Source organism: Oceaniferula marina (assembly GCF_013391475.1).
Taxonomy (GTDB): Bacteria; Verrucomicrobiota; Verrucomicrobiia; order Verrucomicrobiales; family Akkermansiaceae; genus Oceaniferula; species Oceaniferula marina.
In genome coordinates this window covers 1-57,671 of sequence record NZ_JACBAZ010000012.1, presented here as the reverse complement: position 1 = coordinate 57,671, position 57,671 = coordinate 1, and the positions used below count along the sequence as shown (strand labels likewise).

Below are 57,671 nucleotides of genomic sequence, written 5' to 3'. Positions count from 1 at the left end.
CTTGGATTGGATGCATCCGACAACGGCCAGGCGCTGACGGCCCCTTGAGTTCGCATTTGATATCGTCATCGATGAAATGCATTGAACAAGATATTGCTGCGTTGATTGGAGAATGATCTCGGGCGGGGAGGGGGGGAGCGTGCTTTTCTGCCCCCCTTTCCATCTCTTGGTATTTAGCCCAGCGGGTGGTTGACAGATGGTTTCTCGTATGGATGCTTGCCCCCCCCCAATCAAAATCCCAAGCTTATCCCTTATCAAGACCATTGATGACTGCTGAAGCGATTCAGTGATGTCGGTCATTGCGAATGACGGGGATACTCCGGACACCATCACCCCGCCGCCTCGATAATGGAAGCGGCCCAACCTAAAAATAATATGCCAGAAACACCTGCTGATGTCGCCGCCGCCCCCGCTGATTCCATCGTGACCGAGAGCGGTCTCGCATCGAAAGTCCTCCAAGCCGGAACCGGCGATGTAAAACCAAGCGCCACAGACGCGGTGACCGTCCACTACTCTGGCTGGACCACGGACGGAAAAATGTTCGATAGCTCGGTGAGCCGCGGTGAGCCAACCAGTTTTCCGCTCGGTCAGGTGATTGCCGGTTGGACCGAAGGTCTGCAGCTGATGGTGGTCGGGGAGAAACGCCGCTTCTGGATTCCTGAAGATCTGGCCTACGGTCCTGTTGTTGCTGGTAGCGGTCGCCCAGGTGGCATGCTTTGCTTTGATGTGGAGCTTCTCGCTATCAAAGAAATTGCGAAGCCACCTGCGGATGCCGAGAAAACCGCCGGGGGAGTGGCCTACAAAATCATCAAACAAGGTTCCGGCGAAAAGCCGGGTGCAGATAGCGTCGTCACTTTCCATTTTACCGCCAAGACGATGGCAGGAGAAACCGTGCAGGATACCCGTAAAGAGCAGTCGCCTCCAAGTATGCCACTTGATAAACTGCCGCCGGTTCTTGCGGAGATTCTTGCCGAGATGGATACCGCAGAGCAGCGCCAGGCATGGTTGCCCGAGCCCCAGGCTCCCGGTGGATTCATCGTTGCAGACCTTGAACTCGTTTCCTTCAAACAAGCTCCTCCTGCACCAGCGGTTCCTGAGGATGTGGCAGCGGTTCCTGCCGATGCCGAGAAGACCGACAGCGGACTTGCCCATAAAGTGCTCAGCGCAGGAAAGGGAGAAGAGAAGCCCAAGGCCACCGACACCGTGAAAGTTCACTACTCTGGATGGACCACCGACGGAGAAATGTTTGATAGCTCAGTGACTCGTGGGGAACCCACGGAGTTCCCACTGAACGGTGTGATCAAAGGCTGGACCGAAGGGGTGCAACTGATGGTCACCGGTGAAAAACGTCGTTTCTGGATTCCGGCCGAGCTTGCCTACGGCCCAGCCGTCCCTGGCAGCGGTCGCCCAGGCGGGATGCTCGTTTTCGACATCGAGTTCCTCGAAATCGTCCGCTAGACGCGGGCTGGCTTTCTGCCATTCATTTTTGCCTCCTCTTATAGGCTGACGATCCCATGATCGATCAGTCCACGGACTTGCTGACTCCGCTCCGTACTTGGGATTGGTTTCCAGTTGACTGAGCTTAGTTGGTCGACTAGTAGTCTCCGGACCGAGCTGATTCGCGCCTGTCGATCAGACGGATCTTAACCTCTTCAACTATCAATCTAAACTACTATTATGGCTACATCATTACAGCGTAACAACAACAGAACTCGTCCTACAAAATCAGCCGGCGCAAGAAAGCAGCGCCAAAAAGTGCAAAGCCGCCGCCTTGTCGCTCTCGGCGTGGACGAAGCGACTGTTGCAGCAATGAACTCAACGGAAGTTCGCACTCTGCTTAAGCACCCCAAAAAGGTAATTGCAGCTCATCAGGGATAATTTTCCTCCTCACCGGCGCTTCTCGGCCTGGTTGGTCTCGCTCTGATCGAGCGCCTAGGGAGATAGTGTCGGAACCGAGCCCCATCTCCATTTTACAAGCGGTGACCCTGTTCAGGGTCGCCGCTTTTTGCTGCTGCCGGACCGTCCTGAAGTGTGACGCCGGCAGCTCGGCAGCACCATCACCGTAACAGCGCTGGCAAGGCTCTCGATCAAAAAGAGTCCGTCCCACCAATGCGCGAATGGTCCCGATGCGCGAGTGGATTATTTGATTTCAAAAAGTTCCACGTCAAAGACGAGCATCCCGCCGGGGCGACCGCTACCAGGGACGGCTGGGCCGTAGGCGAGTTCAGCCGGAATCCAGAAGCGGCGCTTTTCACCCACGACCATGAGCTGAAGTCCTTCGGTCCAGCCTTTGATCACGCGGTTGAGCGGGAAGCTGGCTTTCTGGTTCCGCTTGTAGGAGCTATCGAATAATTTTCCGTCGGTGGTCCAACCGGAGTAGTGCACTGTCACGGTGTCGGTGGCGGTAGGCTTCTTCTTGCCGGTTCCTTTTTTGAGCACCTTTGATTTCAAGCCTGAGGCGGTGGCTTTGGCATCAGCAGGGGCGGCGGCAACGTCGGCTGGAGCCTTGAGAGGATCTACCTTTTCTTTGGCGCAAGCGGTCAAAGAAGTGAGGACGAGGCAGATCGCGAGGAGTGTGGATTTGGTTTTCATGGCAGGCGGAGTGTAGAGAGGGACTTTACGATGGGTCGATCACAAAACGAGGAATGAGGTGTTTTTGCTCGCGAGCTTTGGGATTGATCCGTTTCGGTGTCCAGACAGGAACAATTGAAGTGAGGGAACCCTGAAGCTTTTATGCCATCAACAGTCTGCATTGACATTGTCAATAATGGATGATGTATCTAATACGGTCAATTAATGGCGACCTCAATTTATACTCCGTCAGAATCATGAATACCAAGCCTATCATAAAATCCAGCCTGACTGTGCTAGCTCTAGCGGTTTGCTCCCTGCACGTGAGCGCTCAAACCGACGTCACGCCAACTGAAGCCCGCACCATCGCCAAGGATGCATACATTTACGGCTACTCCATCGTGGACAACTATCGCGTTCAACACGCCTACTTCGTGGATCGCGACAACCCTGAGTTTCAAGCACCATGGAATCAGATCAATAGCACGCCCCGTGTTTACACGCCCGAAGACAAGACGATTCAGACACCTAACTCTGACACCCCCTATTCCATGCTCGGCATGGATCTACGGACTGAGCCAATCGTTCTAACGCTGCCAGTCATCGATAAGAGCCGCTATTTCTCTGTGCAGTTGATCGATACTTATACCCACAACTTCGCCTACCTTGGAAGCCGCACCACTGGACACGATGGCGGTCGTTTCCTTATCGCCGGCCCGGACTGGAAGGGTGAGAAGCCGGAGGGCATCAAAGCGGTGATCAAGTCTGAGACAGAACTGGTTTTTGCAATCTATCGAACTCAACTCATTAACCCCGAGGATCTCGATAATGTGAAGAAAGTGCAAGCTGGCTACAAGGTGCAAACGTTGTCGCAGTTTCTAGGTAAGCCCACGCCCAAGGCCGCGCCAGCGATTGACTTCATCAATCCGCTCACGCCCGAGCAGCAGCGCACATCGATCAAGTTCTTTCAAATCCTGAACTTTGCTCTGCAGTTCTGTCCCACGCATTCCTCCGAGAAGGACCTCATGGCCCGATTTGCAAAGCTGGGGATCGGTGCGGGCAAGTCCTTTGATGAAGCAACGCTTTCCCTCGAAATCCGCAAGGCGGTAGAGGACGGCATGGCCGATGCATGGAAAGAGCACGATAGGCTGATGAAACGTGTTGACGCCGGCGAGGTGACAGCGAGCGATGCCTTCGGGACACGGGAAACGTTGAAAAACGATTACCTCTTACGCATGGCTGGTGCCGTGGGCGGTATTTATGGCAATTCGGCAGAAGAGGCGATGTATCCAATTTATTTCGTTGATGCGACCGGTCAGAAACTGGATGCGTCAAAAAATCGATACTCGATGCGGTTTGCACCGGGCCAGTTGCCGCCGGTCAATGCGTTCTGGTCACTGACCATGTATGAACTGCCGTCAAGCCTGCTCACCGCGAATCCGATCAACCGTTATCTAATCAATTCGCCGATGCTGCCCGATCTCAAGAAGGACGCTGATGGCGGCATCACTCTCTACGTGCAAAAGGATTCACCCGGCAAAGACAAGGAGTCCAACTGGTTGCCCGCACCAAACGGTCCGTTTTTCTTGGTGATGCGCCTTTACTGGCCCAAGCAAGATGCCCTTGACGGCACCTGGTCGCCGCCCAAGGCAAAAAAAGTTCAATGAGATGAATAGATGAAATTTAACCACAAAAAACAAATGATGAAAACAACGATTACCACTAGCATTGCCGTCTACGCAGCAACAATCCTTGGCTCAACGGTTCTCGCCGATGAGAGCAAAGAACCAGTCAACGTATCCAACTTTGTGCGAGCCGAATCAGATCACATGATCCGCCAGAACATGAAGATGATGGATGTTAAATTAGGCAAATTCACGCATCTCCGCGAGCCCACAACACCGGAAAATCAGCCTGTGATCCGCATGAACCAAGACACGCTCTACTCGGGAGTGCTGCTGGATCTATCCCAACCCGTGAAAATTACACTGCCGGAGGTAGGTAAACGTTACATGTCCATGCATGTGGTGAACCAGGATCATTACATGTTCGTGGAGTCGAAACCGGGAACCTACGAGCTGACTGAGAAGCAGGTGGGCACGCGCTTTGCCCTCGCTGCCATCCGCACATTTTACAATGCCGGCGACCCCGATGACCTGGTCAAGGCCCACGCGGTTCAGGACAAACTCAGCATGAGCGGCGGTGGCAGCGGTCCATTTGAGGCTCCAAACTGGGACACGGATCAACTCGCGGTGGCACGCAAATCGCTTAACGATCTGGCGGCTCTTGGCTTTGAGACCACCTATGCATTCGGTCGTAAAGAGGAGGTCCGACCAGTGGATTATTTGCTTGGTGCTGCCGCTGGATGGGGAGGACTACCGAGCAAGGCCGCTCTCTATATTTTGAGCAGCGTCGATGAGAACGATGGCAACACCCCACATGTGGTGACTGTTAAAGACGTCCCTGTGGACGCCTTCTGGTCGATCACAATCTACAATGCCGACGGGTATCTCGAGGCAAACGACCTCGGGGTGAACAGCTACAACAATTTTTCCGCCAAACCTAACGAAGACGGCTCCTTCACGTTCCATTTCGGCGGTGATCCCAAAAATGTAAATTACCTGCCGATCACTAAAGGTTGGAACTATGCCGTGCGGATGTACCAGCCGCGCAAGGAGATCCTTGATGGTTCTTGGTCCTTGCCGGAAATCAAGCCCACAAAGTAATTCTAACGTGCTAACAAATAATTGAAACAGCGTGGATAAGAGTTCAGGAAGCGATTGGTTGCATTGAATAAAAAAGGCCAGGAAGGAATGTCCCTTTGTGGCTGACAGGTTCACATGGCTAGCCGACAGGTTGGGAAACCTGTCCTACTTTCTTCGGTTGTTAGAGGAAAGGGCCAAAGGTATGAACCGACCCCTTCTCGCCCCCTTCTCCTTAGTCTCTTAGGGTAGTCTCCAGAATCCCGGAATTATCAATACATCGACGATGGAGAAGTGCTTTGGTGTCGAGACTGAGCCTTAACAAGGCTCCGGAAGAACGGGTGCAGATTGCGGTGCCCTTTAGGCTTGGCTTGAGGTTCTCAGATAATGGCTAGGCCATGGTTGCACCCTAACTTGGATGTTTTTTTTTACGTGATTGTGTCCATTAATAGACTCCACGAGGAAAAACATCTTTGTATGAGCTTTTACCCAAGGGGGGGAAGTTAAGCGACAATGTGACATGCTTAAAGGAGTAGGGCATGATCTTATTGTTAAACCAGAGAATGTATTTTTCTCCAGGGGTCATTCTGTGAGCAGGTAGGATTTGCAAAATCATCTTGTCTCCTATTTTCCCGATGGTTTTGTTGTTTTCGGTTAGTTGTCTTTTGTGGAAATGAGTAAACCCTTTCATTGTACCTTTTACCGGTAGTATATACCATACACCTGAAAATCCTTCGCTGTTAAAGCTCCAAACCAAATCCCGTTCTTCCTTTGGAGCCTCAAAGATAAAAGCATTAACCATATAGTTGCCGACTTTTACAGGTTTGTTGGTGAAGCTAAACTTATGAAAAGAGCCAAGGGTTTCATCTGTGTTTGCTTTTATGAGAGGGAAGTTGTCTGCGTTCTTCTGGATTTCCTTGTTAAGAAAATTAATTTCATATTCAGGATGCTTGACTTTTTTGATTTGTGCGGTTGTTTCCGAAGTCTTTATGTTTTTGAAGGTGTCCATACTGACCTTCAATTTGAAGTCTCCTTCAGAGGTTGCCACTGCATGTTGCATCCAAGTTGTGGATTCTCCAGGGGCTAACTCTTGATGTATTTGATGTGCATACCGCTTGAATTTGGAATACTTCCCATCTTTTGTCGCATGAGTTTGAGCTTGCTTATGTATGCGTATTTTTTCGTTGGACGTGTTCTTCAGAGTGCATTTGTAGTAAAAGTATAGCTTTTCATCAGCTTCGATGACTATGGGGATATGGCAAGTTAGTGAAAATTGATCATTTGCCATATGTATTTGATTCGTGTTCGCGCTGTCAGCGTGAGATTGTGTTGATCCAAATGCTAACAGAATAGATGTGAGCAGTAATTTTATTAGATTTCGTTTGAATGTTTTCATGCAGTAAATGATGGGTTGATTGAAGGTGTGGTCCCTTGGTTAATTGGTTGTTGCCAGCCGGCGCACGAGCAGTATGCCGGCTGGTTGCCAAGAAATAGAGGAATAGATAAGGTGCATGAGAGGTGTTGACTAAGTATTTGAATCTCTCGATTCTTCCTCCATGCCACGGTAAGTGAGGATAGGGTATGATTCCTTCCTGAACCTTTGTGGCTGCTAGGTTCACATGGCTAGCCGACAGGTTGGGAAACCTGTCCTACTTTCTGGTGATGTGTTAGAGGGGTGTTAGTTCTCCCCCCGATCACCAGCCGACACACACAGGGTATGCCGACTGGTTGCCATTGAGCGAACGGGTCGCCAAAAAGGAATGGTGGATGGAGTTGCTGGGTTAGCTGCAGCCTTGGGAGGTTCCGCACTCGGTGCAGCAGCCGCAGGCTCCGGCTCGGATGACCTTGTCGCTGCCGCAGTTGGTGCATGGGGTTTCCATGTAGGCGTGGCCGATGGCCGTATCCACCCGTTTGGTTGCGGTGGCTTGGGCTGCTTTTCGCTCAGCCGCGGTGTCGGTAATGAGCTCGGGAACCGGGCGGTTGACGGCCTTTTTCTCCATGGTCTCGATTTCGGGCATGGGGAGTTCGGTTTGTCCCTGGTTAGGGGAGGTCATTTCGCGGTAGCCGGGGATGAAGGAGCATCCCATCCAACGGAAGACGTAGTCGGTCAGCGAGAAAGCGTTGCGAATATCCGGGTTCTTGGTGAATCCGCTAGGCTCGAATCGCTGGTAGGCGAATTTCTTGACCAAGCGTTCCAGTGGCACACCGTATTGCAAGGCCATCGACGTGAGGGCTCCCATGGAGTCCATCAGGCCGCCGATGGTGCTACCTTCCTTGGCCATTTGGACAAAGAGTTCACCGGGTTGGCCGTTATCGAAGAGGCCGACGGTGATGTAGCCTTCGTGTCCGGCGACTTCGAATTTGTGGGTGATGGACTGGCGGGTGTCCGGCATGTATTGGCGGACCGGCTCGTTGGCTTTTTTCTGAAGCTTCTCGTTTTCGATGGCGAGTTCGGCCATGCTGTTTTCGAGTTTGGCGATCAGATCATCTTTGTCGCTGCTGGTTCCGACCTTGTCAGCCTCTCCGCCCATGCCTTCGGTTTTCTTGGTATTGAGTGGGGCGGAGCGTTTGGATCCGTCACGGTAGATGGCGATGGCTTTGAGGCCGAGTTTCCATCCTTCGATGTAGGTTTCCATGATATCCTCGATGGTGGCTTCCTCCGGAAGGTTGACCGTTTTGGAGATCGCTCCAGAGAGGAATGGTTGGGTCGCGGCCATCATGCGGATGTGGCCGAGGTAGTGGAGACTACGTTTGCCTTGGTGGGCCTTGAAGGCGCAGTCGAAGACCGGCAGGTGCTCGGGCTTGAGGTGACTGCAGACGGGCTCTCCGGTTTGTTCGTCGACTACATCCTCGATGGTATCGTATTTCTCGATGTGGGCGAGGATGTCGGTGATTTCCGGTTTCGAGTATCCGAGATACTGCAGTGCCGGGGCGACGGTTTGGTTGACAATTTTCAGCATACCTCCGCCGGCCAGCAGTTTGTATTTCACCAGGGCGATGTCGGGTTCGATTCCGGTGGTATCACAGTCCATCAGGAAACCGATCGTGCCGGTGGGCGCAAGCAGGGTGACCTGGGAGTTGCGGTAGCCGAATTGTTTGCCTTTTTCGAGGGCGGCATCCCAGGATTTGCGGGCGGCGGCGGTGATGTTGGCAAAGCGGGCTTCGGGTGCCAAGTTATCCAGTTTCGACCGGTGGTGTTCGATGACCTCGAGCATGGCGGTTTCATTGGATGTTTCTTCCGGGTTGGGGTTGGACGGGTAGGCGGAATTGAAGTAGCAGGGGAAGGCCGAGCGGGCGGCTGCCATATCTGCGCTTTGCTCATAGGAGGCACCGGCCATGAGGGCGGTGATGGAGCCGGCGAGGTGGCGTGCTTCATCGGAGTCGTAGGCCAGGCCGTAGCTCATGATCAGGGCACCGATGTTGGCGTAGCCGAGTCCGAGCGGGCGGAAGAGGTGGGAGTTTTCCGCGATGTTTTTGATCGGGTAGCTGGCTCGGTCGACAATGATTTCCTGTGCCGTGATGAAGAGTTTACAGGCGGCGGAGAAGCGTTTGGTATCGAAACTGCCGTCGGCGTCCTTGAAGCGCATCAGGTTGAGTGAGGCGAGGTTACAGGCGGTGTCGTTGAGGAAGAGGAACTCGGAGCAGGGGTTGGTCGAGTGTTGGCGTCCGGATGCCTTGCAGGTGTGCCAGGTGTGGATGGTGGTATCGAACTGCATGCCGGGGTCACCACAGATGTGGGTGCCTTCGGCAATTTTACGCAGGATCTCACGGGCGTTTTTCTTTTCGCAAGGGTCGCCGTCGCTGACGTTGCGGGTCCAGTAGTCCTTACCTTCGATGGCGGCGTTCATGAATTCATCCCCGACGCGCACCGTGAGGTTTTCATTTTGATACATCACGGAGCCGTAGGCGTCGCCGTTGTAGGATCCATCGTATCCTTGTTCGATGAGTGCCCAGGCTTTTTTCTCTTCGATGGTTTTGGCTTCAATGAATTCCTCGATGTCCGGGTGCCAGTCTTTCAGGGTGTTCATTTTTGCCGCTCGCCTGGTTTTGCCGCCGGATTTGACGACGTTGGCGACCTGGTCGTAAACGCGGAGGAAGGAGAGCGGGCCGGATGGGTGGCCGCCGCCGGTGAGTTTTTCGCGGGTGGAGCGCAGGGTGGAGAGATCGGAACCTGTGCCGGAGCCATATTTGAAGAGCATGGCTTCGGAGGTGGCAAGGCGCATGATGTCTTCCATGTTGTCTTCTACGCTTTGGATGAAACAGGCGCTTCCCTGTGGGTATTCATACTGGGTGGTGGCACGGATGGCTTCATTGTTTTCGTCTGACCAGCGCCAGTTGCCTTGTCCGCCGTCTTTGCCGACGCCGTATTCCTGATAGAGACCGACGTTAAACCAGACCGGTGAGTTGAAAGCTCCGTATTGGTTCAGGCAGAGCCAGGTGAGATCGTTGTAAAACACTTCGGTCGATTCCTTGTCGGCGAAGTATCCGTCTTCGAGTCCCCAATCCGCGATGGTGCGGGTGACGCGGTGGACGAGTTGTTTAATGGATGTTTCACGCCCCCCTGTAGATGGGTCGGTTCCTTTGGCAATGTCTCCGTAAAAATACTTGGAAACGGCAATTTTTGCAGAAAGTTCACTCCAGGAGGCTGGAACCTGGACGTTTTCCTGACGGAACATGATGCCGCCGGAGTCGTCGGTGATTTCAGCGGTGCGGTCGGACCATTCAATGTCATCGAATGGGCAGATACCGGGGGTGGCGAACGTTGCTTTAAAGCTCAGGGCCTTGGACGGTGTTGTAGGTCCAGAGGATTTGGATTTCTTTGATTTGGGAGCGTCGGCAGTGACTGGAGGGACTGACATGGTGCTTATGTAGGTTAATGGTGGTTCAGATGATTCGGATGGGTATGAATACCGGATATGGGCAATATATTGTGGCGGAGGTTGTTTTTGACTTTAAAGAATGCGTTCTGCATACAATATGTTGTATGTGTTTAAAAATAATACCCCTATATCTTGTCAGTTGGCAAGGCGAAAGGGCTTTACAGCAAGATATGCATAGTCTTGAAAAAATGATGCAAAGTAGGGTGATGTTAGGCTTTTTTGGGTCGATCAGGTTGGTTTGTGATACCAGTGTCCTGGGTTTGATTGCGTGGTGTTTTCTGGTAGATAGTGGGGTATGAAATCGTTGTTTGGCCGTCCTTTCTTCTGTTTGCTGGGCTTGTTGTGTACGGTACATCCGGCTCTTGCAGAATTGCAATTGGCGGATGTGTTTTCAGACCACATGGTGTTGCAGCGTGGCAAAGTCATCCCGGTCTGGGGGCAGGCGGATGCGGGGCAGAAGGTGGTGGTGCAGTTTGGGGATCGGGAGAAGGAAACAGTGGCTGATGCCGGGGGAGATTGGAATGTCACATTGGGGGCCATGCCAGCGTCTGCTGATGGGCGGGAGCTGCAGGTTTCTTCCGGGCAGGAGAGTGTGGTGCTCAAGGATGTGTTGCTTGGGGATGTGTGGATTGCGACCGGACAGTCCAATATGCAATGGATGCTCAAGCAAAGCAAGGGAGGGAAGGAGGCGATAGCCGCTTCGGAGGATGCCGGGCTGCGATTATTGAATCATCGGGGGACGCTGCATCCAGGGGGCAAAAAATTCGCGGTGGACTTCCTCAAGAACATGACGATGGAGAATTACTATGCGAGTTCTGGCTGGCAGCCCTGTGCTCCGGCCAGTTCGGCATCGTTTTCGGGAGTGGCTTACTTTTTTGGTCAAAAGCTGCGTCGTGAGTTGAACGTGCCGATTGGTCTGGTGAACTATGCGGTGGGGGGAACGCCGATTGAGGCTCATCTTTCACCGGAGGTGATGGCTTCGGATTCGGTCTTGAAGCCGCTTTTGAACGAGTGGTGGAAAAACAAGGATTACCCGCAGTGGTGCCGGGAACGGGCGGCTTTGAATTTGACGCATTGGCTGGCGGACCCAAAGCTGAAAGCAAAGGCTCCTCCTCACCCTTTTGCTCCGCATTACTTGTGGGATGCCGGGATTGCACGCTATTTACCCCTGCCAGTGAAGGGGGTGATCTGGTACCAGGGGGAGTCGAATGCCACGGTGGATGGTGCCGGTGGCGCTCCGGTGGATGCAGCTTTGAACAAGCGGAAGTTCAAGTCTCTGGTGAAGAGTTGGCGGCAGGCGTGGAATGCACCGGAGCTGCCGGTGTATTATGTGCAGTTGCCGGGATTGAACCGCCAGTGGCCGGAGTTTCGAGAGATGCAGTTGCAGGCCAGCCGTGAGATTAAACATGTCGGTATGGCGGTGACGATTGATGTAGGGCATCCGACCAATGTGCATCCGGGGGATAAAAAGCCCGTCGGTGAGCGGTTGGCCCGACTCGCTTTGGCCGGGGCGTATGGGAAGGACCTGGTGGCCAACGGTCCGCTTTATCGGCGCAGTGTGGTCAAGGGGAGTAAAGTGATTCTTGATTTTGAGCATGGGCAGGGTATGAAGCCGTCGGATGGCGGTCGTATCCGAGGCTTTGAGTTGGCAGGCAAGGATCGGATTTTTCATCCGGCGCAGGCGAATGTTCAGGGAGCGTATCTTACACTTACCAGTGCTGCGGTGCGCAAGCCGGCCTCGTTGCGTTACGCTTGGGCCAACAATCCAGACTGCAATCTGGTGAATGCGGAGGGCTTGCCGGCCAGTCCGTTTCGGACGCAGCTGGGTGGTGGCGATCAATCATCAGGAACTATGAATACGAATGGAAGTAAGAGAGCTGCGGATACGGCGGCCAAACAAAAGGCAGCGGTGATCCGGGTTGCCTGTATCGGTGACAGCATTACGTTTGGAGCCGGGATCGCAAACCGTGAGGAGAACAGCTACCCGGCCCAGCTGCAGCAGCTGCTGGGAGATCAGTATGAGGTTCGCAATTTTGGTAACTCGGGGCGTGGCATTCTGAAAAAATCGAAACGCGGCAAAGGTAAGCGGGCTTATTTGTTTATGCCCGAGCACGCCCAGGCGCTTAAATTCAGACCCGATATTGTGATTTGTAATTTGGGTATCAATGACATCATGGATTGGGGGCGCTACGGTAAGGCCGAGTTTGTTCCCAATTACCGTGAGCTGATCCAGGCTTACAAGCAGTTGGACAGTCATCCGCGAGTAATTATCTGGCATAAGTTGGCACCATTGTTCAAGGGGCAGCGGTACTTTGGGGATGCCCGTGTGGATGCGATCAATGCTGCTATCGCGCAAGTAGCCAAGGCGGAGCACGTCGAAACCATCGATATGTCGACTCCCTTCGAAGGGAAGGGGGCGTTGTTTCCCGACCATATTCATCCGAATGCGGACGGGGCCAAGGTGATTGCGGAACAGACCGCAGCAAGATTGAAACAGGAATAATGGTGGGTATGAATATGACAGAACGCGAGGCCATAGAGCATATTTGGAATTATCACCAGATGGGCCACCATCTGGAGCGGGCCGGTATTATCTGGGCTCTCGGCAGCCATGATCTGAGGGTTGCCGACCGGGTCGCGGAGTTGTGGCATGCGGGTATGGCGCCGTTGGTGGTGATGTCCGGAGGTCTTGGTAATTTTACCGAAGGGGTGTTTTTAAAGCCGGAAGCGAATCTCTTTGCCGAGCGCGCGATGGAGCTGGGCGTGCCCGAAGAGGTGATCTTGATTGAAAACCTATCCACCAATACCGGGGAGAACGTATCGTTGACCCGCAAGGTGCTGGACCAATCCGATGTCAAGGTGCTGACCGCGATTGCGGTGCAGAAACCATACATGGAGCGCAGAACCTATGCAACAATCCGGGCCCAATGGCCGGAATTGGACGTTCAGGTGACCTCCCCGCAGCTCGATTTCGAGCATTACTGCAATGAGGAAATACCAAGGGATGAGGTGATTGCGATCATGGTCGGAGACCTGCAGCGCATTATCGAGTATCCCAAGATGGGGTATATGATCGAACAGAATGTTCCCGAAGAGGTGCATGAGGCGATGCGCCTGCTTATCGGTATCGGATACGACAAGCATTTGCTTGAGGGGACAAGCTGCTGAGTCGGTCATCTGGCCCTGTTCCAGTGCGCTATGTGCGCGTAGAAGGGGGGGGGCTCAAGGCCGGGCTAGGAGTGTTATACCACTCCGCAAAACAGACGAGACGATTGATCGTTGTTGAGGTATGTGGAAAAGCACTGCGTGATCCATGAGAGTTCCGGATGAATGACTCCTTTGGCTTTGTTTCTCCTTAGTCATGGTGCCCGCACCATTCCTTCGTCGCGCCTTACCAAAGAACTCATTCATCTCGGCTATCGTCCCGTCTGTTTTACTACTTGGTTTTACCAGCCCCAGACGATGGGCACAGGGATGATGCGGACCTTCCCTGGACCGTTATCCCGCTTACGGGTGACGGAGGTGACCACGTCGTCTTCGAACTCAAGGGTGGTGCGTTCGCGTTCCTCGGTGGTGATATGGGTAACCTGGCGATAGGTGCGACCCGTGCGTGGATCTCTGATGGTTTGGTAGTGTTTTTCTTCTTCCGTGATGATGTATTCCCATTTGCCGGATGAGCCCTTGCGGGTTTGTTTGACTTCGGTTTTAGTCGGCTCTCCCAGAGACAGCTTAACTTCATCGAGAGTCATACCGATGGCGACATCCTGATTTTCGATCAGCTCCTTGACCGTCATCTGACGTTTGTAGAGTTGCTTCAGGTTGGCGATGAAGTTTTTGTCTTTGGATGCGAGGAGCTTTGGAGACACCCAGCCTGAGACGGTGCTGTTTTTGGTTTTGCCTTTGACCCGGTAGGCATTTTCTCCTCCGATGGCGAGGAGTTCGACTTTGGTGTTTGCCGGGAAGGTTCCGAGTTTGCGTCCTCCGTTTTTCGAAGAATAAGCGGCGGCGGGTTGCGCCACCATCAGGTGGATGGTGCGATCGAGGTGCTCGTTGATGTAGACCACTTCCGGGTCGTTATCGAGCAGTGACTTTCTTGGCGCAGCGAAGCTGGGAGATGCGAGGGCAAGGGAAGCCAGAACGGCGATGGCTGATAGGAGTCGATGTAGGGTGGCTCGTTTCATGGAGTTAATGAGATAAACGTTAAGATAGCGCGCTCGGTCGAAAACTCCAGCAGGGAATGTCCACCGTGGCACGCGTGCCGGGTGAGACGGGGGAGCAAAGAAAAATATTCAATCTGAATTTTACGGGGGTGCGATTCAGAGGTTTGGAGTGCCCGGGCGAGGGCTCGGACAAGGCGGATCGGTGCGGGAGGCTTTCCGGCTGGCCGCTATTTACCGGTGAGTTCCTTGATTTTTTTGATGCACTTTTTCTCATCGCTGGCGAGGACGTTGCCATCTTTGTCGATCAGGATGTAGCTGGGAGTGCCCGAATCGTATTTCGCCAGCCCCGAGGTTTTGGATTTGGAACTGAGCACGGTGAGCCAGGGGAATTTGGCTGAGCGAGCCCAGTTGAGGGCGTCGCGCCGGCTGTCATCCTGACTGACGTGGAGGAATTCCACCTTGTCGTTGTCGGCGATGCTTTTGTTGTAATACTCCACCAACTGTGGAGCGTGGGTTTTACAGGGGCCTCACCAGCTGGCTGAAAAATAGAGGAAGTAGTATTGAGGGACCTTGGTGGTATCTTCGGTGATGAATTTTTTGTCGCCGGTCCGGACGGTTTTCCCTTTGATTTTTTTGCCGATCACCTGATCGTCCAAGCTGGTGGATTCTTCGGTGGCTTCAGCCGCTTTTTTTGCTTCTTCCTTGATCCAGGTTCGGTCTGCTTCGGAGATGAGATCCTGTTTGAAGGTTACTTTACGGCCGTTTTTGATGACGGTGACGGAGAGATCGGTATGGCTGACGTATTCTCCTTCGAAGGTTTTGGCGCCGTCGGCGCTGGTCCAGGTTCTTGCCTGGGCCGAGGCTACGGTCAGGGCCAGGGTGATGGCCGTGATGGTGGAATGGATGTTCATGATGGTAGGTGTTAACAGAGAGATGATCGATTCCGGGGGGATTGTCGAGTGTGGGATTGGGTGGATGTTTTTTTTCTGAATATCAGGCTTTGCTCAGGAAGCGGACCGGCATGTGATTCTTGTTTGCAGAGCTTGCCAATTTTGCTTCGAGTGGCCATGCTCAGATCCTTGCCTATGAAGACAGATAAATCCAAGCAGTTGTTTCAGAAAGCCAAGCATGTGATTCCGGGAGGAGTGAATTCTCCGGTCAGAGCTTTTCGTAATGTTGATGGTGAGCCGTTTTTTGTCAACCGCGCCAAGGGGTGCCGGATTGAGGACGTCGATGGCAATGAATTGATTGATTACGTTGGGACCTGGGGGCCGGCGATTCTCGGGCATGCGCCGGAGTGCGTGACCGAGGCCGTGACCAAGGCCGCAGCGGCCGGGGTGTCGTTTGGTATTCCCAACCCTTATGAGGTGGAAATGGCAGAGTTGATTGTCGATTGGGTTCCTTCGGTGGAAAAGGTAAGGATGGTGAATTCGGGAACGGAGGCCACGATGAGTGCAATCCGTCTGGCCCGAGGGTTTACCGGACGGGATAAGGTGGTCAAATTTGTCGGATGTTACCATGGGCATGTGGACAGTTTGTTGGTGGCTGCAGGGTCGGGGGCCTTGACTCACGGCAAGCCGGATTCGGCGGGGGTGCCTGCGGGATTTGCGGCTGAAACGATCACACTTCCGTACAATAATCTGGAGATGTTGCGTGAGGTGTTTGAAAAATGGGGTGATGAAATCGCAGCCGTGATTGTGGAAAGTTACCCTGCGAATGCCGGGTTGATTTTTCCCGTGGAGGGTTTTTTACGTGGTTTGAGAGAGCTTACCTCGGAGTATGGCTCGGTGTTTATTTTTGATGAGGTGATGACGGGGTTCCGGGTGGCCAAAGGAGGCGTGCAGGAGCTGGAAGGGCTGATTCCCGATTTGACGGCGATGGGGAAGGTGATCGGCGGCGGTTTGCCGGTGGGGGCTTTTGGCGGTAAGGCTGAAATCATGGACTACCTGGCGCCTGATGGTCCCGTGTATCAGGCTGGAACCTTAAGTGGTAACCCTCTTGCGATGGCTGCGGGCTTGGCCCAACTGCGAGAAATGGAGCGTGTGGATGGTTACGCACGTCTGGAGCAACTCGGGGCACGGCTGGAGCAAGGAGTGAGGGCTTTGTTGGCTGAGAAGGGGCTGGATTACCGCTTTAACCGTGTGGGATCGATGTTCTGCCTGTTTTTTACAGGTGAGGAAATTGTGGATCTGGACTCGGTGATGACGGCGGATAAGGCGGCTTTCCGCAGCTTTTTCACCTCAATGCTCGAGCAGGGAGTTTATATGGCTCCCAGCCCTTATGAGACCGGCTTTATCAGCGTGGCACACGGAGAGCTGGAAATTGACCGGACATTGGAGGCAATGGCCGCCAGTTTGGCCAATGTGTGAGCATCGCGGCGCATGACGTATTTTTCATAGAGATCGGATAAAAATACGGTTGCCAAGTGGGAGTTGATTTCTATAGTCGCGGCGTGTCAGGCCGGGATGGTGGAATTGGTAGACACGCCAGATTTAGGATCTGGTGCCCCTAGGGCGTGCAGGTTCGACCCCTGTTCCCGGTACTTTCCTCTGTTGCTGTTGTTCCGTTTTTCTTATGCTTTCAGCCATTGGTTCAGCCACGGCTGTCGAATTTTCTGGATGGAGCGTTGAAATACAGCCTGTTTACCCCTATTATACCTTGTCATCATTGTTATGGATTCACGGAAGAAACAGATCGCGATCGGTATGGCGATCATTGTGTTTTTCTTCATTTGCCTTGGAGGGATTGCCGCGGCGGCATATTTGCCTGGTTTCTCAGGAGAAGTAGGGCGGCTCTATCTGGCGATGGTTACCAGCCCTTTCCTGATGGAGACGACGCTGGCATGTCTGGCATTGACCTTGCTTTTGGGTATCAACGGGTGGCGCAGAATGCGCGAGGGTGACGACTGGGTGACTCTGGATGATCAGGGCAGACCTCTGGGTGTGTCTGAGCGGTCCACAACGGATAAGCAATCTGCGACAAAAGGTTGAATGTCTGAAACGCACGACAAAGGGCTGGGGAGGGGTGTGCGCTGGACGGCTTCGGTTTTGTGTGTGTTTGCTGCCGGATTGAGCCTCTGGCTGTCGATCGAAAAATTGAGTGGACGGATTGATAGTCTGGCCGGTTGTGGGGCGGGTAGCGGCTGTTCCAATGTGTTGGGGAGTAAGTGGTCGATGGTCTGGGCGGTGGTTCCGGTGAGTTTGTTTTCGCTTGGGCTGTATTTGGCGATATGGGCGAGCCTTTGGGGGCCTTGGTCGGCGTCGCATTTGGCGCGAAAATTTCGTTGTTGTGCTGCCTGGTTGTGTCTTTGGGCGGCGTGTTGGTTTACGGCCTTGCAGTTGTTTGTTCTCGATCAGTTCTGCCCGTATTGCATGACGTCTCACGCATTGGGTTCTCTGCTGGGGTTGTGTCTACTTGTTGGAGAGCGGGGTAAGCAGCGGCGAATGGTTGCGTGGTTTTGTGCCGGTTTGGCGATGCTGGCGGTGTTGAGTTTGGCATTGATCCAGCATCTTGGGCCCGAGCCGGAAACCCACCGGGTGGATGTGTTGCAGCTGCATGGTGGCGGTAAGCCTTCGGCTGATCTTTCTGAGCATAAGGCAAAGGACATTCATGCCCGCGGGGAGGGGCGGCTGGTGCAGTTTTTAAATGGAGGGAAATCCTACCGGGTGAAGGCCTTGCCGCATTTGGGCTCCGCTGATGCTACTCACGTGCTGGTGAAGTATTTTGATTATACCTGTGCCGCTTGTCGCGAGATGCACGAACTGCTGGAGCAGGAAATGGCCCGGCATCCCGGGGAATTGGCTGTGATCGTCCTTCCCGTCCCTTTGAACCGCTCATGCAACCAGTATCTTCCCGAAGGCGCGAAGAACCACCAGCATGCCTGTGAGTTGGCTCGCTTGGCACTGAAGGTTTGGCGGGCCGACCCCTCAAAGTTTGCCGATTTTCATCGGCAGTTGTTTGAAAGTGAGGGTATGCCGCTGGAGGTGGTGGAGTCTCTGGCAATTGGCATGGTTGGTGAGCAGGCGATTGTCAGCGATTCCGAGTGGGTGGATGAACTATTGAAGCGCAATGTTGCCGACTACCGGGTGTTTGTCCAGAGCACCCCGGTGATGCCTAAACTGCTGATTGTGGATAAAGTGGTGGTTCAAGGGCTCGTTGCCGATAAGGCAACCTTGGATGCGCTGCTCGAGAAATACCTTGGCTTGAAATAGGCTGGCCCGCAAATTAGAGGTGGGATTTCATCTGGAATTTGTTACTGGGTAATGCATGACCAAACTCAAGGATGTGTGTGCATGGATGGACGAAGAGTTGAGCCTGGATGTCATCCCCGACTACCCCGGGGCTCTGAATGGTTTGCAGCTTGAGAATGGAGGTTCTGTTTCCAAAGTCGGGGCTGCCGTGGATGCATCGTTACCCGTCATGGAGAAGGCCGTGGCCGAGGGAGTTGACCTGTTGTTGGTTCATCACGGGATGTTTTGGCAAGGGACGCAACGTGTGACAGGGCCGGTGTATCGTAAAATCAAGCTGGCCATGGACCACGGTCTGGCAATCTATAGTGCGCATATTCCCCTCGATGTGCATCCCTTTCTCGGAAACAACGCCTGTCTGGCACGGGCAATCGGAATGTCTGATCCCGAGCCTTTTTTTGATTGGAAGGGGATTCAGCTTGGATTGAAGCAGTCGATGTCGCTGTCTCGTGAAGCATTGCTTGAGAGGGTTGGCCGTGCGGTGGATGCCCCTGTGCACCATTGTCCGGCAGGAAGTGACCCGGTCGGAACCGTGGGGGTGATTACCGGCGGCGCTGGTAGCGAGGTGGCGGCTGTTGCCGAGTGTGGCGTTGATACATTCATCACCGGTGAGGGGCCTCATTGGAGTTACCCCTTGGCTGAAGAGCTGGGCCTGAATGTGTTTTACGCAGGTCATTATGCGACCGAAACCTTCGGCGTGCGCGCTCTGTCGGCACAAGTTGCTGAAAAGTTCGGTGTGGACTCCGTGTTTCTTCCTCATTCGACAGGATTGTAACAATTGCATCACACGATGCCCTTGCATATTCATTTATGTTTGTGGTCGCCTCGCTCGCTTTCTAACTGATTCTTCAATGGCGTGTGCAGGTCGTCCCTATTGCTCCAATCAAAGCAAAATCGTGGATTTAAGACTCTTAAACAATGTTTGAAAAAGAAAAGAAATGTTTTAAAAAAGTCAATTTAATGCTTGCTAGGCTTTCATATTCTCGATTAAATACTCTCACCATTGCGGGTATAGCTTAATGGTAAAGCTCCAGCCTTCCAAGCTGATTATGCGGGTTCGATTCCCGCTACCCGCTCTCCCTGACAGGAAAAAAGACAGAACAAACAAACAGGAAAAACTAAAAACGGTCGAAAGAATCGTTTCGATCCAGAAAGGAAATTATTATGAAAAATACTATTAAATATGCGCTGTTCGGTGCTGTGCTGGCCGCTACGCCAGCCTTCGCAGATGCGCCTGATTGTCAAAATGTATCTGCGGTTGTCAAAAGAGCCGTAGCTGCCCAGCCCGATAAGGTTCTTGAACTCGTCGCTGCCCAGATTGGCCAGAACGAGGCATGTGCCTGTGAAATCGTGAAAGCTGCCATTGTGGCTTCCGATGCTGATAAGGCCATGGTTGCAAGTATCGTTGATGCTGCTGCTACCGCTGCTCCAAGCAAACTTCGCATCATCGGCCAGTGTGCCGTTGCTGTTGCTCCTGATGCCCTTGCCCAGGTGAATGCCGTGGTGACCAAACTGACTGCAGTCGGTGGTGATTCCGGATACAGCGCCAAAGGAGGTGACGAAAAAGGAGGTAAGCCTGTGGTTGTGCCACCGGTTGCTCAAAACCCACTCGATTTCCCGAACGGAGGAACTGCCGACAACCCCGTTGGCCCTACTCCTGGTGGTCCCGGCGGATTCCCGCTTCTGCCTCCAGTTGATACTCCTCCTACCGTGACTCCATCTTCTTCCACTGCTGAAGATGTTGTTGAAAACCCAGAAACCTAAGATAGCTTTCTAAGGATATTATTCATTGATAAATTAAGATTACGATTATGAAAAAACAAATGATTGCAGGAGGTGTGATGCTCGCATCCCTTGGCGCGGCATGCGCGCAAGGGTTGTATGACCTTGCACCCAACGATGATGCGCTCGAAAGTTTGCCAATTACCTGGTCCGCAGGAATCAGCGTGGGTTATGACGATAACGTCACCCCTACGGTGATCAAAGGAAGTGAAGGTTACGAAGATGACTCTGGTTATGTCAGTGCCTATGTTGGTGCCGCTTGGGTCAGCATCACACCCCAGACCACTTGGGATGTGTATGGCCGCATCGGTGGAACGTACTACTTTGACCAGCCAGCAGCCATGTCCAGCGATGCCTATGGTGAAGGTCGTCTTGGCGTCAACTGGGCGCACCGCGTCAGTGAGCGTCTTCGTTTCTCCAGCCGCAACTACGTTGCCTATGAGATGGAGCCCGACTACAACTGGGGCCTTACCCTTGACCGTCAGCTCGATCCTTACTTCCACTGGACCACCGACAATGCTGTGGGTTACCGTTGGACTGAGCGTTTTGCGACTTACACTGGATTCACTTTCCACGGTGTCGATTATGATACCGCCGCGAGTGGTAACGACCGGACAACATGGTCGGTTTACAACCAGTTCCGCTATCGCTCCACTGAGCAAACAGTCTGGACTCTGGACTACCGCTACAGCGCGACTTCAGCCGACGGCACAGCCGAAGATTCTGACAGTCACTACCTGCTTGCCGGTATCGAACATCGCTTCAGCCCGAACACCGTTGGTGTGCTTAAGGCGGGTGCTCAGTTCCGTGATTCCGACAGTGGTGACGACAATACCAGCCCCTTCTTTGAAGGTGCGCTTCGTAGCCGCGTGAACGACCAGTTCAGCGTGCGTGCCTTTGCCCGTTACAGCATGGAGGACTACGGAACCAGCTTCGGTGGTTACTACTATGACCTCAATGACACCTTCCGTCTCGGTATCTCCGCTGACTACATTGTGTCGCCTCAGCTGACGCTGCACGGTGGTTTGAACTACATCATGACGGACTACCAAGATGCCAACATTGCTGGCATCTCGGATCTTGATCAAGACCTTTGGAATCTGTATGTCGGATTCTCCTACAAGGTCAATGATTCAGTATACGTGACTGGTTCTTACAACTACACCGACAGCTCGTCCGGTGGAGGTTTGCCAGCCGCTGCTGACTCCCGCGATTACAGCCAGAACCGTGCGTCTCTGGGTCTTCGCTATGAGTTCTAATTTTCCTGTCGAAAAATCCGAACACGCTAGCTGCCGCAATGTGACATTGCGGCAGCTTTTTCATTTACAAACGATCGATTCTCAGCGAGAAATCTCTACCTCAATTCCTTGGGCTTGTTTGAATAAGCACGCCAGAGGCTCTATCTCCTGAATACCTATTGATTATGCAAAATCCAGACCCGAACCAGAGCGAAGCGAATCTGCATGCCATTGATTATTGGCAGGTGTTGAAGAATCGTTACGGTGTTATTCTCCTGACCTTCCTTTTGGTGTTTCTGACTGCTGCGGTGATCACCTATGTGATGCCAAAGAAATATGAGAGTATGGCCCTGGTTGAGGTGAAACCGATTGTTGAAGTTGATCCGACGATGACACGCGCAGCTGGAGGAACGGCTGTTCCCATGACACGTCAGTTCATGAACACTCAGTTTGAGATTATCGTGGCTGAAGAAACTCTCGAGCTGGCGATTGACAAGGTTCAGTTGGAGACACGCTGGGGTGAGAACAGAAAAACCGTGATCGCTTTGTTAAAAGGCATGATCAAAACGAGTCAGCGTCGCGGAACGGACTTGATTGAAATTTCAGTGAGGCATCGCAAGAAGGACGATGCAAAAATAGTCGCGCAGGCGGTGTATGAGGCATACGAAGAGCGCCGAAGAATGATTGAACGTGGAATTCGTGATGATCAACTGAAGGCGATTAAAGGGCAGCTTCAGAATAAAAGTGACCGGGTGGCGGAGCTGCGGAAGCGCTTGATGGATATTGCAGAGAAGTCAGGCATCATCTACTGGGAAACTGAAAAAGGTGGTAATACCCAGGGCATCAGTAGTGGCTTGGTTGAAATTGCTGAGAAAGAGCTCTATCAGGCGAAGCGAGACAAAGAGCAGTTGAGCTTTCAGTTGAATAAATTACTTACATTGAGCCGTGAAGAATTGATTGCAGTCGCGGCTGAATTACCTGAAGTAGGTTTTCAGGAATATTACAATAAATACATCGAAGCGAAGCGTGAGCTTCAGCAAATGCTGGCGCAAGGGTTTGGTGAGAACCACCCGGATATTGTCATGCGTAAAACGGGGATTACCGAGTTGGAGGCAAGCTTGGAGAGAAGAGCTCATAATGTGCGTGACTCTTTGAAGCACAAACTTGATTTGCTTGAAGGGCGTGTGGAAAAAATGCAGGAAGTCGTGAATGCTCAGAAGGAAGAGGGCACCGTAACGGCTCGTGATATTCAGGAGTTCAATATTGCCCGTAAAGAATACCAGACGGCTTTGGCAATCAAAGACAACATGGATATTCAATATGATCGCGAGAAAACGAAACTTGAAATGCCCATGACGAATATTGTGGTGCATCAGTATCCTCAAATCCAAGACAATGCCGTCAGCCCGAATGTGCCACTCAACCTTGCTTTAGGTGCGGTGGTTGGTTTGATTTTCGGTGTGGGTATTGCTTTCGCGCTCGAATATCTCGACACCTCAGTGAAGAGTTTGGAAGATGTTGAACGATTCCTTAAAGTGCCCGTGCTCGCTGTGATTCCCAAGGATGTGGGCGTTCTACACAAGCAGGCTGGATCCAGCCCCGATGCCGAGGCTTATCGTATCCTCCGAACCAATATTGAATTCAACCGCAAGAACCCAGAGGACAACTCGATTACAGTGGTATCCGGTGGAGCGGGTGAAGGTAAGTCCACCACGATGGTGAACCTGGCCTACATTTGTGCTCAAGGTGGTTACACCACGCTGATGATCGATGCCGACCTTCGCCGTCCTCGATTGCATACCTTCTTCGATATCAACAACTCGGTTGGTTTGACCAATTACTTGACCACGGATTTGCTGCTCGAGGATGTGATCCTCCAGACACCTGTGGACAACCTCTATTTCATGCCATCAGGCATCCTGCCAGCTGACGCCGCCGGTATCCTGAACTCGCGTCGTATGTCCGAGCTGATCAAGGATGTGAAGCAACGCTTTGACTTGGTCTTGGTTGACTCCCCACCAATTCTCGGTGTCAGTGACGCCTCTGTGTTGTCCAGTGAGGTGGACTTGACGATGATAGTGGTCCAGCACCGCAAGTTGCCTCGTAACATGCTGATGCGGGTGAAGCAGGCTGTCGAGAATGTTGGCGGCCACGTCATCGGTGTGGTGCTCAACAACGTGGATGTCCGCAGCGACAACCAATACCAGTACTACACAAGCTACTACACCTACTATGCTCCTTCCGGAGATGAAAGCCCGACCGAGCAGTCACAGAAGCAGACGGCTGCCGCAGCCGAACCGAAGAAGGTGACCGAGCAAGATGACGATCTTTACTAAACTGAGGTTTTATTGCCGGTGATTCCGTTGACAAGGGTCCGAGCAGGGGTATCTTGGTCATCGCCAATATGGCAAGCATGGCTTTGTGACTGCCCTTTTGACTCCCTTTTTAACGTTTGATTGCTCCCTTCCCACATTTTCCATACCATATGATGAAATCCATAACTAAACTACTGGCGGCTACGATCACAGCCATTGTTTTATGCTCGAGCTTTGCAACGGCTCAAAGTATTTCGGCGAACGAGTCGCTGACCATTCGCATTCTGGGTGTGCCGGCATCCGAGCAGTCCCGTGTCAGTGGAGAGTATAATGTTGATCCGAAGGGCTACGTTTACATGCCTCTCTTGAAAAACGGAATCAAAGCCAATGGGATGAGTTATTCATCTTTGGCTCGAAAAATTGAAGCCGCCTACAAAGCGGCAGGGATGTACACTGATCCACGCATTGCGGTGAGTTCCGGGCAAGACAGCCGACAGATCGAGCAGCGTGAGCGCGAGGTGGTTAGTATCGGTGGATATGTGAAATCCCCAGGCCAGCGGCCATTCATTTCAGGGATGACTTTATTCCAGGCGGTGTCTGCTGCTGGTGGCGAAACGGCGTTTGGATCGATCTACAGGGTGGAATTGATACGTAAAGGTCGTCGCACTGTTTATAATTTAAAAAAGACAGAGCATATGACTGTTCGCGTTTATCCCGGAGATACCATCAATGTCCCTCAGAAGGATTGGCGAGGCCGATAGATAAGAGATTGTTGGCCAAAATTTACAACCGGTGAGGGAGCTTTCCTTCACCGGCTTTTTTATTGATGGGGGATGGGAGAAAAAAGTGAATAAAAGACTCCGCATGATTTGACATGGCATCATACAGGTGCAGGTTGCTTATCGAGTTAATTACTCCTCCCTAATCATGAAAAAATTACATGGATTCGTATGTTTGGCCACGGTGCTGTTGGCTTGTTTGAATTTTGCCTCAGCACAGGCAATTTCACCTAAAGAATTTTTAACGGTTGAGATCCGTGGCATTCCCCAAGGTGAGCAGGCCCGGGTGACCGGGCGTTATATGGTGACCCCTGATGGCCAGTTGTTTTTGCCCATGATCAAAGGGGGGATTCAGGCCAGTGGAATCGATAGCGCCAAGCTTTCCCGGCGGATTGAAGCGGCATACAAGGATGCTGGGATTTATCAGGATCCTCGTATTACAGTGGTCTCTCAGAAAAATGAAGGAGAAGGAGGTATCGATGCGGCAGAGGTCAGTGTGACCGGTCGGGTGAACCGGAATGGTCCTGTTGCCTTTAAACGTGATATGACCTTATTGAAAGCGATTGCAGCTGCAGGTGGTGTTGATATGTTTGGTACGATCAAACGGGTGGAGTTGCACCGTGGAAACAAAAAGACGATCTATGACCTGCGTAAGGATGAAAGCAAGCGGGTCAAAGTGCAAGAAGGAGACCTGATCGTGGTGCCTCAAAAGGGGCCTTTTGATGGCCAGTAGCCAGTCTCCGCTTTCAGGGCTCCTACATGAGGGAGCTTATCTGAGTGATGCCTGCGGCGCAGACAGGATGGTCAGGATTTTTCATTTTGAAGATCAAGCTTTACCCAAAACCTAGCTGCTCGCTTACTTCTGAAAAATCCTGTAAATCCTCTTCAATCATGTGAATTCTGTCAGCGCCGCAGGCTGTTAGCCGCTAGTGCATTCGCCCTGCGATTCTACGTCTCTGATTGGTATCGCCTTTAAGCCCCTACCTTGATCGTGGGGGATGAGAGTTGGATGCGGTTCGTTTTGAAGTCGGCGAGGATATTCTTTAAAACAGCCGACCGGATGCGGGTGCGTTCGCGAATGTTGGGGATGCGGTAGCGCCCTTCGACGAGAATGCCGGAGTGCATATGTCCTCCGTCGTCGTGCCAGAGTGAGCGGACAACCACCTCGGAGCTTTCATCGATGACGTGTTCGGTCCGTTGAATCGCAAGTTTGGCAACATCGCATACATGTTCGATATCGGCATCATGATCGACCTGGAATCGCACTCTGACCCGCATTGGTCCGTCGTCGTGGGAAAAATTGGTGATAATGGAATTGGCGAGGATGTTGTTGGGGTAGTTAACGGCGACGCCGTCGGTATTGCGGATGCAGGTTCGGCGTAGGCCGATGTCGAGCACGTCGCCCCAGGCCCCCCAATGTTTGCCGATCCGTTCGATTTTCACCCGGTCACCAATTTTGATCGGGCGGTCGGTGATGAGAAAAATGCCGGCGAGGATATCCGCGAGGGTTTCCTTGGCTGCGAGGCCGATGGCGATCCCTGCGATACCGGCGCTGGCGAGCAGTGGCGTGATGGCGATGCCGTGAATTTTAAGAACAACCAAAAACAGCCCGAAAACGAGAGCGACTTTGTAAAAAATTCTCAGGAAATGGACGAGTCGGTCGTCAAGGTCATTGCTAGTGGCATCCGCAATTCGTTCGAGTGGACGGAGTAAAACCCCGCGAATAACCAGATGGGCAATATAGGTTAGGACGACGGCGACTGCAGTTTGCAGCCAAACGTTTTCCCAGGCGTGAACCGCATCTGCGGCAAGGTCGGCAAGCAAGGTCAGAGACATGGTCGGCAGGTTACAACGGGTCTATCCCCACCATCCGATCATTTCACCCACCTTATATGCCGAGTAGACAAAGGTCAGGGAGAGGACGACGATGAAGGCTTTGGCCCAGGCTTCGATGGATTTACGAGTCATTGGATGATTGAGGTTATTTGTTGGTCTGGTTCGCCGCGCTTATAGGCTCTGGATGTCCGGAGGTCAAGAACGGCTGTGCGTGCCAGAGTCATACCGATATGCAGTGCTGACTTTTGAAGTTTTCCGCTGGGCGGATTTGCGATAGCTTTGCCCCATGGCTTGGAACACTCGAGTTTTTATGATGATGTGGGTATCGATACTCTCGATGGTGTTGGTGTCCTGTGGTCCGAGTTATGAGGGGTACATGACGCGTTCCTACACGGTTCGTGGCGGGCATTATCGTCCGATGCAGGTTGAGCAGGCTTTGCAGTACCGTGAAACCGGGATTGCGTCGTGGTATGACGAGAGTAAGTATTTTGGTCTCAAGCGGGGTAATACCTCACTTGGCGAGAAAGTTATGCCCTGGCATGTATCGGCCGCGCATAAGACCTTGCCGTTGCCTTGCGTTGTTAAAGTGACCAACCTAAGCAATGGACGTTCGTTGAAGATGCGGGTCAATGACCGGGGGCCGTTTATTGACGGCAGGATTATTGATGTCACTCCGCGCGCGGCCTCGAAGCTTGGCTTTAAAAAACATGGCCTGACCGAGGTGGAAGTCGAGGTGGTCAGCGTGGGTGATGGAAAACATAAGAGAAAGGCCAAGAAGAAATCCTGGTTTGCCTGGTGGTAGCCAGGGGTGCCTGGCTGTGCTTGCGGTCGTGAATTTTGGTTGTCCCCGGGGCCGATAGTCGTTACCTCATGGCTATGGTTTACCTTGATTCCAACGCAACCACTCAAATTCATCCCGAAGTGCTGGAGGAGATGATGCCGTATTTGACGGATCAATGGTATAATCCTTCCAGCGGGTATCGAGCCGCAAAGGCCGTAAGAACGGCCATGGAGACGGCTCACGAGCAAGTGGCATCGTTGATTGGTGCAGATCCTGAGGAGATCATTTTTACCGGCTGTGGAACGGAGGCGAATAATGCGGCTCTGTCGTTTTTAGCTCGGGTGTCTGCGAGACAGGGGGGGCAGTGCCGGAGGGTGGTGACCAGTGCGATTGAGCACAGTGCGATTTTACGTTATGGCGAGTACTTGCAAGATCAGGAGGGTTTTGTGTTGGAAAAAGTGGGGGTTCAGCCTGATGGCCGATTGGATCTCGAGGCGTATCGGGATGCTCTCGCATTGGGTGATGTGGCCTTTTCCTCTCTGATGTGGGCCAATAATGAAACTGGAGTGATTCAGCCGATGGCGGAGGCTTGCGAGGTGGCTCGGAGTGCTGGCGTTCCGTTGCACAGTGATGCCATCCAAGCGGTGGGGAAAACGGAGGTGAATGTGCGGGAGGTGCCGGTCGATTATTTATCGATTTCCGGGCATAAGTTACACGCTCCGAAGGGTGTGGGCGCACTCTATATCCGTCGCGGGTTGGCATTTGAACCGATGCTGCGAGGTGGTGGGCAGGAAGGGGGGCGGCGAAGCGGCACCGAGAATGTAGCGTCCATTGTCGGGCTGGGAAAAGCTGCGGAGCTGATGAAGTCCCGTTTGGATGCCGATGGGCATGCCGGAGTGGCTCGCTTGCGGGATCATTTTGAGCAGCGAATTCTGTCGGAGATCACCGGTGTGACGGTGAATGGATCCATGGATTATCGGACGGCGAACACCTCACATCTTTCCTTTGACGACTGTGAAGCCGCTGGCTTGTTGATCTTGCTGGATGAGTATGGCGTGCAATGCTCGGCAGGAAGTGCCTGCATGACCGGAAAGCAGAAACCTTCCCATGTTCAGACAGCCATGGGCATACCTGCGGATCAGGCGAGAAGCAGTCTGCGTATTTCCTTGTCCATTCTGACGACTTCCGAGGAGTGCGATGCCGCTGTGGAAGCTGTGAAAAAGGCAGTGGGCAAATTGCGTCGTGTGCAGGGAGGCCCCGGAGTGGGGCCTGTGCAGATTTTTACTTAGCCTAAATTTTCAATTCGGAACACAACCGGACGGGAGTTGACGCAGTTGAGTGCTTCGATCTCCTTCAGGGTGTCTTTGAGTAGACCAAACTTGCAGGTGTGCAGTTGGAATACCATGTCGACAAAGTCGGCGTCGGGGTCATCGGCGTTCACTGGTGAGTGGGTTCCGGAAATACCGATGCCGGCATCAGCCAGGATATTGGCAATCTTGGCAATCACGCCCGGTTCGTCGGTAACATCGAAGCGGACATAATACGGGGTTTCAGTGTCTTCGATCGGAACAAGTTGTCCCTCTGTCTGATAGGGGAGAAAGCCGCGGTGGCCTGCTTCCTGGGCAAACCCGCGTGCGGCTTCTACGATGTCGGCGACAACCGATGATGCTGTCGGCCCCTTGCCGGCGCCACGTCCGTAGAAGAGTGATTCACCGGATGCGTCACCATTGATGGCAACCGCATTGAAGACACCATTGACGCTCGAGAGAACGTGGCTTTGAGGGATGAACGAGGGTTGGGTGCGGATTTCCACCGTGCCATTTTCGTGCTCGCGCACCACACAAAGAAGTTTGACCACGAAGCCGAGACGCTTGGCAAATTCAATGTCGATACCGCGGACCATTTCAATGCCCCGCACGTAAACCTCAGCGGGGTCGATGCTAAATCCGTAGGACAGGGTGGCCAGTAGGATGGCTTTGTGAGCGGCGTCCCATCCGTTGACGTCTAGGGTGGGGTCAGCTTCTGCGTATCCTAGTTCTTGAGCTTCTTTGAGCGCTTCGGGGTAGCCGAGTCCGGCATCGGTCATCCGCTCGAGAATATAGTTGGATGTGCCATTGATGATGCCGGCCATCGTCTCGATGCGGTTGCCGACAAAGGAGTCCTGGACAGCTTTGATGATGGGGATACCTCCGGCTACGGCCGCTTCGAAATGAATGGGTGTATTCATCTCGCGCGAGAGCGCGAACAGAGCCTTGCCTCGTTCAGCGAGTAGGGCTTTATTGCCCGTTACCACAGGTTTGCGAGCCTTGAGCGCGGCTTCGACAATTTCGAATGCGGTTGTGGTTCCTCCGATGAGTTCGACAACGATATCGACGGTCGGGTCGTTGACGACATCTTTCCAGTCGGTGGTGAATTTTTCCACAGGTGCTCCCTCGGGGCGGGATTTGTTAATGTCACGCACGGCGATACGCATCATTTCGGTTCGGACGCCGGTCCGGTTGGAAATGAGATCAAAGTTGCGTTCCAGGGTTTCCCATACACCGGTTCCAACGGTGCCGAATCCTGCGAGTCCTATGCCGAGTGTTTTATTCATGATATGTGTGTGTCTGGGTTGACGCCGATGGTTGTGCCGTAGCTTGCTCTGATGCAAAAGAGTAAAATGCGGCATGGATGGGTAAAGTAGCCTGATTTTTGACCTTGTCAGAGAAATTGTGGGTTTTTCCTGCGATCCTATGCCAAGTGCCCTTTACTTTAAAATACACATTCGGATATCATGCTTGCGCAATATCACAAAAATGATGCGTAATTTGGTAACGACACGGGAGCCATTTTGGATAGAGTAAGTTCCGGTATGCAGATCATGAAACAGACGAGAATGGTGGCAGAGTCAATTAAAGTGGGGAGAGCCAGGGATGGGGGGAGAACGGGAGCTTTACTTACGACGGTGTCGGTTTTGTTGTTGGGCCTAGGTGGTCCGGCTCAGGCAGTTGAAGTTCCTGCCGGACAAGGCCAGTTGGGTGAGCCAGCCGAGTGGTTTACCTCAGGCGTGGGGGAATTTGGAGATCGCATTGAATACCATGGCCAGGCGGCAGGCAGAGGAAAAATCATACTCACTGCGAGCAATGGATTTTTTGACCGTGGAATCCGGGCCAAAGGTGCGTCGGCTCACAAGGATGTTGCGAATGGTCACCCTGCGGGGAAACCGGCCAAAGGTCACCCTCCCTTGATAGCTTCTGATTATGCCTATCTGGACGGGTGGGACAAACCGGGCCAATCCATGCGTTGGCATCTGTATTTGACGAAGCCCGGGGAGGTGAGGTTGTTGATTCGTCTGGATGCCAACCAAAAGAATCCTGAGGGCAGTATGGTGGTTTCTTTTGCCGGGCAGAAGAAGCGAATCAAAATGAGAGATGTCAAGGCGATGAAGGAGGGGCTGGTGTTCCAAGTTTCTGATACGGGAAAACATACACTGAACTTGTCGGCGGATACCGAACAAGGGGTCTCATTGGGAAAACTTTCGACCGTTGATGTGTATGGTTCTGCTATCGAGGGTGCGAAGTTACTGCGCGCCCGCTGGCGTCCTGCGGCTGTGCATGGAAGCTATCGGTCCTCGCGGGTCGAAGAGACGAAGATGTGGGTGATGGTATCCAAGAGCTTGAATCACGTGAGCAGCTATTCTCCGATTGTCACCCCGTTCGGATATTATGGTGGCAGTTTTGATGCAGACCAGAGGTTTCAGGGAGGATTTAATTTTTCGATGTGGTCGCGTGAAACGGCCCCGCTGGAGCAGCAGGCTCATCTACTGGCATTGGGGGACCCCAGCGCGGATTTCAGCGGTTTTGGCCATGAGGGCACGGGGGTAAAACCAAGGGGTTGGTCGCCATTGGCTTCATCACGGCCACATGAAGTGGTGCAGAGCCTTCGAGTTGAGCGTGGTCAAACCTACAATACGTATTATGGGTATTTTTATGATCCGGATTTGGCCGGGTGGAAATTGTATTGTGTCGGGAGAAAGTGGGTAGGAGGTCGATCAGGCAGAAAGGCCAAAGCCTCCTTGTGGCCGGGATCTTTTGTGGAGGTTCCCGGTCCTCCGCAGGTGCAGCGCAGCGGTGACATTGTTCGTAAGGTTGTTCGTAAAGGGTGGTGTTTGGATGCCGAAGGGAAGTGGCAGCGGTTGGATATTCTACCTGCAGGTAAAAGAACGCATAACAATAAACTCTGGGGTGTGACCAAGGATGGATGGTTTGTCTTCCAGATGGGCGGTATGGAGCACTTCAGTGGACCGGCGAAACCGATCCAACTGCCGGGTTCTGTTCATGATGAAGCCCTCCCCGATTACCTTTCTCCGGACAAAGTCAAACAACTCTATCAATTGCCGGTGACCTTTGCAGAGCACCGTGTGGTATCTGCCGAAAATTCAGCGATGCTGCATTTAGGCGTTGAAGATGCGGGCAACGATGCCAGTGCGGTGGTTTACTATGGAGAAAAGGATTGCCTGACCTTTGCTCCACGCAAAAAATCAGGTACGGAAAGAAAACATTCCACCTTAAAGGATGATCGTATTTGGCCTCATTCCCAGAAGGTTGAGGTTTTAAAAAATGGTATCAATTCAGTGAAATTGGACGATTTAAAACCCAAGACAAAGTACTATTACCGCGCCCTCGTCTTCAATGAGCGGGGGAAGATGTGGATGTTTGATTCGGGATCATTCACCACGCGATGAGGCGTCTCGGTTTTGTTGTTGGAATCGCTTGGGGGAGATCCCAATTTCTCGTTTGAACGCGGCAGAAAAATAGTGAACGGAGGCAAAACCACAGCTGCGGGCAATTTCTGTGATACTCAATGATTGTTCTTTTAGAAGGTGCTGGGCATGTTCGATCCGCAGCCTTCGCAGTTCTTCGTGAATGCTTCGGTTGAGGGCTTCACGGAATCTCATCTCCACCAGTCTGCGCGAGGCTCCTGCGGCGGCGACAATTTCGGGGACCCCGATGCTTTGTTTGAAGTGAGCACGTAGATATCCAAGTGCCTTGGCCATGACGGGATCCCGGCTCTCCACGTGTCCGGTGCTTGCCCTGCCTCTTACTCCGCGTGGGGGGATTTGGATGTCATGGGCGGGTTTGTGCTTGTCCAGTAACCAGCGATGCAAGGTTTCTGCTGCAACAAATCCACGGTGCCATTCGTTGAGTTCGATGCTGGTTAGAGGGACTGTTGCCAGAGCCGCCGTTTGTTGAACATCCTTGTCGATGACCACGATGCTGACCTCTTCAGGGATACGTATGCCCGAGGATGCAAGCGCATTGGTGACGGAGTGGGCGACCGCAGCATGGGCTAAACAAAAGCCAAGGGGGGAGGGAGGTTTTTTGATGGTTCTCACCAGTTTTCGGATCATGGGGCGGAAACTCCTGCTCGTATTATCGAATGCCGTAAAGGGGATTTGATGTTGTTGTGCCACAGAGAGGGCTCCGTCAAAAAAACGACGATCGAGGAACCGGTGACTAAGTTTGGCCAGAAGCAGGTGCTCCGCGCCATAGCAGAGGAGTTCTTCAGCGGCAAGTTGACCGCAGCGATAGTAGTCAGGAATCACCGCAAGTGAGGATTCATCGGCTGTAAGTGCCAGTGCTGGCAGGGTGGTCTGCGCAAGGCGTTCGGAGACAGCGGACGCTTCAACCAGACCGTGTAAAACACCATTCCAGCTGAGCTTTTCTGGAAGCCAGTCCCCCCGCACCGACCAGCGCGCATCCAGACGGATGTGCTGTTCTTCACAGTAGGCCCGAGCCCCCTCAAGCAGCTTCGGGTTAAAAAAATCCATCACCAGACCGAGTGTGAACGAAGAGTCTTTGGATTGGCGCTGATTTTTATCTATGGGTTTCATATTGCGCAAAATCATAAAAATAATACGCAAGATTGCAACGACAAGATGGGATGGTTTTGCATAATCGAGTCTGCTTTCACCGATGGGTGGAAGTGAAAAAAGCAACTAAAACAACCAAATACATAAACATGAAAACAACAGTGATAACAATGATGATTGGGAGCCTAGCAATAGGTGCAGCTCAGGCGGTGATCATTGCGGAAGATAATTTTAATAGCTACACAAGCACTGAAGATGTAGGGGGTCAAAATGGTGGAAGTGGCACGCCCGGCTGGTCAGGGGCGTGGTCAGGGGGCGATGGAGATTTTGTCGTGACATCTGGGGCAGCATTGGGAAGAGGTTTTAGTCTCAATGAGCGTGATTTTTCTGGTGGCGCAATCACAATAGGCGTCAATGATACGATGACGGTGGATTTTACGCTCATTCGCAATGAGACGCAGAGTGGGCGGGGGATTGGATTACAACTTCTCAATGGATCTGGGTTTACTTATTTTATTGGCAAGAGGCAAAATGGAACTGTAGGTCTTCATATTACAGGTACAACGAATGCGACAGGATCTAATCTCATTAATTTTGCTAGCAGCGGAACCGAAGAAAACATTAAAGCCATTATTACTTATGATGGCACGAACACATCGATTAAGCTTGAAGATTCAAATGAAACGGGACTGGCTCCCTATACATTTGCGGGGCAATTGACCGTAGATGGTATCGGGATTCAGAGTCTTCATGCCAGCACACTCACAAATGGAATCGATAATATTTCAGTTGATGTCACCACAGTGCCTGAGCCCTCATCAGCAGCTTTGCTTGGCTTGTCTGGGGTCGCGTTGTTCCTGCGCCGTCGGAAGTAAATGACTACCCGATTCAATTTTTCCCCGGTCTTGGATCAAGGCCGGGTTTTTTAACGCCAAGAAATAACATTCCCCTACGTATTCGATACCATCCGTTAACTTTCATGAAGACCACACACGTATTATCCACGATCGCATTATCCTTGCTGGCGGCCTCAGGCCTTCAAGCGAAGGAAAACAATAAACCAAACATCATCTTTTTCTTTGCCGATGACCTCGGCTATGGCGAACTGGGGTGTTACGGGCAAAAGAAAATCAAGACGCCGCATATTGACCAGTTGGCAGAAGAGGGAATGAAGTTTACCCAGTTCTATTCCGGTCAGAATGTGTGTGCTCCGTCACGTTGCGCTTTATTGACAGGAAAGCATATGGGTCATGCCGCGATCCGCGAGAACTCGGCTCATTTGTTAGGAAAGCCTGAGAAATACTCGGACCCCGATATGAAAAAGGCGGCAAGCCGCTTTCAGCAGTATAAACAAGAAGACGGCTTCCCCGGGCAGCTGGCGATGCCGGCATCGGAAACCACGGTGGCCGAACTCTTGCAGGATGCGGGATATACAACCGCATGTATCGGCAAGTGGGGCTTGGGTCATCCCAAGGATGAGGGCAGCCCGCACCGGCACGGGTTTGACTTTTTTTATGGGTATATTTGCCAGCGCAACGCTCATAACTATTACCCCACCTACTTGTGGAAGAATGACCAGAAGGTGACGCTTCCAGGGAATGACCGTGGTTTGACCGGAGAGACTTATGCTGCGGATGTGATGGAGGACGAGGCGCTTGCCTTTATCAAGCGCAGTAAGGATAAACCGTTTTTCCTGTATTATGCGACGCCTGTTCCCCACGTGGCCTTGCAGGTTCCTGAAGACGAACCGTCGCTGGCAAAATACCGTAAGGAGTTTGGTAAAGAAGAACCATACGTCAAAGGGGCTGGTTATCTACCGAATAAGACACCGAGGGCAACCTACGCTGCGATGATTACCCGCATGGACCGGACCTTGGGTAAAATGAGAACCTTGCTCAAAGAATTGGATCTTGATGATAAGACCGTGGTGATTTTTTCCTCCGATAACGGAGCGACCTTCAACGGTGGCTATGACCGTGCCTTTTTTGAAGGGAACGGCCTTTTGCGTGGTAAAAAATGCGACCTCTATGAAGGTGGCATCCGCGTGCCCGCTGTCGTAAAATGGACCGGGAAAATCAAAGCGAACAGCAGCACGGATCATGTGGCCGCCCTCTGGGACTTTTTACCGACGGCATGTGACATTGCCGGAGTGAAAGCTCCTGCGGGAATCGACGGCATTTCCTTTGTTCCCGCGTTGACCGGTGCAGATCAGCCAGAACATAAATACCTGTATTGGGAGAGCCGTTTGACCCGTGGTCAGCAAGTCATCCGTATGGGTGACTGGAAAGGAATCCGGGAGAATGTGATGAAGAGTGGAAGCAAGACCCCCTTGAAGCTTTACAATCTGGCCAAGGATATCGGAGAAAGCGAAGATGTGGCCCAGCAGCACCCCGAAGTTGTGGCGGAAATTGAAAAATTGATGCGCGACGCACGGGTGCCAAACAAGTTGTTCCCCATGGGAGCACTGGAAAAAGAATACAAATAAAGCACTTGATGCCTGCGGATGGCAAGATTCCTTGCGAACGCGCATTGACAAATCATGCGGCTGGATGTGACATGCGGATGTCATGTCCAGCCAACGTCAAGTGACTATTCCTGAGTGCCCACTGGTGGTGGGATCTGTTGCCTCATTGAACCATCTTGCCTGCCTGCAGCCGGTTGAGTTGCCGCAGCAGTGTGACTTGTTGGAGATTCGTCTCGATGCCATGTCCGGGCACATGGATGCTTTGGAGCTCGAGCTGGATCGTTTTAAGGATTTTCCTTTGTTGTTCACTGCCCGCTGTGCTGCGGAGGGGGGAGCTGCGGTCCTTAGTTTGGAGGAGCGAGCCGAGTTGCTGATGGCGGTGGCTGACCGGGCAACTTGGATTGATGTCGAGCTGGCATCATACAATGGTTTGGAAAAAACCATCCACGAGATTCGATCTCGTGAGGTAGGGTTGATTCTTTCCTATCACAACTTTGACCATACCCCGGAAGAATTTCAGCTTCAGCGTATGGTGGATATGGCAGAGGAAGCCGATATTGTTAAGTTGGCGCTCTATCATAAAAGTGTGAAGGATTTTCCTCTGTGCACCAGTTTACTGCAGCGCAACACACATCCCATGGCGATCATGGGCATGGGGCCGCTCGCTCCGGTGTCGCGTATGCTCTATGCCCAGCACGGATCCTTGCTCAATTACGGATATCTGGGAAGTGAACCTACGGCTCCCGGCCAGTGGCCTGCCGAATTGTTGAAAACAGCGATTGCGGCTCTGGATCCGATCACCAAGGCTCCCAGTAACGAGCCTCAGGGATTGTGATGAGATGATAACGGTAGGGCTGATTGGCCTCAATCAGCCGCCGCCGGCTTGCGTTGAACCCTTGCTATTTCGCTTATAAAAAATCAGCCCGGCTGTTGTTGATGACCGTACGGATGTCATTCATGCATGCAATCTTGCCAATGTTGACATCCTGAGCCAGCCCGTAGAACTCAAGGCAGGTTCCGCAAAAATAGATCTCGGCTCCCTTGCTCTGGACCTGTTCGAGCAGCAGGTAGATGTTTTTGTTCTCCAGTGGGGCTTTGACTCCACTGTTATAAAAGGCATAGACGTCCTTGATGTCGTCATTTTCCAGTGAGGATGTCAGATATTTTTCCAGTAGGATGAGAGAGAGCTTGGGATCGCCTTCTCCCATGCCATTTCGAGTGATGATGACGGATCGTTGCATGGTCTTTTATTTGTGCGTGTGGGTGTGTCGTTAGGGGCGCTTAATCCTTGAGCGGCTCGTTGACGATTTTGATTGGGGCCGGAGGCAGGGACCCCAAAAAGGTTTTTCCGTAGGGTTTGGTGACGACACGATTATCTAGCAGAACAACCATGCCTTTGTCTTTGGCTGTGCGGATCAGTCGCCCGACGCCTTGACGTAGTTTGAGAACCGCTTCGGGAACCGAGTAGTCAACGAAGGCATTGCCTCCATCGGCAATGATGGCTTCCAAGCGGGATTCCACCAGTGGGTGGTCGGGCACGGCAAAGGGTAGTCGGGTGATGATGACATTGGACAGAGCTTCACCGGGGACGTCGACCCCGGCCCAAAAGCTATCGGTTCCAAAGAGAACGCTGTGTGTGTCCTTGCGGAAAATATCGATCATCTTGTGGCGTGGCATACCATCCCCTTGAAGAAGCAGACGCCAGTCGTGGTCGTAAAAAAAATCGTCCATGGCAGCTGCCACATTTCGCATCAGCCGGTAACTGGTAAACAGTACAAAGGCCTTGCCTTCGGTGTATTTAAGCACGCGGCCAATCCAGTGAACCAGGGCGTTTTCGTAATCCTTATGTGATGGCTCCGGCATCGATTTGATCACGTAGATTTTCATCTGTTCCTGGTAATTGAACGGAGACCCAATTTTGACGGCGAGGGCATTTTCAGCACCGATACGTTTGCGAAAGTAGAGAAGTTCTTCATCTCCCGTTCCGAGGGTGGCGCTGGTCAGGATACAGGTCCGACCGTGGCCAAACATGATCCGGCGCAGGCGGTCAGCAACGTTGATGGGCGCAGAGTGAATGCTGAGCATGTCGTCGTCCCGTCCGCTTTTCTGCACCCAGTAGACACTGTCTTCGTCATCCTGGTCGAGGAACAGGCGTAGACCGGCGTGGATTTCGCGCATTCTCCGAGCTCCGTCCATGAGTTCAGCTCGGGTGGTGGAGTCTTTTTCCAAGGCATCTGCCGCTTCTTCGATCTCTCCCCAGAGGGCTCGGAGCGGCTCGCCGAGTGTGTTATCGACGAAGTCGGGTTGCCTGACTCGGAACTCTTTACTGAATTTTCCGAATTCGACTTGTTCTGCGATGGTTTGATAGAACTCCTCGGCTTCATCCAGAACGCGCTCGGCGGCTTTCATGGCCCGGGCGTTGTGCATTGCGCGAAGCAGTCCTTTGCGGTTGCGTGGATTGTAGAGGCGTTGGACCTCGAATTTGAGTCCTGCGTGACTTTGGCGAAGCCCTAACTGAACAGCGGCAACCTGTTCCAGCGTGTGGGCCTCATCAAAGATGACAAAATCGTTGGCAAAGAGATAGCCGGGATCGTCATCCGGGATTTCTCCGAGCGCGAGCAGAGAGAAGAACAAGGTGTGGTTGAGCACGACGATGTCGGCATCCTCCATCTGTTTACGTGCAATTTGATAGAAACAGTTACCATTGCGGCCGCAGGTGCGGTGGGTGCAGACGCTGCCGTCAGAGCAGACCTGACTCCAGACTTTGGCCGAGGGCTGGAAGTTGAGATCGCTTTTGGTTCCATCCCGGGTGCCTTCGGCCCAGTCCCAAATAGCTTTCAGCTCCTCGGCCTCGCCGGTGCTAAATAAATCACCGGTCTGCTGCATCGCACGTTTGAGTCGGAGCGGGCAGACGTAATTCCCTCGCCCTTTGAGTAGGGCGGCCTTGAGCTCTCCCCCAAGAATCTTATTCGCCAGCGGGATGTCTTTGTTGATCAGCTGTTCCTGGAGGTTGATGGTGTGGGTTGAAATGACCGCTTTTCGGCCGGTTTCCAATGCGAATTTAGCGGCGGGGATGAGGTAGGCGAGGGATTTTCCCACCCCGGTTCCGGCCTCCGCGCAGAGGACGTGAGTATTTTCCAAGGCTTCGGCCACGGCCATGGACATCTGCTGCTGTTCCGCCCGGTATTCAAAATCCGGGGATGAGGAAAGTTTTCCCGAGCTTGAGAACATTTGCTCCATGGCGTTTACCAGGTCGCCGGATGACCGTCCTTCGTTGTCGTCTGCAAATGCTATCATGGTTCGGACATGGTTCTAACCCAGAACCGGAGAAGGGACAACTGCCAAGCCCCGATAAATTAATTTGAATGAATGATCACGGGGATTCGTCTCAGTGGCAGAAACGATCAAAGAAATGTTTAAATTACCCATAGCGACGATGATGAGCCTTACCTTGATGGTGAGTTTGTTCTGTGCCTGTCAGGAGAAACCCGAAACTGGTCTCAAAGAGGGAGAGCCTGCCATGAAGGCATCCGAGCAACAGGAACGTGCGGAGCAGAACGCCCGGATCATCGAGCTGGAAAACAAAGAGCGTGAGCTGGAGTTACAACTTGCCCAGGAGCGCTTGGAGGCTGATCAACGGGCACTGGAGGTCTCCAATCAAGCGATGGAGAGAGAAAAGGTATTGATTGAGACGATGGAGCAGCGGGTCCGTGAGTATGCGGAGGAGGAGGCCCGGCGACGTGAAGCTGAGACGGCATATGTGGCTGATCAGGAAGCTGCCATCGCGGCAGAACGTGAGGCCCAGGAGATTGCCCAGATCAAAGAAGCCCAACTGCTGCGGGAGCGGCAGCTGAGGGAAGAAGCTGAGCGCCTGAGGGAAGAGGCTGAGTGGATAGCCGAGGAAAATGCCTGGGCTGAGGAACAGGCCCGGATGGAGGCTGAAGATTTGGCGTGGCAACTGCGGGAGACCCAGGCATGGCTAGCCAGTGAAGCCTGTGCGAGACGAGAAAATGAATGGGCCTGGCGTATGGCATGGCGCACACGTATGCGGCCAAATCATCACGGACACGTTCATCATGGTAAGCCAAAACACCATGGCGGCGTGCACCCTGGACACCAGCATCGCGAGGCTGAGAAACGCGCTCAAGAGAGGCGTGAGCGGGAACGTCGTGAGCAGGAAGCCAGATTGAAGAAACAACGTGAGAGGGAGCGGGCCGAACGCGCTCAGCGCGATCGTTTGCAACAATTGAAACGTGAACAGGAGCGCAGGGTGATGGCTGAGCGAAAGAGGCAAGAACGAGTTGAGCGAGAACGCAGGGAGCGTGAGTTGGCGCAAAGCAAAAAGCAGGATGCCGAACGACGTTTCCGCGAAAAGCGGAACAAGGAGCTGGAGGAAAGAAAACAAAGGGAAAAGCGTGAACAGGCACAAAGGACCGAGAGAGAGGCCCGGGAGCGTCAGATGACGAAACAGCGCGAGCAGGAAGAGGAGCGTGCTCGTATGGAAAGAAACCGGCAGCGAGAAGCCACACGCGAAATGCAGGAGAAAGCCGCGAGGGAAAAAGCTGCTCGGGGAAAGAAGTCCGCGTCCAAGGAGTTATTGGCCAAGCAGCGACGCGAAATCGAAAAAAGGCAGCAACAAGAGCGAGAGCGGATCGAGAAAAAGAAGCAGGCTCAGGAACAACGTGAGAAAATGGCCCGAGAGCAACGGGCAAGAGACGAAAAAGCCCGAGCCGAACGGGTAAGGCAAGAGCGTGAGTCCGAAGCTCGAAAGATGCGTGAGCAACAAGAAACTCGGGAGCGCCAGGCCAAACAAAAGCGCGAAATGGAAGAACAAAAGCGCCAAGAAAAAGCTCGAGCCGAGCAACAGCGAAAGTCGAAAGCGCAACGGGAGATGCAGGAGAAGGCCGCCAGAGAAAAAGCCGCCAGAGAAAAAGTCCGGCGTGAACAGGAGGCTCGCGAACAACGGGCAAGAGAAGAGCGTCTAAGGCAAGAGCAACAAGACGCACGGGCTCGTCAACAGCGTCAGGCTGAAGCCCGGGCTTTAAAAGAGCGCGCTGCACGTGCGGAGAGGGAAAAACAGGCCCAGCAATCCCGCCGCCAGCAACAACAAGCAGAGCGGCTTCGTCAGGAGCAGGAGAGGCGTAATCGGGCAGCCGAGCAGCAAAAGAATCGTTCAGTGAATCATCAGGCAGCGGTTCAGCGCATGCGGAAAAAGATGGAGGCTTCGAAGAGAAAGTAGCGTCGATGGTCCCCTGCAAAACCTTCAGTGCCATTCAGCCAATTTAACTGATCAAATGGTATGAAGCGGGTTCATGAGGGGTCTTGGATTGGATGCTCGTGTGTTTCTTGTGCGTTTATGTAGAACTCGCTGAAGGCTCGGCACAATCAGAAGTGGAAGATTAATGTAGGCTTGTTAAAACTCGTAAATCGGTATCAATTTTCGTCGGCGGGATGGTTCGATGCATCCAGTATGATTGATATAATTTACCCATGGCGTATGATCAAGCTTCATGATTATCTGATGGGGAGGCGAGGCCTCTCTCTTTTGTTTTTTACTCTGATTTCGACTTCTACGATGGCACAGCAACAACTTTACTTGGATACTTTGGATCTTTCACTGGCAGAAACAGGCTATGGTATGACGCGCTCCAAGCGGTCGGTCGACGGGAACCCGCTGGCGATAGGTGGGCAGAAATTTGAACGGGGTATTGGATGTCATGCCAACAGTGCCCTGAGGCTGAAACTCGACGGGAAAGCAACGCAGTTTTCGGCGATGGTGGGTATTGATGATGAGGTTGAAGATGGTCGTGCCAGTGTGATTTTTAAATTGGTCGGTGATGGCAAAACCCTGTGGGAAAGCCCGGTGATGGACGGTGGAGAAAAACCCTTGGCTGTGAAGCAGGACCTTCGTGGTATTGAAATGCTGACCTTGCTCGTGAACGATGCCAACGATGGGAATCGGTATGATCATGCGGATTGGGCGGAGGCCAAAGTTAGCTACGAAGGAGCGGCTCCTGAGATCACAGGTAATCAAATCGTTCTGGAGATGGCAGCCAGCACTCTGGCCTTTGAGTTGCGAGGGGAGAAACTCTATCAGAGTTATTTCGGGACCCGCTTAGCCCGCGTTCAGGATTCCCAGGAGAAGGGTGGCTTCGCTTATCCTACGTATTGGGATGAGAACCGTGGTGAGCATGCTATTTCCCTTGTGCAGGCGGATGGAAAAATTTCGCTCGATCTCCATTACCGCAGCCACATCCGGAAGGACCTCAACGAGAATCAGACCGAGCTGGTCTTTACGATGATGGATCCGGAGTATCCTGTGGAGGTGAATCTGCACTACCTCGTATCCAAGCGTGAAAACGTAGTTGAGCGCTGGGCGGTGGTGCGCAATCTTGGAGAGGGTGATGTGGTGATTCATCACGCGGCTTCCGGGTTTCTTTCTCTGGAATCGGACAAGTTTTATCTCACGTCGATTACGGGGCAACAAAATGGTGAAGCGTATATCAAAGAGGAGTTATTAAAGAATGGCATCAAGGAAGTCCGCGTCGTCACAGGAGCCCGCACGAGTCAGTTGGCACAGCCTGGATTTATTCTGGCGATGGACCATCCTGCGGAGGAAGAGAGGGGAGAAGTCATCATTGGCGCACTGGCATGGTCCGGGAATTGGCGGATGCGATTTGAGTCGAAGGGTGATACTCAATTGTCGGCTCAGTTTGGTTATGACCCTCATATGTCGCGTTACCGCCTTTCCAAGGGGGAGCGTTTGGAGACTCCACGTCTGATCCTTTCTCACAGCAATCAGGGGAAGGGCGAGGCTACCCGCAACCTTCACCGCTGGGCTCTCGCCTACGGTGTGCGCGATGGTGACCAGCCGCGCCGCATTCTGTTGAACTCCTGGGAGGGCGCCTATTTTACTTTTGATGATGAACTCATCAAGCGCATGATCACCGATGCTGCCAAGACCGGGATTGAATTGTTTGTGTTAGATGACGGTTGGTTTGGTAGAAAATATCCACGTGACCATGATCGCGCCGGTCTGGGAGACTGGATGGTGAATACAGCCAAACTCAAGGGTGGTGTGCAGGGGCTGATCGACCATTCTAAGAAAGAAGGGATTGATTTTGGCATCTGGGTGGAACCTGAAATGGTGAATCCGAAGTCCGAGCTTTACGAAAAGCATCCGGAGTGGGTGATTACCTTGCCCAAGCGTCATCAGCGGCTGCAGCGTAGTCAACTTATTCTCGATCTCACCAATCCGGCGGTGCAGGATTATATCTTCGACTTCATGGACGACCTGCTCGGCAAACATCCGGGTATCAGCTACATTAAGTGGGACTGTAACCGCACCATCAGTGACCCCGGGTCGAACTATTTGTCAGCGGATCGTCAGGAGCATTTGTGGATTGATTATGTGAAGGGATACTACAGTGTGCTGGACAGGATCACGAAAAAGTATCCGAAGGTTGTTTTCCAAGCTTGCGGTTCCGGTGGTGGACGGGTTGATTACGGAAATATGAAATACCATCATGAATATTGGGTGAGTGATAATACGGATGCCCGGGAGCGTGTATTGATGCAGTGGTCGATCAGTCATCTTTTTCCTGCCATAGCCAGCGCAGCGCACGTTACGGAATCGCCTAACCATTACACCGGGCGTGAGACATCGATCAAGTATCGCTTTGATGTCGCGATGATGGGTCGTCTAGGATTTGAGCTTCGCCCTGAACGTGTGCCGGAGAAGGACATGGAGTTTTCCAAAAAGGCTCTCGAGATTTACAAAGATATTCGACCCGTGGTTCAGCTTGGAGATCTCTACCGATTGCGTTCTCCTTTCAAGACGAAGATGGCATCGCTGATGTATGTGCTGGAAGGTGAAGAGGCGCCTACAGAAGCTCTCTTCTTTGCCTTCACCACAGAGAAAAACTTACTTGATGCCCATGCTCCCGTGAAGTTGGCCGGACTCGACCCGTCAGCCCGTTACAAGCTAACAGAAATTAACATGGTCGATGCCAATAAACCCATGACCAAGATGCATGGTAAAGAATTTGGAGGTGATTACCTGATGTCCAAGGGGATTTCTTTGCCATGGAGAACCGGTGACTACCAGAGTGTGGTCATTCGGCTTGAAGAGCTTGCAACGAAATAAAGCTAGATAATTTCATGTGCGGGCTAAACACCCGCCTTGTGTGTGTAAACCCACCTTCTGTAATGGAAGGTGGGTTGTTTTTATCGATGAAGACCTTACCAGCGCTGAGCTTAGCCCGATCATGAAATGTGCTTTGTATAATACCACTCCGCAAAACAGACGAGACGATTGATCGTTGTTGAGGTATGTGGAAAAGCACTGCGTGATCCATGAGAGTTCCGGATGAATGACTCCTTTGGCTTTGTTTCTCCTTAGTCATGGTGCCCGCACCATTCCTTCGTCGAGCCTTACCAAAGAACTCATTCATCTTTACTACTTGGTATAATACACAAAAAAAAATCCCACCCGGAGAGTCGGGTGGGATAAAAAGAAACTTAGGTTACAGTTGAAAAACGTGTTTCATATCTATTTGCGACGACGCAGGATCAGTGAAAGTCCACCCAGGCCGATAAGGGCTGCGGAAGATGGTTCGGGGACGGCTGTGGTATCGAATTGAATTTCATTGAATCCAACGCGGTCCCCTCCGTAATTCGTGCTGAGTGTAAGGATAGCTGTGTCCGCAGTTTGGGTTGCAATGACGAAGTTTTGCTGCGTGGGTGTATTACTTCCTGTGGAATCTTGGTTCGGGGCAAAGGGCGTCGCTGTTCCTTGGCTGACGCCATCGTTAAAGAACTCAATCGTGGCGGTTGCAGTTCCGTTTCCAGAATCGAATGGAGTGTAGTTCCAAAACGCGATTCCGTCCACTACCACGTCGTCACCGCCGGCGAGCTCCAATGTGATCACCGCAGAAGTGAACCCCGAATTCGTTACCCATACATCATTGAGGGAAGAAGCAATTGCACCATCACTTGCGTTGTCTTGAGTAATGAGACTCAGATCAGCATTGACGGTTGTTTGGCTGACATCAGTTGCCACTGTGAGAGCTGCGTTAGCGGCAGTTGCCATTCCGAATGAAAGCGCGATTGCGCATGTGCTTTTCATTTTCATATTTTTTCTGATTGTTGTTAATACCCAAAGATTAATAGGGCTTACATGAGCATACCGAGTTCAGGAATAACCAGACACAAAAATACACAAAAAATAATTGGCCGTCGATGAGGTCGGGTGATCAGGGGTGTCGCTGCGTTCGAATGGTGAATGTTGAATGGTGAATGCTTGGGTTGATGCTCCTTCGCTGAAGATGAGGCAGACAAGTTGGCTTCAGGTTCAAGATGGGCTATTTTGCAAATGGGGAAGATCAGGGGGGTGGTGTGGCCGGCATACTGACTTTTTTGGCATTCCTATAGCGCTGGTTCATGAAGATGAGTTCGTGATCGTTGCGTAACATATGGAGCTCTTTGAGCGTGTAACCGCTGGTGCGAACCGTAAGGGTGAGAATACCATGTTTAACCTCCCACGTTGCGCCATCTAGACTTGCGTTAGGTTTGCCATTGATTGAGAATTGAACTCGATGATCAGCAGTGAACGTGCGTTCGTAGATGTCACCATCGTGGCTGTATCTCCATGTGCCAATAAATGATTTGTCGGTAATGTTGCCAGCGTATTGATCTTCGAAAAGCAATAAACCAGATGAGTCAGCCGTGAAGCTGCCCAGTTTACGATTTTTAGCCCTGTCATTGGCATGGCCTGTGATTCTTAGTTTCCAAAGCCCTTTGCGATAAGCGTCTTCAGGAATAGAGAAAGAGTAGGTATTATCATCGGGGCTATAATACATTCCTGTTTTGGCTTGATGCGCATCGGTGGCAATGACCTGCCCATCGCGCAGGAGTTCTGCACGCCTGATAATCAAGGCGTCGTGACCTTTCATCCATTTGATGATAGCCCGATAGTCACCACTTTTCCAAACCAGGTGCGAAACGTCAAATTCCATGACCGCTGGAGCAGTGGATGCTGTTGCAGGTAGCTCCCAAGTGAATTCTCTCGACGGCAAGAATCGAACATAATTTTTGCGCTGGAATGGGATGGATTGGAAGGGGGTATCGGAGTGGATTCCGTGCAAAACGGCATGGTCATCCGTGAGCGTCTTGGGAGTGGATTCGCCGTCGTCATAGACCTCCACTTCCCCCCGGAAGACCCCGACTTCGACAGCCTCCCTATTTCCGGGAACGAACATCGCAAACTCGGTACCGAGATCGATGACCTTGCCGCCGGCATAATTGACGGTGAATCCTTCGGCTCCTTTGGGCACATCGGCCACTAGGCGTCCCATGGAGAGTTGGGCTTGGTTGATTCCAGTGACCTGGATATCCGCCGGCCCTTCAATCAGGGTGCGGACACCGCTGGCGAAGGTGAGTTCCATCAGCCCTGAACTCATACGGATTGCCCTATCTTTGCTTTTGAGCACCAGAGAATCCGGGGCCGGTCCATCCCAATTGACCCCGATGAGGCTGGTGATGGTCGCTGCGTTTTGCGTCGTGGCCGGCTGGCTGTGGCCCGGCGTTTGGGCCAGTTGAGGCGTGGATGCTGACGGATTGACCCATTGGTTGGAGAAGATGCCAGCGGCAAAACTGATCGCGATGGCTGCTACCATGGGTAAGGGGCGTGTCCAGAGCTGTTTGATATTGTAAGTGGCTGATGAAGGGGTTGATTCCGATGGGGGGGCGAGCTCAAATGGAAGGTTGACCTCGATGGCTGTCATTTCCAGATAGTAATGCAGAGCGTCGTCATCTTTGAGTAAGTCCTCGAGCCGAGATCGCTCCATACGAGTCATGCTCTGCTCGATGCATTTGTCGACCAGTTTGATGAGTTCAGTGCTTGGGTTCACGGTGATAGATAGCTTGTGTGTGGGTGTGAAGGGGGGAGGACCAGGCTTAAGGCAGTTGTTGTTCGATGCATGCCCTGAGTCGGAGTCGAATACGGGAGAGTTTTTTTAAAAGGGTGCCTGCCGATTGTTTGTTCCGGCGGGAGAAATCGGTGATGGTGTTGCCCTTGAAATATTTCTCCTGAAGGAGTTGGTATTCCTCGGGTTTGAGCTTTTTCAGGCAGTTTTCCAGAGCGGGGAATTTGTCAGGGCTATTATCGAAATAGCTTTCAGCCCCTGTGGCGATGCGTTGGGTGATGTCTTCACTGAAGACTTCTTCACCTCGGCGGACTTTGTCTCTGCGGCTGCCCATCGCTTTGAAATAAGCGACCTTGAATGCCCAGGCTTTGAAGTTGGTGCCGGACTTGAATTCGTTTTTGCGTTGCCAGAGGAAAAGATTGGTTTCCTGAAGGATGTCATCTCGGTCACTGGAATGGCTGGTGATGGAGGCAATATAGCCGCACAGCCCCCGTTGAATGCCTTTGATCGCTAATTCAAATTCACGGTCAGATAATTTTTTGCCTTGGTTTTCGGCATGATTTGTAGGGGCAGGACTCAAGGTAGAGTGGACGTTGGATTGGGAATGTATGGCTCTTACTAGAATATGCCAGTGTCGGTCGTGATTGGACAAATAAAATTCATTTTTTGGCGTGAGCAGATTGCGTTTGTGTCTTTTTCATCTTTTGTGTGTCTGGTCTTGTGCCAGATTGGTATCTCTTAGTAGCCCTGTCGACTTTTAGTCAGAGACAGTTTACATACTCAAACTGCTTTTTCTAAAAGGGAAAAGCCAAGCTGCAACATGGAACGATGCCATGGAGGTTGATGAGTAAAAAGTAGTCGGTAAGCGGGGTCCCCAGAGCTCTGATCAATTTTTTCGAAAGGAACAATTCATGCAGTACACAAAAAAAATACTGAACTTACTGGTCTTCACACTTATATGTCTCACCAACACGCTTCACGCCACTTGGTATCAGTTTGGTGTCAGCAAAGGGGCTGATATCATCACATGTGAAGTGCGCTGGCCTTTTTGGTCTCCAGGGACTTATTTTGCCTTGTGGAATACAAACCCTTACCCACAGGGTGGCTATCTCTATGGGGGTATCGCTACGTCAGGTAAAGGTGAGCATGCAACTGCTGAGGAAACGAAAAATGGCTACCGTCACCAAGTCTGGTCCTTTTGGCCGAGTCCTCATTATAAAGGTGACCGAACCCGTGTTGAAGCTTTAGGCAATCCTTTCGCCGGCGGTACAATGTCGGGAGAAGGTACTGAAACCGGTATTCACAGCGGGATGCTGGAATTTCTAAAGGTAAAGAAATGGTATAAAATGGTTATCCGCACTTGGCAGGATCCTAATACTCCGGAGGATAAGGGATATATGGGCTGGTGGATGCAGGATGTCGCTACCGGAGAATGGTATTTTGTGGGTGTTGTCAGTATTCCTACCGTGGTGACAGGTATGGATGGTTGTGCCAGTTTTGTTGAGAAAATAGGCTCTGCTGGTAAGCGTAGTATTGACCGTCGTCTGGCTTATCAACGCTTGGACGGTCAGTGGCACAGCTTAACGACTATTGACCAAGACCTTAAGTCGCCCTCTACCTGGCACATCATTGAAAATGGCACAGCCTTCCGCTTTGAAGGCCCGGTTAGTAAAGACTTTAAACACGATGCCATCATCGAAAACAAGCGCCGTGTATTTTCATTAAAACATCAAGCCGAAGAACCGATTCTCGGTAAGTTGAAGCTGACTCGAGCGAAGGCAGTAGCTTATGACTCGCAGCTTCTTGTTGAATGGGCCGTGGGTGATGGTGTGCCACAATTGGCATACCAGATCGATGTCTATTCTGAGGCTGGGGCCAAAGGAGATTTACTCAAAAGTATCAAAGCCGGCACGCTTCACATTTCAATGAAGCGCATGGATTTACCAAGTGCTGCATCCAGTGTGAAGCTCAGCCTCTATGACATTTACGATCAACTTACGACGAAGGTAATCCCGGTGGAAAATTCATCTCCCCTGCAGGTCGCCCAACAGGCCGGCCAGTTACAATCGGGACTGCAATACAGCTTTTATGAAGGTGAATGGGAGGACTTGCCTGATTTTTCTAAGCTGACACCGGTTAAGCAAGGTCATGTCACTTTTATTGATGACTCCATTAAACAAGAGTTAGCTACTTCTTATGGGTTTAATTTCAAAGGCTACCTCAGTGTCACTCAAAGTGGAATTTATACCTTTAAACTGCGTTCTTGTGATGGCAGTCGTTTGACGATTGGCGATCAAATCGTGGCTGATAATGATGGTATCCATACGACGGTGACTCATCTGTCATCGGTCTTTCTAAAGAAAGGGAAGCATTCCTTGAAGCTCGACTATTTCAAAGGTAAAAAGAAGGTGGGATTGCGGGATAAACTGAACCTGCAATGGGCTGGGCCTGGATTTGACTATCGCGACGTGAGTGCCGGTGATCTGAGCACCGATAAAGTCGTGAACTTACCTGATATTGTTTTCCAGACCAAGGTTGAATCTGGCAACCGACTGAAGCTTGCGCAGAAGCATCAACTCAATGGTCACAGCTTCAAAAAACTAGAAGTTTATACCGGTTCTCTGAGGTTGGGTGTGATCGATACGGCCCGAGATGAGCTCAAGGTGATTTTACCTTCAGGTAAACAAAAGCTTTGGACCCGCCTGTGGTTCGATGATGGAAGAAGTCTTGATTCCGATCCTGTTGAAATAACAGCCAAGGATAGTCGCTCAGAGAGTTGGCAATATATTACACCGGGTGAGCAGAATTTACCTTTAGCCGTTTCGAGCACGGAGGATTCTGTAGCTGTTACCGGCGATGGACATTTTTTTGCTTATCGTGAAGTCAAAGGTGATTTCACTTTTACAGCGAGAATCGATGACATCCTGCGTCGAACGAAGGCCAATGGCATCCATTGTGGGCGGATCGGTCTATTGGCGACCAAAGACCTCAAAAGCATATGGAACCAGCAGAAAGCTTTTGGTTTGTGGGATACCGCCCATAACGGGATGCGTGGTGTCGCCGACGACCGAGACCTTGAAACCTCACGTCAAAGCCGTTTTGCCTATGATCATCAAAAGCCTTGGGTTCGAATTACCAAAAAAGCGAATTTATGGCGTGCCTACACGTCTGCTGACGGCAAATCCTGGAAAAAAGTGGCAGAGAAAATACTCGTTCATGATCACGAGGCATTTTATGCAGGGATTGTTTTCACCACAAAAACTCCCGCTAAAAATAAAACCCTGTTTTCCGGCAAAATGGCTGACATCAGTATCAGTAAGAATGTTTTTGAATGGGCCGAAGGGACAAGTGAAACATCACCTTCTGTTTCCAAAGGACAGTTTGTTGGTGCTTTAAAAGACCCATCTTCATCGGCTCTTTATCTTAGAACCTCCGGCAACGGCCTGCTGAAGTCAACCAAGGGAAGCCGGCATTTTACAAAGCTAAGAACCAGAAATGAGGTTCGGACTTTTGCGATGTCTCCAGCCAAATCCTCTCTCTTGCTGGCTGGTTTTGGTAAGGGCGGTAAGGGCGGCGAACGTGCTTTGTTACGTAGCACCAATGGTGGTGAAAGCTGGCTCGAGGTTAGTCAGGAAATGGACTTTGATGGCTGTGGTTCAGCGGTCTTAGCTGGTGAAACGATCAGTTTTAACCCACACAATCCTCAACACGTAGCCGCTGGAGGTAAATCAACAGGACTCTACTTGAGTGACGACAGTGGTAAAACTTGGAAGTATGCCGGACTTCAAGGTGAAAACATATCCGTGGTCAGTTTCAGTCCGCAAAATAAAAACTTATTACTTGTTGGCACCTCAGGCAATGGAGCGGTTCCAGGGAAAGTGTATGCTTCAACCAATCAAGGTAAAAACTTTAAGCTCATCGCAGCGAAAAGCGATTGGGCGATTCATAATATCGCGTATGAAACAATCGCAGAAGGGGAGCAATACCTCTATTTTACGACCAATACCGGGGTTTACTATTGTTCTCACTTAAACCTCTACCTGCATCAGTATCGCATAGCGCCTGATGAGTCTTTCAATGCTATTTGCAGCTGGAGGTCTTCAAAGTATGGACGCAGCCAAATTCTCGTTAGCCCACAGCAAACCAGTGAGAACCTTTTCCTCGGCCGCATCGGTTTTTATTGGAATGTTGACTGGAATAGATTGAAGCAAAACTCAGAAAGTCGACCACTGCAAATCAACTCGCTGACAGTTGCTGGTAAAGACGGAAAAGCGATTTATGCTACGGCGAAAAACGGTCTTTTTATAAGCAGGGACCATGGTAAATCGTTTACGTTGATTCAATTATTAAACTAACAGGAAAATGCGCAAGTTCTCTCAACTATCCCTTTTTTACCACTATTGAAAATTTAAACATCACGACCGATCCAAGACCAATGAACAAACTACGAAATATCCTCACGATTACATTTTCTGCAATGGCTGCTTGTATGAGCCAAGCCAGCCCAACGTCATCTTCTGAACAGTCTTCACACGCTGTGATCAAGCGCCTGATCGGTGATCGGGTAGATGAAATTCAATTCGCTAATATTCCAAAGAAAAATGGGCATGATGTCTTTGAATATGAAGTGAAAAACGGGGTTCCTACTTTTAAAGGAAGCTGTGGCGTCGCTATTTGCCGTGGATTCTATGACTACTTGAAGGCGAATGAACAAGGTCAAGTGGGATGGAGCGGTTCTCGTATTGCCATTCCCGAGAAGTGGTCTGACACCCCCCTTAAGAAGGTGGTTTCTCCTTACAAGTATCACTATTACTTCAACGTGGTCACCTACGGCTACACCACTCCCTATTGGGACTGGGAACGCTGGGAAAAGGAGCTCGACTGGATGGCGCTTCACGGTCTGGATATGCCCTTGGCTCTCGTTGCGAACGAAGCGATTTCGATGCGCGTTTGGAAAAAGCTCGGCCTCACGCAGGAAGAGGTCGATGCCTTCTACACCGGGCCAGCTCACCTTCCATGGCAGCGTATGGGTAATATCACAGGGATTGATGGCCCGCTCAATGACAACTGGCACAAGGGGCAGGTCGAGCTTCAGCACAAAGTGCTCAAACGTATGCGTGAGCTCGGGATGAAGCCGATTTGTCCAGCTTTCGCTGGATTTGTGCCTCGTGGCATGCAGCGCCTCCACCCAGAGATCAAATTCTTCCACCCGAGTTGGGCTGGGTTCCCAGAGAAAAACCGCACGAGTTTCTTGCTGCCGGACACGCCGTTGTTTGGAAAGATTGGTAAGATGTTTATCGAAGAGTGGGAAAAAGAGTTCGGCAAATGTGAGTACTACCTCGCTGACTGTTTCAATGAAATGGACATCCCGGCACCGAAGGATGACAAGGAAAAGCGCTATCAACTCCTGGCTCACTACGGTGATCAAGTTTACAGGTCTATCAAAGCAGGGAACCCGGAGGCGACTTGGGTGATGCAGGGGTGGATGTTCGGCTACACCCGCAACATCTGGGATTACCATTCTCTGGAGGCTCTTGTTTCAAAGGTGCCTGACGACAAGATGATCCTTCTCGACCTGGCTGCTGACTACAATAAGCATTTCTGGAAGACCGACATGAACTGGGACTTCTACAAAGGTTTTTATAACAAAAAGTGGGTTTACAGTGTGATCCCTAACATGGGTGGTAAGACTGGCCTCACTGGTCGCCTTGACTTCTACGCAAGTGGTTCCATTGAAGCTCTCAACTCCAAAAATAAAGGACGCCTTGCCGGGTTTGGTTTTGCGCCGGAAGGAATCGAAAATAATGAAGTCATTTATGAACTTCTCAGTGATATGGGGTGGAGAGACACAGAGATCGATCTCGACGTTTGGCTCAACAACTACAGTGCAAGTCGCTACGGAACTTGTCCGCCGGAAGTGACCAAGGCATGGAACCTCCTACGTAAAACTTGCTACGGTACCTTTACCGATCACCCACGTTTCAACTGGCAGTTCCGCCCAGGTAAGGTCCGCAAGGGCTCGATCAACACCTCGCCAGAATTTCAGCAGGCGATCGAAACCTTTGCCGCAGCTGCCGAGCAGCTCAAAGACAGCCCGAACTACCGCGCGGATCTCATCGAGTTCACGGCAATGTATGTGGGCATCAAGGTTGAGCAACTCTTTGCCAGAGCGATGGAAGCAGAGGAAATGGGTTATTCCGATCTCCGTAAACAAGCCGCGAAAGACGGCCTGAAGCTACTTAAGGCACTCGATACACTTCTCGAGTCGCACCCGACACTTCGCCTCTCCAACTGGGTGGCACTGGCGCGCAAGCACGGCACAACAGCTGCTGAAAAAGACCTCTACGAGGCCAATGCCAAAGACCTTGTTACCATCTGGGGCGGTCAGATTGGTGACTATTCGGCACGCATTTGGAGTGGTCTGATTCGCGACTACTACGTTCCACGCTGGAAGCATTATTTTGATGGCTTCGATACAGGAACGTCGTTTGACATGCCCAAGTGGGAAAAACAATGGACCCGAGCACCAGGCCTCACGAAATCAGAAGCTTTTGAAAATCCGGTTGAGGCAGCGATTGCGTTAATCAAGACCACAAAAGAAGCCAAGGTGCCCGTTATGGATATCAAAGCTGAAGCGATCGGCGGCTGGACTCCTGCCCAGGTGGGAGTTGACTGGAAAACAGTGAAGTGGAATTTACCAGCCAAAGAGCTCGGTGAGCTTAAAGGTGTCAGGTTCAACTATACCAGAGGTCAGCATCGTTTGGAAATTCGTAAGGTGTCTCTGATAGCAGACGGCAAAACAGTGGCGACAGATGAGCATATGGGGATCGCCGGAATACCCAGCAAGAAAAATTTCTTCAACCTCAAGACCACAGGTGATTTGAAGGGGAATAACGAATGTTACATAAAAGCTGAGGTTCGCAGTGACGGCGGCAACAATTCCTACGGGCAGGTTGAGTTGGTTAAGTAGCAAGGCATTCACACCATGTCGGTGCATTGGTCGGAATATAGAGAACCGAAGTAGTGATGCCCATCGCTTGTCGTGTTCGGAAAAACTTAATTCATTTGCACCAGATGATGGGGTTAAAATTATCCTCGAGTCATTAAATTTGGCGATAGATTGACTGAGTGGGATGATGACCGCAGACTCTTATTACATACATTTTACATCCTATGATTTTTAGAAAAATCCTCCTACTTGGAGCTTGTTTGATTTCTCCCGTTATTGCTGTGCCTTACCCCGGTGAAGCGCCAAACAAGGCGAGTTTGCAAAGTTCTGCCAAGAACTATGTTCTTCAGAATAACCTACTAAAGGCGACTTGGAAAGTGGACGGAGGCAAGTTGCGTGGCCCTGCTTTTCAAGATAAGAGCGGCTCTGAGCTATTTCGCCCGGGAAAGGAGTTATTTGGTATCGCGACCCAAGAGCAAGCTCAGGACCCGGAGAGGATCTATCTGGGTATGCGGAGAACCGGTCAGGAAATTCAAGCGCAAATCTCGAACGACGGCAAGAGCTGGGAAACGCTCGCTAGTTTACCACTGGCAGGTTTTTCCGGAAAACTTGAATCCATCCGTGTGGGAAAAACCAGCAGTGATGGTCAGGCCAAGGATTACAGTTCCGCCGGTGAGTTGGGAACCTGTGAGTTCCAGCAGGTCCAAGTGTTGGATGGCCAGAGAGCGATCAATGACCTTACCGCAAAACCAAAGTCCGTTCACAAATCGAAGCGGGATGGTACGAGCTTGGAGATCTCCAATGAACTGATTACGATCAAGGCCCATGCTAACAGCGCGACATTCGCTGAATACAAGGTTCCTAAAGATTGGCAGCGTATCAGCTGCCAAGTGAAAAAGGGCACGGACAAAGGTTTGAGCTGGGGGCCGGGCCTGACACTTCGATTTGACGATGGAACCTTTGCTCTTGTGAATATTCGGGCTGAAGGGCAGTTCACGATTCTGAGCCCGGCAGGTGAAAAGTTAGTGAATAAAAAAGCCACAGCATCTTTAGCCTGTGACCTGACATCCGAGGCATTCACCCTGAGTAGTCCGGTTAAGGAACTTGAGATTAAGGGTGGAAAAGCAATTACAGCCACTCTGAAACATGCCAAGACTGGCATTCACGTGCGCTGGTCGGCAGAGCTTCGTGATGGCTCGAACTACATCAGCCAGAGCTATACCTTGGCGAGCACCAAGCCGCAGACGCTGTATGGGCTTCAGTTTATCGAGGGCAGCGTGCCTCACTCCCGTCAGATTGGCTCGGTTCCGGGTAGCCCTGTTGCGAGCGATTCGATGTTTTTTGGGGTTGAGATGCCATTCACTGCCAACTACTTTGACGGTGACAGCTTCCGTAGTGGTTTCCCTTGTCATTTACCCATTAAAAAGGGCACCAAGTATGATTTTAAATCAGTGATGGGAGTTTACCCGAAGGGGCAGCTCCGCCGTGCCTTTAACTACTATCTCGAGCGTGAACGTGCGACTCCTTATCATCAGTTGCTTCATTATAACTGTTGGTATGATTTTGCCCCTAACCGGGAAGAGTTTACCCAAGTGATCAAAGATTATTATCGAGAACTCACGGTGAAGCGTGGGGTGATACTGGATTCTTTTGTGATGGACGATGGCTGGGATGATTACGGTGCTGGCTTGTGGGAATACAACCGGAAGAGGTTTCCTAACGGGTTTGATGAGGTTTCCGCTGAAGCCCGAAAATCAAAAAGTAATCTGGGTGTCTGGATTTCACCCCTGGGTGGATACAGTGGTGCGAATGAAAGGACGGCGCATGCGAAAAAAATGGGGTTGATTGAATCGACCATGGATCTTTCCCAGCCAGCCTACTACAAGTGGTTTTATGAGAAATGCCTCGGGTTCATGAAAGACCACCAGGTGAACTACTACAAGTGGGACAAGGCGGGCAGTGGGGTGAGCCCTCACTTTATGTCGCTGATTCAGTGTGGTCGTGAGCTGAAAAAACACGATCCCGAGTTGTTTATTAATGTCACTGTCGGCACCTGGCCGTCGCCATTCTGGCTGAATCATATTGATTGCACCTGGCGCACCGGCACGGGAGATGTGGCTTGGATGGGGGTGGGTGACAAGCGTGAGCAATGGCTTACGTTCCGTGATTGGGGCTGCTATTCCAAGTTTGTTCAACAGGCACCACTTTACCCTCTTAACTCGGTGATGCATCACGGTTTGGTGGTTGGGCGTCATTATCAAGCGGGAGAAATGGATCGAGCTGGTGCGGGTGTGAATATGAAGAATGCTGCCCGGTCTTATTTCGGCACCGGAGCCAACCTGCTCGAGCTTTACCTGACGCCGGAGATGATGACCGACAAGGCATGGGACGAAGTGGCTGAGGCCGCCAAGTGGGCAAAGAAAAATGAAAAGATCCTCGTCGATACCCACTGGGTGGGTGGTGACCCTCTTAAGCTTGGTGTTTACGGTTGGGCATCTTGGAGTCCTGGAAAGAGTATCATCACGCTACGGAACTCATCGGATAAGCCGAGTGAGCTGACTGTTAACCTTACGGATGTTCTAGAGGTGCCGGAAGGTCAGGCGGTGAAGTTTAAAGTAAAAAATGCCTATGAGGATCAGACATTCAAAGAGGATGTTCTGTCTGGTGAGTATACTTTTAAACTGCAACCATTCGAAGTGCTTTGTCTGGAGCTGTTTCCGGTGCAATAGCTTTTGGATTCGTACATTCCAATTTAGTGATTTTATGAAGACCATGGATACTCTGTTATCAATCGGCCTATTGGCGTCGATATCTAATGCCACTCTGGTCGGTCAGAATGCCGCCCTTTCATCCCATTTTAATTTTGGGGAAAACGTAACAGGCGATATCTCCATTTGTGAAGTGAGGGTGCCGAGCAAGGGAGTTGCTCCATGCACCTATTATGAAACGTTAGGGTTCTGGGGGAATAAAGGAAACTCTACGGGGAATGGCTATGCAGGAATTCAGGAGAGTGATGACCGGAGAGGAAACAAGGTGCATATTTTTTCCATCTGGCACTCTATGGATGACCCTAGCGATACCGCTAATTTCCCTTATGCTGCCTACCTTGGCCATGGCACTACCGCTGAACATTTTGGTGGTGAAGGCGTGGGGTTAAAAACGTGGAATTTCGCATTACGATGGCAGCCTGATGTTTGGTACACTCACGTTATACGAGCGTGGGATGTGGGCAAAGATACGCACTACGGATTTTTTGTCAGGGATGGTGCGAGTGGAGTCTGGAGGCACTTGTCGACGATCGGAGTCAAAGAACCTAGGATTCGCATCAAAGGTCCCAACGATGCTTTTATCGAGGACTGGAAGGATACTGGAAAAAACATGCGGGAAGTTCACTTGCGCCATATCTGGCGCCGGGACGGTCAGGGGGAGTGGCACCCGGCCCAATCTGGCAGATACACTCCAAATCGAGGTGACTGCTTGCCGGGTAAACGGTCTCATCATTATAAAAACAACTGGGATGCCGGTACCCGTAAAGACTCAACGGGCGATTTCTATTACATGCGGAGTGGAGGCAGTCAGACACGTCCATCGCCACCGTTGAAATATCCAGACAACATGAACCATGTCTTTTCGGTCGAGAATAAAGCGGATCGACCTGATTATCAAAAAGCAAAGATCAAAAAAATCAGCATCACTAAAAAGGCATCTGGACTCAATCTTGTTTGGTCGATGGAAGAAACCAGCCTGCCGCAATTTTCATATAAGATTGAGTTGTTTGATAATGCCGAATGCGCGGGTGACCCCTTGCTGTCAAAATCAGAGTGGCGTCCTGAGACCAGAGAGGTCAACATCGATTGGATGCCATCGGATCATCAGACTGTCCACTTGCGCTTGAGCATCGCCGATATTTTTGACCAGTCCGTCAAAGAGGTGAGGATGGTTACTCTATCTAAGTGATTTTCTATTTCCGTCTGTCGTATAGTGATTGGCGGTAGTTTAATGTTCATATTTCTCTACCCAAAACAAACGGAGGCTGACCATTTAGCCTTGGTCACAGCACACGACAAAAAATAATGTTAGTTTTTTAATATAAGGTATTGACACAGAAAGAGGTGCCGCAAAATAGGGGTGACCTTTTTCAAAAACATCCAAAGTACGCTTGCTGATGGTCTTAGCTGGAATAAAGCTCGT

Annotated in this window: 41 protein-coding genes, 2 tRNA genes and 1 pseudogene (1 of these 44 running past the window's edge); 30 read left to right on the top strand and 14 right to left on the bottom strand. The window is 51.6% G+C overall.

The annotated features are described in order from the left end of the window. The 3 genes from HW115_RS17760 to HW115_RS17750 all read left to right on the top strand — a co-directional run. A protein-coding gene (locus HW115_RS17760; protein ID WP_178934576.1) for an SDR family oxidoreductase crosses the window boundary here: on the top strand, nucleotides 1–48 show its end. The gene continues 657 nt to the left of window position 1, outside the view; only the last 48 of its 705 coding nucleotides appear in the window; the start codon falls outside the window, past its left edge; it ends in the stop codon at nucleotides 46–48. 327 nt (nucleotides 49–375) lie between these two features. Next, on the top strand, nucleotides 376–1,458 hold the full coding sequence (locus HW115_RS17755) for an FKBP-type peptidyl-prolyl cis-trans isomerase (RefSeq protein WP_227021642.1): 1,083 nt from the start codon (nucleotides 376–378) through the stop codon (nucleotides 1,456–1,458). Between the two features lie 219 nt (nucleotides 1,459–1,677). Continuing rightward, nucleotides 1,678–1,878, top strand: a complete 201-nt coding sequence (locus HW115_RS17750) for a hypothetical protein (protein WP_178934572.1) — start codon at nucleotides 1,678–1,680, stop codon at nucleotides 1,876–1,878. Between the two features lie 261 nt (nucleotides 1,879–2,139). Here the strand turns inward: HW115_RS17750 and HW115_RS17745 are convergent, their stop codons facing one another. Then, nucleotides 2,140–2,592, bottom strand: coding sequence for an FKBP-type peptidyl-prolyl cis-trans isomerase (locus tag HW115_RS17745; RefSeq protein ID WP_178934570.1), 453 nt, complete (start codon nucleotides 2,590–2,592; stop codon nucleotides 2,140–2,142). Between the two features lie 236 nt (nucleotides 2,593–2,828). On the opposite strand from HW115_RS17745, the gene HW115_RS17740 reads away from it, so the two are divergent. Together HW115_RS17740 and HW115_RS17735 are read left to right on the top strand one after the other, a co-directional pair. After that, a complete protein-coding gene (locus HW115_RS17740; RefSeq protein ID WP_178934568.1) occupies nucleotides 2,829–4,238 on the top strand; it encodes a DUF1254 domain-containing protein in 1,410 nt (469 codons plus the stop codon). 9 nt (nucleotides 4,239–4,247) lie between these two features. Beyond that, nucleotides 4,248–5,297: a DUF1214 domain-containing protein gene (locus HW115_RS17735; protein ID WP_178934565.1), complete on the top strand. Its 1,050-nt coding sequence runs from the start codon at nucleotides 4,248–4,250 to the stop codon at nucleotides 5,295–5,297. 421 nt (nucleotides 5,298–5,718) lie between these two features. Here the strand turns inward: HW115_RS17735 and HW115_RS17730 are convergent, their stop codons facing one another. Beyond that, nucleotides 5,719–6,669 carry a hypothetical protein gene (locus HW115_RS17730; protein WP_178934563.1) on the bottom strand — a complete coding sequence of 317 codons (951 nt, stop codon included), beginning with the start codon at nucleotides 6,667–6,669 and terminating at the stop codon, nucleotides 5,719–5,721. Nucleotides 6,670–7,054: 385 nt separating this feature from the next. Then, entirely contained in the window at nucleotides 7,055–10,132 is a 3,078-nt protein-coding gene (locus HW115_RS17725; protein WP_178934561.1) for a vitamin B12-dependent ribonucleotide reductase, read from the bottom strand. Between the two features lie 316 nt (nucleotides 10,133–10,448). Between HW115_RS17725 and HW115_RS17720 the strand changes: the two genes are divergently transcribed. After that, nucleotides 10,449–12,656, top strand: a complete 2,208-nt coding sequence (locus tag HW115_RS17720; RefSeq protein ID WP_178934559.1) for a GDSL-type esterase/lipase family protein — start codon at nucleotides 10,449–10,451, stop codon at nucleotides 12,654–12,656. An 8-nt stretch (nucleotides 12,657–12,664) separates the two neighbouring features. Next, the gene (locus tag HW115_RS17715; protein WP_227021641.1) at nucleotides 12,665–13,321 is read left to right on the top strand and encodes a YdcF family protein; all 657 of its coding nucleotides are present in this window, start codon (nucleotides 12,665–12,667) and stop codon (nucleotides 13,319–13,321) included. A 278-nt stretch (nucleotides 13,322–13,599) separates the two neighbouring features. On the opposite strand, the gene HW115_RS17710 is transcribed toward HW115_RS17715, so the two are convergent. From HW115_RS17710 to HW115_RS17700, 3 genes and pseudogenes are all read right to left on the bottom strand, one after another. After that, nucleotides 13,600–14,334, bottom strand: coding sequence for a hypothetical protein (locus HW115_RS17710; protein WP_178934557.1), 735 nt, complete (start codon nucleotides 14,332–14,334; stop codon nucleotides 13,600–13,602). 206 nt (nucleotides 14,335–14,540) lie between these two features. After that, nucleotides 14,541–14,825, bottom strand: a pseudogene (locus HW115_RS17705) (TlpA family protein disulfide reductase); the annotation flags it as partial. A gap of 15 nt (nucleotides 14,826–14,840) precedes the next feature. After that, nucleotides 14,841–15,224, bottom strand: coding sequence for a hypothetical protein (locus tag HW115_RS17700; protein WP_178934553.1), 384 nt, complete (start codon nucleotides 15,222–15,224; stop codon nucleotides 14,841–14,843). A 174-nt stretch (nucleotides 15,225–15,398) separates the two neighbouring features. On the opposite strand from HW115_RS17700, the gene hemL reads away from it, so the two are divergent. From hemL to HW115_RS17645, 11 genes are all read left to right on the top strand, one after another. Beyond that, on the top strand, nucleotides 15,399–16,682 hold the full coding sequence (hemL, locus tag HW115_RS17695) for a glutamate-1-semialdehyde 2,1-aminomutase (RefSeq protein WP_178934551.1): 1,284 nt from the start codon (nucleotides 15,399–15,401) through the stop codon (nucleotides 16,680–16,682). A 90-nt stretch (nucleotides 16,683–16,772) separates the two neighbouring features. Continuing rightward, nucleotides 16,773–16,855, top strand: a tRNA-Leu gene (locus tag HW115_RS17690). 130 nt (nucleotides 16,856–16,985) lie between these two features. After that, nucleotides 16,986–17,303 (top strand): hypothetical protein, encoded by a 318-nt coding sequence (locus HW115_RS17685; protein WP_178934550.1) that lies wholly within the window; start codon nucleotides 16,986–16,988, stop codon nucleotides 17,301–17,303. Next, nucleotides 17,304–18,524 carry a vitamin K epoxide reductase family protein gene (locus HW115_RS17680; protein WP_178934548.1) on the top strand — a complete coding sequence of 407 codons (1,221 nt, stop codon included), beginning with the start codon at nucleotides 17,304–17,306 and terminating at the stop codon, nucleotides 18,522–18,524. A gap of 55 nt (nucleotides 18,525–18,579) precedes the next feature. After that, nucleotides 18,580–19,335, top strand: a complete 756-nt coding sequence (locus HW115_RS17675) for a Nif3-like dinuclear metal center hexameric protein (protein WP_178934546.1) — start codon at nucleotides 18,580–18,582, stop codon at nucleotides 19,333–19,335. A 230-nt stretch (nucleotides 19,336–19,565) separates the two neighbouring features. Continuing rightward, a tRNA-Gly gene (locus HW115_RS17670) sits at nucleotides 19,566–19,636 on the top strand. Between the two features lie 88 nt (nucleotides 19,637–19,724). Continuing rightward, nucleotides 19,725–20,324 (top strand): hypothetical protein, encoded by a 600-nt coding sequence (locus HW115_RS17665; protein WP_178934535.1) that lies wholly within the window; start codon nucleotides 19,725–19,727, stop codon nucleotides 20,322–20,324. Nucleotides 20,325–20,371: 47 nt separating this feature from the next. Continuing rightward, nucleotides 20,372–21,601 carry an outer membrane beta-barrel protein gene (locus HW115_RS17660; protein WP_178934533.1) on the top strand — a complete coding sequence of 410 codons (1,230 nt, stop codon included), beginning with the start codon at nucleotides 20,372–20,374 and terminating at the stop codon, nucleotides 21,599–21,601. A 164-nt stretch (nucleotides 21,602–21,765) separates the two neighbouring features. Then, entirely contained in the window at nucleotides 21,766–23,916 is a 2,151-nt protein-coding gene (locus tag HW115_RS17655; RefSeq protein ID WP_178934531.1) for a GumC family protein, read from the top strand. A gap of 149 nt (nucleotides 23,917–24,065) precedes the next feature. Continuing rightward, nucleotides 24,066–24,656, top strand: coding sequence for a polysaccharide biosynthesis/export family protein (locus HW115_RS17650; RefSeq protein WP_178934528.1), 591 nt, complete (start codon nucleotides 24,066–24,068; stop codon nucleotides 24,654–24,656). A gap of 166 nt (nucleotides 24,657–24,822) precedes the next feature. Continuing rightward, entirely contained in the window at nucleotides 24,823–25,407 is a 585-nt protein-coding gene (locus HW115_RS17645) for a polysaccharide biosynthesis/export family protein (protein WP_178934526.1), read from the top strand. A 239-nt stretch (nucleotides 25,408–25,646) separates the two neighbouring features. Here HW115_RS17645 and HW115_RS17640 read toward each other — a convergent pair whose 3' ends face one another. Further along, entirely contained in the window at nucleotides 25,647–26,510 is an 864-nt protein-coding gene (locus HW115_RS17640) for a mechanosensitive ion channel family protein (protein WP_178934524.1), read from the bottom strand. Between the two features lie 286 nt (nucleotides 26,511–26,796). On the opposite strand from HW115_RS17640, the gene HW115_RS17635 reads away from it, so the two are divergent. Together HW115_RS17635 and HW115_RS17630 are read left to right on the top strand one after the other, a co-directional pair. Next, nucleotides 26,797–27,312 (top strand): septal ring lytic transglycosylase RlpA family protein, encoded by a 516-nt coding sequence (locus tag HW115_RS17635; RefSeq protein WP_227021639.1) that lies wholly within the window; start codon nucleotides 26,797–26,799, stop codon nucleotides 27,310–27,312. Nucleotides 27,313–27,380: 68 nt separating this feature from the next. After that, nucleotides 27,381–28,580: a cysteine desulfurase family protein gene (locus tag HW115_RS17630; RefSeq protein ID WP_178934522.1), complete on the top strand. Its 1,200-nt coding sequence runs from the start codon at nucleotides 27,381–27,383 to the stop codon at nucleotides 28,578–28,580. Here HW115_RS17630 and HW115_RS17625 read toward each other — a convergent pair. Next, on the bottom strand, nucleotides 28,577–29,884 hold the full coding sequence (locus tag HW115_RS17625) for a homoserine dehydrogenase (RefSeq protein WP_178934521.1): 1,308 nt from the start codon (nucleotides 29,882–29,884) through the stop codon (nucleotides 28,577–28,579). The genes HW115_RS17630 and HW115_RS17625 overlap by 4 nt on opposite strands. 267 nt (nucleotides 29,885–30,151) lie before the next feature. Here HW115_RS17625 and HW115_RS17620 point away from each other — a divergent pair, with 267 nt between their 5' ends. Next, nucleotides 30,152–32,014 carry a DUF3472 domain-containing protein gene (locus tag HW115_RS17620; RefSeq protein WP_178934519.1) on the top strand — a complete coding sequence of 621 codons (1,863 nt, stop codon included), beginning with the start codon at nucleotides 30,152–30,154 and terminating at the stop codon, nucleotides 32,012–32,014. Here HW115_RS17620 and HW115_RS17615 read toward each other — a convergent pair. Further along, nucleotides 31,997–33,163, bottom strand: a complete 1,167-nt coding sequence (locus tag HW115_RS17615; protein ID WP_178934516.1) for a helix-turn-helix domain-containing protein — start codon at nucleotides 33,161–33,163, stop codon at nucleotides 31,997–31,999. The two genes, HW115_RS17620 and HW115_RS17615, sit on opposite strands and share 18 nt — an antisense overlap. Before the next feature lie 128 nt (nucleotides 33,164–33,291). Here HW115_RS17615 and HW115_RS17610 point away from each other — a divergent pair, with 128 nt between their 5' ends. From HW115_RS17610 to HW115_RS17600, 3 genes are all read left to right on the top strand, one after another. Continuing rightward, nucleotides 33,292–34,017, top strand: coding sequence for a PEP-CTERM sorting domain-containing protein (locus HW115_RS17610; RefSeq protein ID WP_178934514.1), 726 nt, complete (start codon nucleotides 33,292–33,294; stop codon nucleotides 34,015–34,017). A gap of 104 nt (nucleotides 34,018–34,121) precedes the next feature. Continuing rightward, on the top strand, nucleotides 34,122–35,627 hold the full coding sequence (locus HW115_RS17605) for an arylsulfatase (RefSeq protein WP_178934512.1): 1,506 nt from the start codon (nucleotides 34,122–34,124) through the stop codon (nucleotides 35,625–35,627). 82 nt (nucleotides 35,628–35,709) lie between these two features. Further along, a complete protein-coding gene (locus tag HW115_RS17600; protein ID WP_178934510.1) occupies nucleotides 35,710–36,441 on the top strand; it encodes a type I 3-dehydroquinate dehydratase in 732 nt (243 codons plus the stop codon). Between the two features lie 73 nt (nucleotides 36,442–36,514). Here the strand turns inward: HW115_RS17600 and HW115_RS17595 are convergent, their stop codons facing one another. Next, nucleotides 36,515–36,847, bottom strand: coding sequence for a DsrE family protein (locus tag HW115_RS17595; protein WP_178934508.1), 333 nt, complete (start codon nucleotides 36,845–36,847; stop codon nucleotides 36,515–36,517). Between the two features lie 40 nt (nucleotides 36,848–36,887). After that, entirely contained in the window at nucleotides 36,888–38,903 is a 2,016-nt protein-coding gene (locus tag HW115_RS17590) for an ATP-dependent DNA helicase (RefSeq protein WP_178934506.1), read from the bottom strand. 115 nt (nucleotides 38,904–39,018) lie between these two features. On the opposite strand from HW115_RS17590, the gene HW115_RS17585 reads away from it, so the two are divergent. Continuing rightward, nucleotides 39,019–40,845 (top strand): coiled-coil domain-containing protein, encoded by a 1,827-nt coding sequence (locus HW115_RS17585; RefSeq protein ID WP_227021638.1) that lies wholly within the window; start codon nucleotides 39,019–39,021, stop codon nucleotides 40,843–40,845. Between the two features lie 231 nt (nucleotides 40,846–41,076). Then, nucleotides 41,077–43,752 (top strand): alpha-galactosidase, encoded by a 2,676-nt coding sequence (locus HW115_RS17580; protein WP_178934502.1) that lies wholly within the window; start codon nucleotides 41,077–41,079, stop codon nucleotides 43,750–43,752. 405 nt (nucleotides 43,753–44,157) lie between these two features. Here HW115_RS17580 and HW115_RS17575 read toward each other — a convergent pair whose 3' ends face one another. The 3 genes from HW115_RS17575 to HW115_RS17565 form a co-directional block, all read right to left on the bottom strand. Then, the gene (locus HW115_RS17575) at nucleotides 44,158–44,733 is read right to left on the bottom strand and encodes a PEP-CTERM sorting domain-containing protein (RefSeq protein WP_227021637.1); all 576 of its coding nucleotides are present in this window, start codon (nucleotides 44,731–44,733) and stop codon (nucleotides 44,158–44,160) included. Between the two features lie 256 nt (nucleotides 44,734–44,989). After that, a complete protein-coding gene (locus tag HW115_RS17570) occupies nucleotides 44,990–46,516 on the bottom strand; it encodes a hypothetical protein (protein WP_178934498.1) in 1,527 nt (508 codons plus the stop codon). Between the two features lie 46 nt (nucleotides 46,517–46,562). Beyond that, nucleotides 46,563–47,111 carry a sigma-70 family RNA polymerase sigma factor gene (locus HW115_RS17565; RefSeq protein WP_178934496.1) on the bottom strand — a complete coding sequence of 183 codons (549 nt, stop codon included), beginning with the start codon at nucleotides 47,109–47,111 and terminating at the stop codon, nucleotides 46,563–46,565. A 331-nt stretch (nucleotides 47,112–47,442) separates the two neighbouring features. Between HW115_RS17565 and HW115_RS17560 the strand changes: the two genes are divergently transcribed. The 4 genes from HW115_RS17560 to HW115_RS17545 all read left to right on the top strand — a co-directional run bounded on the left by HW115_RS17560 (nucleotide 47,443) and on the right by HW115_RS17545 (nucleotide 57,437). Further along, complete coding sequence (locus tag HW115_RS17560; RefSeq protein ID WP_178934495.1) at nucleotides 47,443–50,886, top strand: PA14 domain-containing protein; 3,444 nt, start codon at nucleotides 47,443–47,445, stop codon at nucleotides 50,884–50,886. Nucleotides 50,887–50,966: 80 nt separating this feature from the next. Further along, nucleotides 50,967–53,501: an alpha-N-acetylglucosaminidase gene (locus HW115_RS17555; RefSeq protein ID WP_178934493.1), complete on the top strand. Its 2,535-nt coding sequence runs from the start codon at nucleotides 50,967–50,969 to the stop codon at nucleotides 53,499–53,501. 203 nt (nucleotides 53,502–53,704) lie between these two features. Then, nucleotides 53,705–56,209: an alpha-galactosidase gene (locus HW115_RS17550; protein WP_178934491.1), complete on the top strand. Its 2,505-nt coding sequence runs from the start codon at nucleotides 53,705–53,707 to the stop codon at nucleotides 56,207–56,209. A gap of 43 nt (nucleotides 56,210–56,252) precedes the next feature. Then, on the top strand, nucleotides 56,253–57,437 hold the full coding sequence (locus tag HW115_RS17545; RefSeq protein ID WP_178934488.1) for a DUF3472 domain-containing protein: 1,185 nt from the start codon (nucleotides 56,253–56,255) through the stop codon (nucleotides 57,435–57,437). Nucleotides 57,438–57,671: the final 234 nt, after the last annotated feature.

What these genes read in the sequence shown, in the direction of transcription:
- HW115_RS17590 (WP_178934506.1), bottom strand. Translation starts at nt 38,903, where the DNA reads ATGATAGCATTTGCAGACGACAACGAAGGACGGTCATCCGGCGACCTG.
- HW115_RS17635 (WP_227021639.1), top strand. Translation starts at nt 26,797, where the DNA reads ATGGCTTGGAACACTCGAGTTTTTATGATGATGTGGGTATCGATACTC.
- HW115_RS17745 (WP_178934570.1), bottom strand. Translation starts at nt 2,592, where the DNA reads ATGAAAACCAAATCCACACTCCTCGCGATCTGCCTCGTCCTCACTTCT.
- HW115_RS17735 (WP_178934565.1), top strand. Translation starts at nt 4,248, where the DNA reads ATGAAATTTAACCACAAAAAACAAATGATGAAAACAACGATTACCACT.
- HW115_RS17640 (WP_178934524.1), bottom strand. Translation starts at nt 26,510, where the DNA reads ATGTCTCTGACCTTGCTTGCCGACCTTGCCGCAGATGCGGTTCACGCC.
- HW115_RS17600 (WP_178934510.1), top strand. Translation starts at nt 35,710, where the DNA reads ATGTCCAGCCAACGTCAAGTGACTATTCCTGAGTGCCCACTGGTGGTG.
- HW115_RS17700 (WP_178934553.1), bottom strand. Translation starts at nt 15,224, where the DNA reads ATGAACATCCATTCCACCATCACGGCCATCACCCTGGCCCTGACCGTA.
- HW115_RS17655 (WP_178934531.1), top strand. Translation starts at nt 21,766, where the DNA reads ATGCAAAATCCAGACCCGAACCAGAGCGAAGCGAATCTGCATGCCATT.
- HW115_RS17595 (WP_178934508.1), bottom strand. Translation starts at nt 36,847, where the DNA reads ATGCAACGATCCGTCATCATCACTCGAAATGGCATGGGAGAAGGCGAT.
- HW115_RS17580 (WP_178934502.1), top strand. Translation starts at nt 41,077, where the DNA reads ATGATTGATATAATTTACCCATGGCGTATGATCAAGCTTCATGATTAT.
- HW115_RS17605 (WP_178934512.1), top strand. Translation starts at nt 34,122, where the DNA reads ATGAAGACCACACACGTATTATCCACGATCGCATTATCCTTGCTGGCG.
- HW115_RS17715 (WP_227021641.1), top strand. Translation starts at nt 12,665, where the DNA reads ATGAATATGACAGAACGCGAGGCCATAGAGCATATTTGGAATTATCAC.
- HW115_RS17650 (WP_178934528.1), top strand. Translation starts at nt 24,066, where the DNA reads ATGATGAAATCCATAACTAAACTACTGGCGGCTACGATCACAGCCATT.
- HW115_RS17660 (WP_178934533.1), top strand. Translation starts at nt 20,372, where the DNA reads ATGAAAAAACAAATGATTGCAGGAGGTGTGATGCTCGCATCCCTTGGC.
- HW115_RS17555 (WP_178934493.1), top strand. Translation starts at nt 50,967, where the DNA reads ATGAACAAACTACGAAATATCCTCACGATTACATTTTCTGCAATGGCT.
- HW115_RS17560 (WP_178934495.1), top strand. Translation starts at nt 47,443, where the DNA reads ATGCAGTACACAAAAAAAATACTGAACTTACTGGTCTTCACACTTATA.
- HW115_RS17665 (WP_178934535.1), top strand. Translation starts at nt 19,725, where the DNA reads ATGAAAAATACTATTAAATATGCGCTGTTCGGTGCTGTGCTGGCCGCT.
- HW115_RS17575 (WP_227021637.1), bottom strand. Translation starts at nt 44,733, where the DNA reads ATGAAAAGCACATGCGCAATCGCGCTTTCATTCGGAATGGCAACTGCC.
- HW115_RS17585 (WP_227021638.1), top strand. Translation starts at nt 39,019, where the DNA reads ATGTTTAAATTACCCATAGCGACGATGATGAGCCTTACCTTGATGGTG.
- HW115_RS17755 (WP_227021642.1), top strand. Translation starts at nt 376, where the DNA reads ATGCCAGAAACACCTGCTGATGTCGCCGCCGCCCCCGCTGATTCCATC.
- HW115_RS17710 (WP_178934557.1), bottom strand. Translation starts at nt 14,334, where the DNA reads ATGAAACGAGCCACCCTACATCGACTCCTATCAGCCATCGCCGTTCTG.
- HW115_RS17630 (WP_178934522.1), top strand. Translation starts at nt 27,381, where the DNA reads ATGGCTATGGTTTACCTTGATTCCAACGCAACCACTCAAATTCATCCC.
- HW115_RS17550 (WP_178934491.1), top strand. Translation starts at nt 53,705, where the DNA reads ATGATTTTTAGAAAAATCCTCCTACTTGGAGCTTGTTTGATTTCTCCC.
- hemL (WP_178934551.1), top strand. Translation starts at nt 15,399, where the DNA reads ATGAAGACAGATAAATCCAAGCAGTTGTTTCAGAAAGCCAAGCATGTG.
- HW115_RS17610 (WP_178934514.1), top strand. Translation starts at nt 33,292, where the DNA reads ATGAAAACAACAGTGATAACAATGATGATTGGGAGCCTAGCAATAGGT.
- HW115_RS17720 (WP_178934559.1), top strand. Translation starts at nt 10,449, where the DNA reads ATGAAATCGTTGTTTGGCCGTCCTTTCTTCTGTTTGCTGGGCTTGTTG.
- HW115_RS17725 (WP_178934561.1), bottom strand. Translation starts at nt 10,132, where the DNA reads ATGTCAGTCCCTCCAGTCACTGCCGACGCTCCCAAATCAAAGAAATCC.
- HW115_RS17645 (WP_178934526.1), top strand. Translation starts at nt 24,823, where the DNA reads ATGAAAAAATTACATGGATTCGTATGTTTGGCCACGGTGCTGTTGGCT.
- HW115_RS17620 (WP_178934519.1), top strand. Translation starts at nt 30,152, where the DNA reads ATGAAACAGACGAGAATGGTGGCAGAGTCAATTAAAGTGGGGAGAGCC.
- HW115_RS17680 (WP_178934548.1), top strand. Translation starts at nt 17,304, where the DNA reads ATGTCTGAAACGCACGACAAAGGGCTGGGGAGGGGTGTGCGCTGGACG.
- HW115_RS17675 (WP_178934546.1), top strand. Translation starts at nt 18,580, where the DNA reads ATGACCAAACTCAAGGATGTGTGTGCATGGATGGACGAAGAGTTGAGC.
- HW115_RS17685 (WP_178934550.1), top strand. Translation starts at nt 16,986, where the DNA reads ATGGATTCACGGAAGAAACAGATCGCGATCGGTATGGCGATCATTGTG.
- HW115_RS17730 (WP_178934563.1), bottom strand. Translation starts at nt 6,669, where the DNA reads ATGAAAACATTCAAACGAAATCTAATAAAATTACTGCTCACATCTATT.
- HW115_RS17545 (WP_178934488.1), top strand. Translation starts at nt 56,253, where the DNA reads ATGGATACTCTGTTATCAATCGGCCTATTGGCGTCGATATCTAATGCC.
- HW115_RS17750 (WP_178934572.1), top strand. Translation starts at nt 1,678, where the DNA reads ATGGCTACATCATTACAGCGTAACAACAACAGAACTCGTCCTACAAAA.
- HW115_RS17740 (WP_178934568.1), top strand. Translation starts at nt 2,829, where the DNA reads ATGAATACCAAGCCTATCATAAAATCCAGCCTGACTGTGCTAGCTCTA.
- HW115_RS17625 (WP_178934521.1), bottom strand. Translation starts at nt 29,884, where the DNA reads ATGAATAAAACACTCGGCATAGGACTCGCAGGATTCGGCACCGTTGGA.
- HW115_RS17615 (WP_178934516.1), bottom strand. Translation starts at nt 33,163, where the DNA reads ATGAAACCCATAGATAAAAATCAGCGCCAATCCAAAGACTCTTCGTTC.